General features: G+C 34.2%; 64 protein-coding genes, 1 tRNA gene and 1 pseudogene (2 of these 66 running past the window's edge). 13 read left to right on the top strand and 53 right to left on the bottom strand.

All coding sequences use genetic code 11. From position 1 onward, the window contains the following. The 23 genes from MHH96_RS21040 to MHH96_RS21150 form a co-directional block, all read right to left on the bottom strand. A protein-coding gene (locus tag MHH96_RS21040) for a hypothetical protein (RefSeq protein ID WP_341117960.1) crosses the window boundary here: on the bottom strand, positions 1-154 show its 5' portion. It extends 167 nt beyond the left edge of the window; only the first 154 of its 321 coding nucleotides appear in the window; it begins with the start codon at positions 152-154; the stop codon falls past the left edge of the window. 77 nt (positions 155-231) lie between these two features. Further along, positions 232-888: a hypothetical protein gene (locus tag MHH96_RS21045; protein WP_341117961.1), complete on the bottom strand. Its 657-nt coding sequence runs from the start codon at positions 886-888 to the stop codon at positions 232-234. Between the two features lie 418 nt (positions 889-1,306). After that, the gene (locus MHH96_RS21050) at positions 1,307-2,179 is read right to left on the bottom strand and encodes a cation diffusion facilitator family transporter (protein ID WP_061800874.1); all 873 of its coding nucleotides are present in this window, start codon (positions 2,177-2,179) and stop codon (positions 1,307-1,309) included. 141 nt (positions 2,180-2,320) lie between these two features. After that, complete coding sequence (locus tag MHH96_RS21055) at positions 2,321-2,761, bottom strand: ArpU family phage packaging/lysis transcriptional regulator (protein ID WP_341118142.1); 441 nt, start codon at positions 2,759-2,761, stop codon at positions 2,321-2,323. Between the two features lie 96 nt (positions 2,762-2,857). Continuing rightward, positions 2,858-3,235, bottom strand: coding sequence for a hypothetical protein (locus MHH96_RS21060; protein WP_341117962.1), 378 nt, complete (start codon positions 3,233-3,235; stop codon positions 2,858-2,860). Positions 3,236-3,554: 319 nt separating this feature from the next. Beyond that, on the bottom strand, positions 3,555-3,857 hold the full coding sequence (locus tag MHH96_RS21065; RefSeq protein WP_341117963.1) for a MazG-like family protein: 303 nt from the start codon (positions 3,855-3,857) through the stop codon (positions 3,555-3,557). A gap of 134 nt (positions 3,858-3,991) precedes the next feature. Continuing rightward, positions 3,992-4,549, bottom strand: a complete 558-nt coding sequence (locus tag MHH96_RS21070) for a dUTP diphosphatase (protein WP_341117964.1) — start codon at positions 4,547-4,549, stop codon at positions 3,992-3,994. Positions 4,550-4,731: 182 nt separating this feature from the next. Then, positions 4,732-5,211, bottom strand: a complete 480-nt coding sequence (locus MHH96_RS21075) for a hypothetical protein (protein WP_341117965.1) — start codon at positions 5,209-5,211, stop codon at positions 4,732-4,734. 2 nt (positions 5,212-5,213) lie between these two features. Continuing rightward, the gene (locus MHH96_RS21080; RefSeq protein ID WP_341117966.1) at positions 5,214-5,765 is read right to left on the bottom strand and encodes a hypothetical protein; all 552 of its coding nucleotides are present in this window, start codon (positions 5,763-5,765) and stop codon (positions 5,214-5,216) included. Further along, the gene (locus tag MHH96_RS21085) at positions 5,762-6,070 is read right to left on the bottom strand and encodes an IDEAL domain-containing protein (protein WP_341117967.1); all 309 of its coding nucleotides are present in this window, start codon (positions 6,068-6,070) and stop codon (positions 5,762-5,764) included. The genes MHH96_RS21080 and MHH96_RS21085 overlap by 4 nt, the downstream gene beginning before the upstream one ends. Before the next feature lie 11 nt (positions 6,071-6,081). Then, on the bottom strand, positions 6,082-7,386 hold the full coding sequence (locus tag MHH96_RS21090) for a replicative DNA helicase (RefSeq protein ID WP_341117968.1): 1,305 nt from the start codon (positions 7,384-7,386) through the stop codon (positions 6,082-6,084). Continuing rightward, positions 7,364-8,215, bottom strand: a complete 852-nt coding sequence (locus tag MHH96_RS21095; protein WP_341117969.1) for a conserved phage C-terminal domain-containing protein — start codon at positions 8,213-8,215, stop codon at positions 7,364-7,366. Before MHH96_RS21095 ends, MHH96_RS21090 begins: the two co-directional genes overlap by 23 nt. Positions 8,216-8,231: 16 nt before the next feature. Beyond that, positions 8,232-8,585, bottom strand: coding sequence for a hypothetical protein (locus tag MHH96_RS21100; protein WP_341117970.1), 354 nt, complete (start codon positions 8,583-8,585; stop codon positions 8,232-8,234). Then, positions 8,586-9,332 carry an MBL fold metallo-hydrolase gene (locus MHH96_RS21105; protein WP_341117971.1) on the bottom strand — a complete coding sequence of 249 codons (747 nt, stop codon included), beginning with the start codon at positions 9,330-9,332 and terminating at the stop codon, positions 8,586-8,588. A 5-nt stretch (positions 9,333-9,337) separates the two neighbouring features. Beyond that, entirely contained in the window at positions 9,338-10,237 is a 900-nt protein-coding gene (locus MHH96_RS21110; RefSeq protein WP_341117972.1) for a RecT family recombinase, read from the bottom strand. 15 nt (positions 10,238-10,252) lie between these two features. After that, positions 10,253-10,414 (bottom strand): DUF6906 family protein, encoded by a 162-nt coding sequence (locus tag MHH96_RS21115; RefSeq protein ID WP_312093734.1) that lies wholly within the window; start codon positions 10,412-10,414, stop codon positions 10,253-10,255. Beyond that, the gene (locus tag MHH96_RS21120; protein ID WP_341117973.1) at positions 10,414-11,925 is read right to left on the bottom strand and encodes an AAA family ATPase; all 1,512 of its coding nucleotides are present in this window, start codon (positions 11,923-11,925) and stop codon (positions 10,414-10,416) included. Before MHH96_RS21120 ends, MHH96_RS21115 begins: the two co-directional genes overlap by 1 nt. A gap of 10 nt (positions 11,926-11,935) precedes the next feature. Beyond that, the gene (locus MHH96_RS21125) at positions 11,936-12,295 is read right to left on the bottom strand and encodes a hypothetical protein (RefSeq protein WP_341117974.1); all 360 of its coding nucleotides are present in this window, start codon (positions 12,293-12,295) and stop codon (positions 11,936-11,938) included. An 87-nt stretch (positions 12,296-12,382) separates the two neighbouring features. Next, positions 12,383-12,574: a hypothetical protein gene (locus MHH96_RS21130; RefSeq protein ID WP_047943125.1), complete on the bottom strand. Its 192-nt coding sequence runs from the start codon at positions 12,572-12,574 to the stop codon at positions 12,383-12,385. An 83-nt stretch (positions 12,575-12,657) separates the two neighbouring features. After that, on the bottom strand, positions 12,658-12,858 hold the full coding sequence (locus MHH96_RS21135) for a hypothetical protein (protein ID WP_341100355.1): 201 nt from the start codon (positions 12,856-12,858) through the stop codon (positions 12,658-12,660). Between the two features lie 15 nt (positions 12,859-12,873). Then, positions 12,874-13,521 carry a Rha family transcriptional regulator gene (locus tag MHH96_RS21140; protein WP_341117975.1) on the bottom strand — a complete coding sequence of 216 codons (648 nt, stop codon included), beginning with the start codon at positions 13,519-13,521 and terminating at the stop codon, positions 12,874-12,876. Further along, on the bottom strand, positions 13,496-13,639 hold the full coding sequence (locus tag MHH96_RS21145) for a hypothetical protein (protein WP_341117976.1): 144 nt from the start codon (positions 13,637-13,639) through the stop codon (positions 13,496-13,498). The genes MHH96_RS21140 and MHH96_RS21145 overlap by 26 nt, the downstream gene beginning before the upstream one ends. 21 nt (positions 13,640-13,660) lie before the next feature. Continuing rightward, positions 13,661-13,906 (bottom strand): helix-turn-helix domain-containing protein, encoded by a 246-nt coding sequence (locus MHH96_RS21150; protein WP_341118143.1) that lies wholly within the window; start codon positions 13,904-13,906, stop codon positions 13,661-13,663. Positions 13,907-14,072: 166 nt separating this feature from the next. Between MHH96_RS21150 and MHH96_RS21155 the strand changes: the two genes are divergently transcribed. After that, positions 14,073-14,705, top strand: a complete 633-nt coding sequence (locus MHH96_RS21155) for a LexA family protein (RefSeq protein ID WP_341117977.1) — start codon at positions 14,073-14,075, stop codon at positions 14,703-14,705. 68 nt (positions 14,706-14,773) lie between these two features. After that, positions 14,774-16,228, top strand: coding sequence for a recombinase family protein (locus MHH96_RS21160; protein ID WP_341117978.1), 1,455 nt, complete (start codon positions 14,774-14,776; stop codon positions 16,226-16,228). On the opposite strand, the gene MHH96_RS21165 is transcribed toward MHH96_RS21160, so the two are convergent. After that, a complete protein-coding gene (locus MHH96_RS21165; RefSeq protein WP_445669000.1) occupies positions 16,164-16,955 on the bottom strand; it encodes an ATPase, T2SS/T4P/T4SS family in 792 nt (263 codons plus the stop codon). The two genes, MHH96_RS21160 and MHH96_RS21165, sit on opposite strands and share 65 nt — an antisense overlap. 222 nt (positions 16,956-17,177) lie before the next feature. Here MHH96_RS21165 and MHH96_RS21170 point away from each other — a divergent pair. Continuing rightward, a tRNA-Gln gene (locus tag MHH96_RS21170) sits at positions 17,178-17,249 on the top strand. A gap of 66 nt (positions 17,250-17,315) precedes the next feature. Here MHH96_RS21170 and MHH96_RS21175 read toward each other — a convergent pair. Further along, positions 17,316-18,248: a cation diffusion facilitator family transporter gene (locus tag MHH96_RS21175; RefSeq protein WP_047941244.1), complete on the bottom strand. Its 933-nt coding sequence runs from the start codon at positions 18,246-18,248 to the stop codon at positions 17,316-17,318. Between the two features lie 43 nt (positions 18,249-18,291). Then, on the bottom strand, positions 18,292-19,335 hold the full coding sequence (locus MHH96_RS21180) for a flavin-containing monooxygenase (protein WP_341117979.1): 1,044 nt from the start codon (positions 19,333-19,335) through the stop codon (positions 18,292-18,294). A 270-nt stretch (positions 19,336-19,605) separates the two neighbouring features. Here MHH96_RS21180 and MHH96_RS21185 point away from each other — a divergent pair, with 270 nt between their 5' ends. After that, on the top strand, positions 19,606-20,304 hold the full coding sequence (locus tag MHH96_RS21185; RefSeq protein ID WP_341117980.1) for a helix-turn-helix transcriptional regulator: 699 nt from the start codon (positions 19,606-19,608) through the stop codon (positions 20,302-20,304). A gap of 33 nt (positions 20,305-20,337) precedes the next feature. Here MHH96_RS21185 and MHH96_RS21190 read toward each other — a convergent pair whose 3' ends face one another. The 7 genes from MHH96_RS21190 to MHH96_RS21220 all read right to left on the bottom strand — a co-directional run bounded on the left by MHH96_RS21190 (position 20,338) and on the right by MHH96_RS21220 (position 27,387). Further along, positions 20,338-20,973: an MBL fold metallo-hydrolase gene (locus tag MHH96_RS21190; RefSeq protein WP_047941247.1), complete on the bottom strand. Its 636-nt coding sequence runs from the start codon at positions 20,971-20,973 to the stop codon at positions 20,338-20,340. A 13-nt stretch (positions 20,974-20,986) separates the two neighbouring features. Next, positions 20,987-21,304 carry an MTH1187 family thiamine-binding protein gene (locus MHH96_RS21195; protein ID WP_047941248.1) on the bottom strand — a complete coding sequence of 106 codons (318 nt, stop codon included), beginning with the start codon at positions 21,302-21,304 and terminating at the stop codon, positions 20,987-20,989. 97 nt (positions 21,305-21,401) lie between these two features. Continuing rightward, positions 21,402-22,529: a YqgU-like beta propeller domain-containing protein gene (locus MHH96_RS21200; RefSeq protein ID WP_061798534.1), complete on the bottom strand. Its 1,128-nt coding sequence runs from the start codon at positions 22,527-22,529 to the stop codon at positions 21,402-21,404. 173 nt (positions 22,530-22,702) lie between these two features. Further along, positions 22,703-23,890: a M14 family metallopeptidase gene (locus tag MHH96_RS21205; protein ID WP_341117981.1), complete on the bottom strand. Its 1,188-nt coding sequence runs from the start codon at positions 23,888-23,890 to the stop codon at positions 22,703-22,705. Between the two features lie 129 nt (positions 23,891-24,019). Next, complete coding sequence (locus tag MHH96_RS21210; RefSeq protein WP_341117982.1) at positions 24,020-25,918, bottom strand: LTA synthase family protein; 1,899 nt, start codon at positions 25,916-25,918, stop codon at positions 24,020-24,022. A 291-nt stretch (positions 25,919-26,209) separates the two neighbouring features. Beyond that, positions 26,210-27,172 carry an ROK family glucokinase gene (locus MHH96_RS21215; protein WP_047941252.1) on the bottom strand — a complete coding sequence of 321 codons (963 nt, stop codon included), beginning with the start codon at positions 27,170-27,172 and terminating at the stop codon, positions 26,210-26,212. Beyond that, positions 27,172-27,387, bottom strand: coding sequence for a YqgQ family protein (locus tag MHH96_RS21220; protein ID WP_047941253.1), 216 nt, complete (start codon positions 27,385-27,387; stop codon positions 27,172-27,174). Before MHH96_RS21220 ends, MHH96_RS21215 begins: the two co-directional genes overlap by 1 nt. 282 nt (positions 27,388-27,669) lie before the next feature. Between MHH96_RS21220 and MHH96_RS21225 the strand changes: the two genes are divergently transcribed. Then, entirely contained in the window at positions 27,670-28,542 is an 873-nt protein-coding gene (locus MHH96_RS21225) for a hypothetical protein (RefSeq protein WP_095322372.1), read from the top strand. Here the strand turns inward: MHH96_RS21225 and MHH96_RS21230 are convergent. Continuing rightward, the gene (locus tag MHH96_RS21230; protein WP_341117983.1) at positions 28,532-30,049 is read right to left on the bottom strand and encodes a rhomboid family intramembrane serine protease; all 1,518 of its coding nucleotides are present in this window, start codon (positions 30,047-30,049) and stop codon (positions 28,532-28,534) included. The two genes, MHH96_RS21225 and MHH96_RS21230, sit on opposite strands and share 11 nt — an antisense overlap. Before the next feature lie 586 nt (positions 30,050-30,635). Between MHH96_RS21230 and MHH96_RS21235 the strand changes: the two are divergent. Continuing rightward, a pseudogene (locus MHH96_RS21235) lies at positions 30,636-31,120 on the top strand (DinB family protein). A gap of 265 nt (positions 31,121-31,385) precedes the next feature. On the opposite strand, the gene MHH96_RS21240 reads toward MHH96_RS21235, so the two are convergent. The 7 genes from MHH96_RS21240 to MHH96_RS21270 all read right to left on the bottom strand — a co-directional run bounded on the left by MHH96_RS21240 (position 31,386) and on the right by MHH96_RS21270 (position 37,116). After that, complete coding sequence (locus tag MHH96_RS21240) at positions 31,386-31,586, bottom strand: hypothetical protein (protein ID WP_047941256.1); 201 nt, start codon at positions 31,584-31,586, stop codon at positions 31,386-31,388. A 96-nt stretch (positions 31,587-31,682) separates the two neighbouring features. Then, a complete protein-coding gene (locus tag MHH96_RS21245; RefSeq protein WP_047941257.1) occupies positions 31,683-32,459 on the bottom strand; it encodes a DUF92 domain-containing protein in 777 nt (258 codons plus the stop codon). Next, complete coding sequence (locus tag MHH96_RS21250; RefSeq protein ID WP_095322370.1) at positions 32,452-33,021, bottom strand: 5-formyltetrahydrofolate cyclo-ligase; 570 nt, start codon at positions 33,019-33,021, stop codon at positions 32,452-32,454. The genes MHH96_RS21245 and MHH96_RS21250 overlap by 8 nt, the downstream gene beginning before the upstream one ends. Before the next feature lie 68 nt (positions 33,022-33,089). Then, positions 33,090-33,239: a 50S ribosomal protein L33 gene (gene rpmG / locus MHH96_RS21255; protein ID WP_016204868.1), complete on the bottom strand. Its 150-nt coding sequence runs from the start codon at positions 33,237-33,239 to the stop codon at positions 33,090-33,092. Positions 33,240-33,306: 67 nt separating this feature from the next. Next, the gene (locus MHH96_RS21260; protein ID WP_095322369.1) at positions 33,307-33,933 is read right to left on the bottom strand and encodes a hypothetical protein; all 627 of its coding nucleotides are present in this window, start codon (positions 33,931-33,933) and stop codon (positions 33,307-33,309) included. A 25-nt stretch (positions 33,934-33,958) separates the two neighbouring features. Next, positions 33,959-36,412: a glycosyltransferase gene (locus MHH96_RS21265; protein ID WP_095322368.1), complete on the bottom strand. Its 2,454-nt coding sequence runs from the start codon at positions 36,410-36,412 to the stop codon at positions 33,959-33,961. Next, on the bottom strand, positions 36,409-37,116 hold the full coding sequence (locus MHH96_RS21270; RefSeq protein ID WP_095258964.1) for a DUF4912 domain-containing protein: 708 nt from the start codon (positions 37,114-37,116) through the stop codon (positions 36,409-36,411). Before MHH96_RS21270 ends, MHH96_RS21265 begins: the two co-directional genes overlap by 4 nt. A 456-nt stretch (positions 37,117-37,572) precedes the next feature. Here MHH96_RS21270 and MHH96_RS21275 point away from each other — a divergent pair, with 456 nt between their 5' ends. Further along, complete coding sequence (locus MHH96_RS21275; protein ID WP_144545182.1) at positions 37,573-37,962, top strand: hypothetical protein; 390 nt, start codon at positions 37,573-37,575, stop codon at positions 37,960-37,962. A 4-nt stretch (positions 37,963-37,966) separates the two neighbouring features. Further along, on the top strand, positions 37,967-38,449 hold the full coding sequence (locus MHH96_RS21280; protein WP_047941262.1) for an endolytic transglycosylase MltG: 483 nt from the start codon (positions 37,967-37,969) through the stop codon (positions 38,447-38,449). A 188-nt stretch (positions 38,450-38,637) separates the two neighbouring features. On the opposite strand, the gene phoU is transcribed toward MHH96_RS21280, so the two are convergent. From phoU to MHH96_RS21325, 9 genes are all read right to left on the bottom strand, one after another. Then, on the bottom strand, positions 38,638-39,291 hold the full coding sequence (phoU, locus tag MHH96_RS21285) for a phosphate signaling complex protein PhoU (protein WP_047941263.1): 654 nt from the start codon (positions 39,289-39,291) through the stop codon (positions 38,638-38,640). 36 nt (positions 39,292-39,327) lie between these two features. Further along, on the bottom strand, positions 39,328-40,107 hold the full coding sequence (gene pstB / locus MHH96_RS21290) for a phosphate ABC transporter ATP-binding protein PstB (RefSeq protein WP_445669011.1): 780 nt from the start codon (positions 40,105-40,107) through the stop codon (positions 39,328-39,330). A 62-nt stretch (positions 40,108-40,169) separates the two neighbouring features. Continuing rightward, positions 40,170-41,048: a phosphate ABC transporter permease PstA gene (gene pstA, locus MHH96_RS21295; RefSeq protein WP_047941265.1), complete on the bottom strand. Its 879-nt coding sequence runs from the start codon at positions 41,046-41,048 to the stop codon at positions 40,170-40,172. Position 41,049: 1 nt separating this feature from the next. Beyond that, positions 41,050-42,000, bottom strand: coding sequence for a phosphate ABC transporter permease subunit PstC (gene pstC / locus MHH96_RS21300; RefSeq protein ID WP_144545178.1), 951 nt, complete (start codon positions 41,998-42,000; stop codon positions 41,050-41,052). A gap of 67 nt (positions 42,001-42,067) precedes the next feature. Continuing rightward, positions 42,068-43,036 (bottom strand): phosphate ABC transporter substrate-binding protein PstS family protein, encoded by a 969-nt coding sequence (locus tag MHH96_RS21305; RefSeq protein ID WP_144545176.1) that lies wholly within the window; start codon positions 43,034-43,036, stop codon positions 42,068-42,070. A gap of 186 nt (positions 43,037-43,222) precedes the next feature. Then, on the bottom strand, positions 43,223-45,322 hold the full coding sequence (locus MHH96_RS21310; protein ID WP_144545174.1) for a penicillin-binding transpeptidase domain-containing protein: 2,100 nt from the start codon (positions 45,320-45,322) through the stop codon (positions 43,223-43,225). 264 nt (positions 45,323-45,586) lie between these two features. Next, a complete protein-coding gene (locus tag MHH96_RS21315) occupies positions 45,587-47,707 on the bottom strand; it encodes a peptidoglycan D,D-transpeptidase FtsI family protein (protein ID WP_321198279.1) in 2,121 nt (706 codons plus the stop codon). A gap of 149 nt (positions 47,708-47,856) precedes the next feature. Next, positions 47,857-49,074 carry an MFS transporter gene (locus MHH96_RS21320; protein WP_061798568.1) on the bottom strand — a complete coding sequence of 406 codons (1,218 nt, stop codon included), beginning with the start codon at positions 49,072-49,074 and terminating at the stop codon, positions 47,857-47,859. A gap of 167 nt (positions 49,075-49,241) precedes the next feature. Then, complete coding sequence (locus tag MHH96_RS21325) at positions 49,242-49,850, bottom strand: superoxide dismutase (RefSeq protein WP_061798570.1); 609 nt, start codon at positions 49,848-49,850, stop codon at positions 49,242-49,244. A 550-nt stretch (positions 49,851-50,400) separates the two neighbouring features. Here MHH96_RS21325 and MHH96_RS21330 point away from each other — a divergent pair. After that, positions 50,401-51,096 (top strand): cyclic nucleotide-binding domain-containing protein, encoded by a 696-nt coding sequence (locus MHH96_RS21330; RefSeq protein ID WP_144545172.1) that lies wholly within the window; start codon positions 50,401-50,403, stop codon positions 51,094-51,096. 137 nt (positions 51,097-51,233) lie between these two features. Here the strand turns inward: MHH96_RS21330 and MHH96_RS21335 are convergent, their stop codons facing one another. Next, positions 51,234-51,713, bottom strand: a complete 480-nt coding sequence (locus MHH96_RS21335) for a DUF456 domain-containing protein (protein WP_047941271.1) — start codon at positions 51,711-51,713, stop codon at positions 51,234-51,236. A 147-nt stretch (positions 51,714-51,860) separates the two neighbouring features. Between MHH96_RS21335 and MHH96_RS21340 the strand changes: the two genes are divergently transcribed. Next, on the top strand, positions 51,861-52,640 hold the full coding sequence (locus MHH96_RS21340) for a DUF1189 domain-containing protein (protein ID WP_047941272.1): 780 nt from the start codon (positions 51,861-51,863) through the stop codon (positions 52,638-52,640). 128 nt (positions 52,641-52,768) lie between these two features. Here MHH96_RS21340 and MHH96_RS21345 read toward each other — a convergent pair whose 3' ends face one another. Then, positions 52,769-54,490, bottom strand: coding sequence for a methyl-accepting chemotaxis protein (locus MHH96_RS21345; protein WP_144545170.1), 1,722 nt, complete (start codon positions 54,488-54,490; stop codon positions 52,769-52,771). A gap of 181 nt (positions 54,491-54,671) precedes the next feature. On the opposite strand from MHH96_RS21345, the gene MHH96_RS21350 reads away from it, so the two are divergent. Further along, positions 54,672-54,992 carry a LysM peptidoglycan-binding domain-containing protein gene (locus MHH96_RS21350; protein ID WP_047941274.1) on the top strand — a complete coding sequence of 107 codons (321 nt, stop codon included), beginning with the start codon at positions 54,672-54,674 and terminating at the stop codon, positions 54,990-54,992. 237 nt (positions 54,993-55,229) lie between these two features. Continuing rightward, on the top strand, positions 55,230-56,348 hold the full coding sequence (ispG, locus tag MHH96_RS21355) for a flavodoxin-dependent (E)-4-hydroxy-3-methylbut-2-enyl-diphosphate synthase (protein WP_173427262.1): 1,119 nt from the start codon (positions 55,230-55,232) through the stop codon (positions 56,346-56,348). 53 nt (positions 56,349-56,401) lie between these two features. Here the strand turns inward: ispG and MHH96_RS21360 are convergent, their stop codons facing one another. Then, entirely contained in the window at positions 56,402-56,794 is a 393-nt protein-coding gene (locus tag MHH96_RS21360; protein WP_095258972.1) for a DUF4190 domain-containing protein, read from the bottom strand. Between the two features lie 159 nt (positions 56,795-56,953). Between MHH96_RS21360 and MHH96_RS21365 the strand changes: the two genes are divergently transcribed. Continuing rightward, on the top strand, positions 56,954-57,054 hold the 5' portion of the coding sequence (locus tag MHH96_RS21365) for a nucleotidase (protein WP_047941376.1). 478 nt of this gene lie beyond the right edge of the window; only the first 101 of its 579 coding nucleotides appear in the window; its start codon is at positions 56,954-56,956; the stop codon falls past the right edge of the window.

Here is a 57,054-nt window from a genome sequence, read left to right on the forward strand (position 1 = left end):
TATAATACTGATTACCTATGCTTTGTTTCCCGATTACTCCTTGTTCTCTAAGTTTATCTTCGACAACATTTCTTATAGCAGCAATTTGAGTTTTCGGATTTGATTCAAGATGTTTTGCAATAATATACTCTACTTCATTTTTAGACAATGCCACATTACCACCCCCTCCCCTTAATTATCAGAGAAAGGAAATAAATGGACAAATACTATTGTTCGACATTTAATGACAATTCATTCCTTTGTTAACTTTTCGTTAATCATTTTATTTAAAAAATATCCTTGAAAGTAATTTAAGTTACTAGAATAATAAATAAAATTAATTAAGACAACAATTGCAATTATTAGTTGAATTATATTAAATGCAATTAAAGATAAAGGCATCTCTGTAACATGACCAAATTTATGAATAGCTAAAGAAAGAGTTAATATCAAGATAAAAAAATGACTGCAAACTATAGTTCCTAATCCGTGTATCGTAGACAATAAATACCGATACCTTTCGACTATATAATTCCGAATTGATTCATTTTCAATATTTAATAGCTCCCTATGCCAAACTGATTCCAAGTAAAAATAGTCTTTTTTATTATTTTTTCCCCAATTTCTTGGTTTTTGAAATCCATCTAACATCTTAACCGTCGGATCAAATCCCCTCTTGTTAACAGTTATCCAATTGATAAAGAAATATAAGTGATGAATAATGTAACCAATAACTACACCAGATACACTTAATGAAATAAATATCCCTATCAACTTATCGAATCTATTTACTTCTAGAAATTTATTTATGAAACTATAATCAGCAAATAGAAAATATAAAAACAACCAAAAAATAAACATCCATCCTGGAATTCCCCATCTAATTAAATACTTTGTATCGAAATTCATTATTCAACCTCCTGCTAAAAGTAATTCTACACAGAAAGTTAAATACCTTTCTATTTCCTCCTAATCGCCCCATTATGCCGTTTATAAGTATCCCTGTTAGTACCCATTAATTCACGTAAATCATGCTTAGATAATTTCTCTTTTCTAACTTTATTTAATTTCTCTTTGCTGTCAGTTCGTAGATGATTTTCAAGTTTCATAATCACCACATCCTATAATAGTGTTCAGACTTACAGAAATAGCCTAAATTTTGTTTTTAATAACTCACTAGAGTATTTGTTCATTAAAACAGAAAAACGCTCCTATGAGTCTAGGAACGTTTCTTTTGAATATTTTCTTGATAATATAAATTTAACACGGATAATACCTAATATCTTAAAGTACTGTTAAACTTTTTTTAAATTTTTTTTATATTTTATTAATTATTTGGCTCTACATGAACGTGTACATCATAAACTCCATAATCGTCCCTTAAAGTACGTTCGATAATATCAGCTATATCATGTGCTTTTCTTATGTCCAATGTTGATTTTACAAGAACTTCAACATCAATAACTTCATTGTTCCCATAATTCCTTCCTTTAATTTCTTTAATTCCTTTTACTCCTTCTATATTCATTATTGCTTCCTGGTAAGTCATTATCTTATCCTCATCAAATCCATCAGAAAGTTCATGAGTAGCTTCTTTAAATATCCCCAAAGCAGTTTTGCATATTAAAATCCCCACAATAAATGCAGTAACTGAATCTAACCATGGCATATTCATCTGAGATCCAAAAATTCCTATTGCAGTTCCTATACTCACCCAGGCATCAGAAATATTATCTTTGGCAGCAGACATAACAGCTGTACTTTTTATTCTTAATGCTAGTTTTTTATTATAACGATAAACATAGTACATAACTATTGCAGAGATCAACCCGACATAAGCTGCAACAATGTCGGGTGATTCACTCTCACCTCTAAATAAAGACGTAGTAGCTTCAAATAATACTTGTAAACCAACTACCATCATAATAAAAGAAGCTACCATTGAAGCAATGCCTTCACTCTTCCAATGTCCATATTTGTGATTACTATCTGGTGGTCTTTGAGCTAATCTTAAGCCTATTAATACAGCAATTGACGCTATAATATCAGTAGTGTTGTTTAGTCCATCAGCTTTTAGAGCAGCAGAATTACTAATATACCCTACTACTAATTTAAATATTGAAAGGACTATATAAGCAATAATACTTATAATCGCTCCACGTTCACCTAGTTTTAAATTTTTATACTTTTGTTCTTCCATACAATCCACCCCTTGCCAACATAAATCTAATATTAACAAGTAAAATTCGAGTGGGTCTACAGAAACCTTTTTGTCCATTTTTATAAAAAATTGATTAAGTTAACTAAGTTGGTAAAGGTGAAATTTCTTACTTAGGGACAATTATCTAGTAATAGCTACATTAAGGTTTAAAGCTAATCGATAAAATGCTTTCCATCGGATTTTGTTATATGTCACATGGCTTATTGGTGGTTGAAATTTAAAACAATATACATTGTAATCCGTTATATATTCAGATTCATTGGTCATGTACCTTTCTTCAATCAAGAATCTCTCCATCTTAGGCAACCTTGCTACAGCTCTTTCTACTCGATTGATGAAGTTTTGTCGATATGCTTGTTGATCTACGTTATATGTAGCAATATTGGAAGTCTGGTCGCTTGTCTGATTAGTTGGTCCATGGTATCTGAGTTCTGAACTTGCAGTAATACTCGCTTCTCTTTCTTCAAATTCTAGATACTTGAATAATCGATATTTTTCTAGTTCGCCTTCCACAGCCTGCTGCGTTAATTTTCTATCTATCTCAGGAAGCACAAAAGACATTTGTTTCAAGACGACTTCCCCCCATAAAAATAATCAATGAACAAAAAATTGTATTTACTTTATTTATTGTCATTCAAAAAAGATCGATTCAATCTACTATCGATATTTTTTTCTCATCATCAGAGAAAGTCCAATGCTAAAGATTGCTATATAATTCGAAAACTGGGAATAAGCTTCTTCAGGATTAGCAAAAAGATCATTAATTAATAACGGTAATCCAATCGCTACTGGTATTGAACCAACTACAAAAGCATATTGAATAACTTTAAACACAATCTTAGTTTTGTTTAGCTGATTAAATGAGGTCTCTTCACCTTCTCTAAGGGGTATCGCAAAATAATCAGATAATGCTAAACAGAAACCAAATATAGTTAATCCAAGGATTATGCTTGAATCTATACTAAAAATTAATCCGCACATTGCAGCACCAACAAAACCAATTCCTAATAAAAACACAAAATTATCATTTTTCAACGTTTCTTCCCCTTTATTCCTTTAAATCTTTCGGTACTTCTACTAAAGGTATTCTTACTTTACTAGGTAACACGGTAATATCTATCTACTGATTATAACAACTGTTATGAATATTGTACTATTAAATAATATTTCACTCTAGGTTTTTAAGCTAAACTAAAACAGTGTTTCTTGAAACTCACCATGTTTTGCAGCAACTGAATTAATCCAAATGACTTTTTCTCTACTAGCACCTGCATCTTCCCCTAACATCTGAATCCCAAATACATAATCAAAAATATAGATACTTGACCGGCCCAAAAACTGGAGAAAAAAGTTATTATTTCAAATCATCTTCTTTCACGAATACTCCATTAATCATTTTTCCTATACGGTCTTTAATTTCTTGATATGCCAATTCAACACATTGCTCAATGTTCAAGCCAAGTTGTTCAGACAAAATAACTAATACTACATACACATCACCAATAGAGTCTATAATTTGTTTACTGTTATTTTTCGCCATCCCTTGCGCAAGTTCTCCAACTTCTTCAATCAGTTTTAGCATTTGCTTATTTGGATCAGCTGTGTGTAAATTTCTATCAATAGCCCATTTTTTTATTTGTGTTGTTAAATCTTTCATTATTTTTCTTCCTCCTAACTTTTAATAGAGGCTCACCAGTACCCTTAAAATGCTGACAAACCTTTTTCCCAATCATTCCAGTCCCGTTACACATGAGGCATACATTCATATCAAACAGGCTTATTATGCTCATTTTAGTACCCTGTATTTTGACGTTCGTGGTTCACTTTGTTTTTCTCAAAGTAAGCTGTTTCTATCTCTTCCCATGTGAAGCCGAGCATTTCACCTAGACCGATGTATAATTCAAGACCTTCATGATAATATCCACCATTACCTTCCTCATACACATCCCAGTCCGTTTGGAACAAAAGTGTAAACTGCTTTGTTATGCTTGATAGTTTTAAATCATCAATTGCTAAAACTTCAATTAATTCGTCAATTCCATGTTCCAATCCAATCTCCAATACAAAATGCAATCCGTCCACATATTCTTCAAGGAGTGGATTGTTATATAACTTTCCATAACAGCCGATACAAGCCTTCCTTCCTAGACGGTTACAATGATTACATGTGTTCATACTAGTTCTTGGCTCTTGATCTTTGCTCCAAAACTTAAACCCTCTCCATTCATTCGCACATTCACCAATCTCAACCAGCAATGCTAATATTAATTTTTCAAATCGATCTTCACCGTTATAGCCGATTCTGTCACGCAGCACTTTTTGTGTATCGAATAATTTTTGTAGGTTCATTTTGATTCCTCCGTTTCTCTTGTCATTAAAGCTACTTAAAACAAATACAATTGATTAAAAGGAGTTGCTTATAATGTTGCAAATCATTTTCGAATTTGTAAGTAATTTAATTTTGGTTTTTACAAAAAATGATAAATATAAAATTTGATTCTCTCCCTCCCGAAGGAAGGAGAGTGAAGCTATTAATCTAATGAATCCTCATCGCTTGGAGAAGCAAATGGATCTCCGTCCAGTTCATCTTCTGTTTTGTCCACATCATCTAAAGAAAGTTGGTCTGGACTGATGTTAGCTGTTCCATCTTTATCAACTGAATAGGGAATGCCCTCGTGCTCGTCCTCAAAATCATCTGTACTCATTTGAGTTTCAACGATATGCAGCGTTACATCTGAGCCAGCTTTTTTATAGAAATTAAATGTATTTTCAGCAGAAGAATCGCCTTTTACGATAAAATCTAAAGTTGTTTTCTTACTGTCCTTTGTTATCTTGTTAAATTCACATTTAAGCTTATGTTCTATCCCCTCAATTTCAAGAAGAACCATTTCGCGAGTTAACTTGTTTAGTTCTGACTTTTTCTCGTCTTCACCTTTAACATAAAACTGTACTAACTCCTTCTTACTATCCTTTGTTTGTTTATTGAAATGTGCTTTAACAGTTACTTGCATGATTAATTCGCTCCTTTTAAGATAGTGTCTATTACTTGTGACTGATAGTTCATTAGTTGAATAGATTCTGTTTCTTGAACTACAAAGTGACTTAATGCTATTTGCGCCAGCACATACGCATCTATAACGTTGTCACTTTTATGGCTATAGTTAAAATGCTCAATCACAGCCGCCTTAACTGCCTTTTTCTTTTCTGAACCTGATAATCTTTTCTTATTTCCTGTTTCTCCTGTCCATCCAGTTACACCAACGTATTTTTTTAAAGCGTTAGGTGCGACTTCAATATAATTAATCTTCCTGGCATCAAGAGCCATTCGAATACCCCAGCCGATTCCACCGTTTTGAATAGCTTGCTGTGAAGCAAATCCGAATCCTTCAATCGCTATAACATCATCTTTTTTAATATGGTCCATTACATCTATAATCATGGTTCTCATTCGCTTAGGATCTACTTTTCCTATGCCTGTAATCTCTTTTTCTTTTAAAACATGGCCATGTTCATCGATTGCAACAAAACCTGTTTTAGTAGATGGATCTATTCCTACGAATCTCATATAGTTACTCCCTCACATTTAGGCAACATACTTTGTAATTCTAAGAACCATTCCCTATCCTTTGTATCAAGGGCTAAATCAATTAACTGATATAAATGATCTTCTTCTAGGCGATTATCCATTAATTTCATATCTTCAAAATCAACATCTATTAGTACTTGTTCAGCTGTAAAGTCTTTCCCATTAACTCTTTTTATAACTCGTACTTCACATTCTTCCGTTTTGTGAGAAACTGAAGTAATATACCCCACCCATGTAAAGCGACCATTAACAAGAACCCATTCACCCTTTTTAAAAGCTGCCATTTCGATTCCTCCTATTCCTTACTAGGTAATTCCGTAAAATGCTGCTTCCATCCTTGGAACAACAATCTAAAATCGTTCAATCCTGTATCTCGCCCTTTAGCTATTGTCTGTTGAATAACTTTTCCGCCCATTTCCGTATCGTCTGGATTGTGCCAAAGGAACTCAACTACATCTGCATCCTGTTCAATGGAACCACTCTCTTTTAAATGTGATAGCTGCGGCTTCAATGCCTTTTCAAACTCACGTGACATTTGAGAAAGCATATAGAAACAACACTCTAGTTCTCTCGCTATTTGCTTGGCTGCTCCTGTAACATTTCCGATAGCTTGAGATCTACTTTCACCTTTACGTTGTGGAATGTTCATAATCTGTAAATAGTCCACTGCAATTAAAGCTATTTTTCCATGCTTCTTCTTAAACTGCCTTGCTATTGCCCTTACTTCATCAATAGTGATATAAGGCTTGTCTTGTATGAAAATAGGCAAAAATTCAAAACCTTCATACGCATTTTTTAAAGTATCCAGTTCTTTTTCACTTAAAGTTTTTGCTTTAATTCTTTGATATGGAATACCTGTAACAGAAGACATCATCCTGTCTTTCAGTTCGTCTTCCCCCATCTCTTGAGAGAAAATAAGAACTACACCTTTATGTTGTTTAGCAGCTCCATAACACGTTTGAAGCATTTTAGCTGTTTTACCTACTGATGGTCTTCCAGCACTTACATATAACCAACCTCGCCATAATCCCTTCGCCCAATTATCAAAAAACTTGAACTCTGTTTTTATGTAATCTGCTTGGGTGGATAGATGTTTAAAGTAATCTTCTTTACTTTCAGAAAAGCTTCTCATTTTCACATTATCCTGCGGTCTCATTTCACCAACTAATGTTTCAATAGCAGAGAAATACTCTTCGTCCGTTTCATAATCATCCCTAGTCATTCCTTTGATGATCTCGCCCATGTTCTTTGCTCTACGTTCTAATGCCTTGGAACGAATAATCCTAGCGTAATATTCTGTACTAGCTGTAGAAGGACAAGCGGCTGTTAAATCCATTAGGTAGGATACACCGCCCATGTTTTCTACTTGGTCGAATTTCACATAGGTTTCTGTGACTGTTACTACATCAACTGGAACGCTTCTCTTTTCTAGATATCTCATAACCTTGTATATTTGTTGGTGCCTCTGAGAAGAAAAATCCCTAACTTCTAGAAAAGTAATTTCATCCAAAACATTCGAATCAATAAGGATAGCCCCTAATACAGATTGTTCAACCGAAATATCGTTAATTTCTTGTTCAGCTGCTCCAATCGAATTCACTAGGATCTCCCCCTGCTGCTACAAATTTAGAGAATGCTATATCCTTATCCCTAAAATCTTTAGTCTGCTTTTGTTGATTGGTATCAGACTTAAATTTTTGATTAACATAGTTCTCAAAGTTTTTTTGACTAAACAAAGTAGCTGGTCTAAGGTACTGACTCATCTTTTCATCTTGCAGCCACTCTTCGCATTTCACATCAATAACACGTTTAAAGTCTTCAACTGTTCGACCTTCATTCATCCGACCATTTATAAGCTTTTTATTTGCTTCTGATTTATGGCTGTAGTTCTTGCCTGTCTTTTCGTTTAAGTAAGAAAGAATTTCAACATAAACGTTATTATCTTTATTTCTTTTACTTTCTTTTACTTTCTTTTCTTTTGTGGTGTTATTGTCTACATTTTCGGGATTAATGTCATCATTAACCGAGTTATTGTCTACATTAACTTCATTTACTAAGTCATATTCGGGTTTTATGATCACTCCTTTTCGTCTATTGACGGCAAGAAGAAATCTTTTTTGGAACCCTTTTGAAGTAAGGATTCCATACTTATCATATAACTCTTGATGAAAAAATCCCCACTTCAAACATTCCTGAACAACCTCATTGACAAAGTCTGCAGCCTCCACGATTTTCATTGAAAAAACATACTGCTCTTTCTCCGTCCAGTGATAGAAATAGCCATTCCTATACACCTCCATCATGAGACGAACAATCACCCCAAAACCCTTCATGCCGTATTTAGCAACAACAACTATGATTTTTTCGTCTTGGTCAATATCAGTGTCCAATGGAAAGTATTCGAGTCCTTCTTTTGTTGGCCTTGCCATCTGAATCACCATCCGATCACTGTGTTACTAATTGACTTTTTATAAACTCAGTAATATCTTTTGCAAAGTTATATCTGTCTTTTTCTTCATCTTCGTATGGCTCTTCTAGCCAAATATTTAACATCATATCGACCTGACAAATTAGCTTATCAGTTGAATTTAATTCATATCCGTTAGCAACTGCTTGAATATATTTTGTTGCATTCTCTAAAGCATATTTTTTAAGTACTACTGCATCTCCAACTTGAGCAATGTGGGTAATGTTTAGAAAAATGACATCCATCTCTTCTTTCTTCAATAACCTTCCCCATGTTCTTTTTAAGTTTTCAAATGCGTTATATACATCAAGTGGTAGTTCAACCTTTTCCACTTAAATCACCTCAATTTTGTAATGTTCATTTTGTTTGTATCCCTTTTTCATAAGCGCTCTAATGGTGGTCATTTTAGCAAGCGCAGGCATGTTATTTTTGCTTGATAAATGTGTTAGGTATATTTGTTCTCCTAATCCCTGAACTAGCTTAGAAAGGGCTGTAGCTGTCTGCTCATTAGATAAATGTCCCACACGTGAGAGAATCCTAGCTTTTACTCTGTCAGGATAATCGGAAACCTCCACCATGTTAGGTTCATGATTTGATTCGATAATATAAATCTGTGAAAACTCCATCTTTTCAAGAATTAGTTCATCTACATGTCCAGTATCTAAACAGATAGAGCATTTATTATTTTCATAATCCGTTACTGCATATCCAACTGGATCATAAGCATCATGGTAAGTCTTGAAGGATTCAATAAAGAACTTATCCTCAAAATTAATGCTATCTCCTGCTTTAAAAGATCTCTTTAATTCATCATCTACTTTAGGCATAGACTTCCATTCATTTTCGGCAGCATAGACTGGAATCTTATATTTATTAGCTAAAGGCAATCCCTGCACATGGTCCTTATGGGCATGTGTGATAAAGATGGCCACAATGCTTGTTGGTGAAATACCAACTTCCAATAACCTTTTTTCAATCTTTGTTTTAGCAATACCAACGTCAACAAGAATAGTAGATTGATTGGAACGAATGGCAATCACGTTGCCACTCGAACCACTTGCTATAATGTCTACTTTCATGAGTATCAGTCCAAACTGTCCGCACTAGACTCTTGAGCTTCTTTCAAATCGATATGCATGTCCAATAAATCATTTAACCCAGTTAGTTGTGCTAAAGTTGGGTTTTTACCAACTAAATCAGGAGCATGCTGTTCGATATATGCAGCAATTGCATCTTTACCAACAATGCCTAGCTTCTTAAATTTAGCGTTCATTTCAGCACGAGCCTTTTCTGTAGGAGTTAGCTTTTTAGGCTCTTCTTGCTTAGGTGTATCAATTACTTCTTGTGTTGGAGTAATATCTTTTCTTTCTTGTGGCTTATACTCTGGAATATTAGTTTCTGGCTCGCCATGAGTAATTGTTTCATCCTCAAATTCAAGACCGTATTGCTTTTTCAAGGCACGTTGTTGAACGTGTTTTCCAAACATATCAGCTGTCCACTTATTCCAGTTATCTTTATTTTGGCCAGTGAACATATGAGAAACTTCTTCAATGTCCATAATTACTGTTACAGGTCTATGTCCATCACGATAAGCAATAGAATAGGCACCAATGATTTTTCCTCGCGGGAAGCCAATTTCATGAAGAACTACTTCCATTTCCTTTGTTTCTTTGTTCATTGCAATTTTAAATTCATCATTCTCATGCACCATTTGTGTATCAGGTGGTTGAAAGCCTTCTTGTTGTCTAGCCTTAGCAAGATACGCTTCTGCAGCAAACTGAATACGAGCTGTGTTTCCATATTTGATAAAGAATATTTCATTTTTGAATGGATCCAATCCGTAAGAAGCAGCCTTATGTGCGAACAATAAAAACTCCTGGTCACTTGCTGTTGGTGCAATTGATGTTCTAATCACCTGTAGTACTTCTGGTTTAAATGCTTCTGTGATTTCCGGTGTATATTGTACGATTGAGTTATTAGCCATTTTATTTCCTCCAAGTTATCGATTATTTTTTAATATGTCTCTAGTGGTACCTGTGTTTCTATGAATCAATGAAACTTTCTCACCATGGTTTTTATAAATCAGCCAGTTGTCGGGATTAAGACCAGCTTTTCGAATGTTTTCTTTTTGTTTGCGAGTAGGATTTTTACCTTGTTTCATCATCCCACCGCCTTAATATCTAATTTTTGATTAACTACTACTCGACAAAGTATCAGCTGGCCAATAGGCTCCTTAAATTTGGTTATAGACTCTGCATTATCAATAAATACTGGTGTAATCAATTCACTTTGAGCAGATAACACATCTCTAAGTTCTAAGCCAGCTCGAATAGTTTCAGAGAGTGATAGCTTGCTGTAAGGTTTGCCATCCATTTCAATTTCAAAATCCGGCTTGATTTCTCCATCTGTCTTATTTTGTTTAAATAAACGAACAGATAAAGTAGTGAATAAGGCTTGTACTTTTTCGGCCTGTAATTCAGCTTCTTTTGCTTTATAGTCCTTAATGCTATCTAGAATAAAGATGGATTCGTTTAGCGTTTTTAAGCACTCTTTTTCCTCTGCTTTTGCTTGTTCTACCTGGTCCACGTAATGCTTATAATCTTTATGTTTAGCAATCTCTTTTTCTAGTGGTTCTATCTTAGATTGCAATTCCATAAGTTTTTCTCTTGTTTCAGAAACATCGATATATTCCAATGTTTTTAGTTCTTCTTCCAATTTTGTTCGTTGAGCAATAACATCATTAAAAGAAGCTTTAAAGTTATCCATTCTTTGTTGTTTTTCTTCTTCTGCTGCTTTTAAGGATTCATCTTGCAAAGGCTGTTTACAAACACGACAATGGTCCTCAATTTTCTCTTCTTTGAGTAGAGCCCAATCATCTTTCATGCTGTCTCTCTCTCTATTCAGATTGTGAATTTTAGTATTGAGCGTATTAATTTTTATGTTTACATCATTCGCTGAATCGTTGATTTCATCTAATTCTTTTCTTTGCTTAAGTAATGGCTTCAATTCAGCTTGCAATGACTCTAATGGAACACTTGGAGCATGATATTCTAATTGCTCTTTTAGTGTTTTTGTTTTACTTTGTGCAGCAATATACTGTTTATCCAGGCGCTTCTTTTTATCTGAATGTGCTGCCTTCACATCATCTATAGATTGCTTTTTAAGCAGTGGTTCAAGTACTTCTGATTGCTTGTCCAGCATGTGTATTAATACTTCTTTTTTTAGTGGAGCAGAGATATATTGCAGAAGCATCGCACGTTGCTTTTCCCAATGCATAGTGAAAAAGTAATTTGGATTATAAAGTGATAAAAACAAATCCTTATCAAATAATTCATTCACAAAGTTATTAAATTTTGTTGCAGCTGTCGGTACTTCATTGACATAGCATTGTGATTTACCTTTTTTTAATACACGTTCTATTAGCACTTGTTTTCCATCTACATCAAGCAATAATGAAACTTTTGTTTCGTCCGAATCGTAAGTAATCGGAGTAGGATCTAGTTTACTTCCAAAAGTATCTGTGTTATAAAGTAACCATGTAATGGATTGCGGAATGGTTGATTTACCTTCCCCATTGTCCCCGGTGATATCAGTTCTCTCGCCAAAGGAAACCAGGATATCACTGTGGGACTTGAAATTAATAAGTTTTAGTTCTTTAAATTGAATCTTCATAATGCCCTCCTTATCTAATTGTTCTTCTTGGAAATGCTTGCGAATTTCTTTTTCTTTCTGCATTAATAAAGTTATTTATAGTATGCTTTTCTACTCCTAGTATCTCGGCAATTTCATGAAGACGTAATCCAGTACTATATTGCTCATGAATAAACTTCTTGTCTTCTTCGTCCAAGATTTTATTATTTGAATTAGCTTGCTTCCCATTTTTGTATCCATTCATAGAAGCTTCTTTTCTCTTCATTTCGTGGATATTGGAAAACTTAACGCCTGCTGGTCTTTCTTTTGGCACAATCGGATGCTTTGCTATGTAAGCCAACCGTTCTTCTTCTGTCATCTGCCAAACAATAACTTCACCGTGTAAGCCCATATGTATCACCTCCTTAAAATATTCCAACTTCATCATCAAATTTTGCAACTTGCGCAAAAAGAGTTCCGACTTTTGTCGATGTAGTAATTAGTCAATACATATAAATGTGTGAGAAATTCCAGACTCATCGTTTGGTGTTAATTCAGTACAAGCTTGAATTTCTGCTAAATCACTGGAACGAAAGGCTATTTCCATCGCTTCATTTTTGTCTTTTGCATCAATTAATAACCATTGCTCTTGGGAATCTTCTGTTTCTCCAAAACATATGAACTTTTTCATTTACCTCACACCCTTCTTTGCCTTTAACAATCTTTGCTTTTCTTCTGAATTAAGCTTTAACCATTCAGCTGGTTTGATTTTCATTACAACCAACTCCCTTTCAATGGTTTAAATGGTGGAAATTTAACTTCTGGTACGTTAAGAATCATTGGCTCCTTTTTCGGACAAAGATCTCTATGCAATAATTCAATAGCTTCTTTCACCGTTTCAGTAGGAATATCATGATCTTTAGCAAATCTTAGTATGGATGTTGCAAATTCGAATTTCTGTAATGGCTGCTTCATTTGGTAGTCCTCCTTTTAGATTAATGGTCTCCATGTCTTCACCCATGATATGGCTTCTTCATAATCAAGTTTTCTCAAGTCACGATAAGTCGGTACTCCAAACGCATCTCTAAAGTTTCTGTGGATGCATGGGAACAATTTCTTTAGGTCTAACCCATTCGGATTGGCTGTTTCGAATACTTTGTACACACGCTTTTTAATCTGTTTCTGCAAGGCATTCTGTTCGAATGAATCTATTCTTACGTTGTCTTCTAGTTTGGATAAACGCCCGTCGTATTCAACTAGCTTTTCTTCATGTTCTAGAGTTAGTTTTAAGGCTTCCACACGTTGTTCGCGATCTGTAAGTACTTTTGGTTTTCTTAGTTCTTCTTCCATTAAGTTAAATGCTTGAATATATTTTTCTTTGTATTCAGCAGCTTTTGCACCTGTGTAACCAAACACTAGAAATGCTAATCCATCACGTTTAATTAAGTATTTTTTATACGTTCTATTTCGTTCATCCGTATAATCGATCTCCGCAAAATTGTGGAGATTAAATTCTTCGCTACATTCCAAATTTCTAATATCTCGTAGTACAACATCGTGTCGTTTCCCAAACACTTCTGCAACTGTCAAACTATCTGTGAATACTTGATTGTCATTTACAAAAACTAATTGGCTCATTTTGTTTCTCCTCTCTCTTTTTTTCTTCTAATCGTTCTTCTTCCAGTATCCGAGGAACTGAAGTCTGTAAAAGAAAAACACATAATTTTTTTAATGCTTCATCTGAAGGTTGGTTCATCTAATTAACACCTCACTACCTTTAAACGGTACTATCATTTAAAAAAAATTCATCATCGTGCTTTCCATCATTAACATTTGGAAGTCTAATCAAATCAGAAGGTATATCATAAAGTTTTGCTGCCTTTTGTAAAACATGACCAGGAATAGCGGTTTGCCCGCGTTCATATCCACCAAGAGTTTTTTCAGTAATACCAAGTTCCTTTGCTGCTTCCATCTGCTTTAATCCTGCATTAACTCTAGCTGCTGCTAATGATATTTGAAACACTCTGTTCATGCTCTCAACTCCTTTCCTTATTTCTATGTTTTTAATATACTACCTTTAAACGGTATTGTCAATCATTAAAATGAAAAAAAGTACCGAAAAAAAGTATTTTACCTCTTTACAACACTACCGAAAAACGGTAATATTAAGGAAGAAAGGAGGTGTAGAAATGAGCGAGAAAGAAAATTTAAAACAAATTATGGCTAAGAATATTAAGAAATATTTAGACCGAATGGGGAAAAATCAAACTGATTTAGCTAGAGATTTAAACATACCAGAAACAACCGTTTCTAACTGGATGAAAGGAAATACATATCCAAGAATAGATAAGATACAATTAATGGCTGATTATTTTGGTATTTATCGTTCTGATCTTACAGAAGACAAGCCTAATAACCTATACTCTACTACTACAGAATTAGTTAAAGTTCCTGTTTTAGGAACAATAGCTTGTGGAGATCCAATATATGTAGAAGAAAACTTTGTTGGTTATAGATACGAATCACCTGAAAACTTACCAAATGGAGAAATTTATTACCTTGATGCTAAAGGTGATTCAATGGAGCCTACTATTCCGGATGGATCTTCAGTGATGATTAGACAACAAAGCGACGTAGAAAATGGAGAAATAGCAGCAGTGTTAATAAATGGAGATACTGAGGCAACTTTAAAAAGAGTAAAAAAACTTGGTGGTCTTGTTATGTTAATGCCTGAAAACCCTGCTTATGAACCTATTATTGTAAACAAAGAAAATCCAGCAAGAATCATAGGTAAGGCAATTAGATTTACAGTTGATCTTTAAATTACTAGCTAGCAATTTAAATGATGGGGAGCGACGGCTCTCCTTTTTTTAAAAGGAGGAATTTTTTAATGAAAGTAGCATTATATATACGTGTTTCTACAGAAGAACAAGCAGAAGAAGGTTATTCAATTAAGGCTCAGTTAAATCGCTTAGAGTCTTATGCCGCTTCTCAAGATTGGAAAGTTGTAAAAACTTATATTGATGACGGCCAAAGTGCCAAAGATATGAACCGTACTGAATTAACGAAGATGCTAGAAGATATTAATGATGGGATATTTGACTGTGTACTAGTCTATAGATTAGATAGATTAACTAGATCAGTACTTGACTTATATACAATGTTAAATACTTTCGAGCAATATAATGTAAAGTTTAAATCCGCTACGGAAGTATACGATACAACAACCGCAATGGGTAGATTATTTATAACCCTAGTTGCAGCTCTTGCTCAGTGGGAAAGAGAAAATATGGGTGAAAGAATAAGAATGGGATTAAACCAAAAAGCAAAAGAAGGAAAATGGGCAATTAATGTTCCTCCTGTTGGTTTTGATCGTGCTGGGGATTTCCTAAAAATTAATGAAAAGGAAGCCGAAGTGGTTAAGGAAATTTTTGATACTTATTTAACTGGACTTTACGGAATGACTAAGATAGCCAAAATGATGAACGATAAAGGTTACCGAAGCAAGGCTGGAGTCAGTTGGAAAACAGCAACCATTCGTTATGTATTAACTAATAAAATCTATATAGGGACAATGAGATATAACTACAGAGTTAATAAAGAACAATATTTTGAAGTTGAGAATGTAGTAGATCCAATTATTACTCCTGAAAAATTTTATGAAGTACAAGAAATGATAAAATCACGTTCAGTTAAACACCCAAGAAGAGCAACTAGCCCGCATATATTTACAGGCGTTTTAAAATGTGTTAGATGTGGTGGAGTAATGAACAGTAAGACAAGCAGTATGAAAAGAAATAATAAAAAATACACATCTCACCACTACTATTGCAACAACAAAAGATATGGTACTTGTGATGCTCCCAGTATTGCTCAAAGTTATTTAGAAATTCAATTCCTTAACAAAATTTCAGAATGGAATTTAAAAAACGAAGTTACTGACTATGCAACTTCTTCCCTTTCTGAAAAAAACAATTCGAATATAAAGATAATAAAAATTAACAACGAATTAGTCGAATTAGAAAAACGAAGATCAAAATGGCAATATGCTTGGGTAAATAATATGATTTCTGATGATGATTTAAGGAAAAGAAATTTTGAAGAAGATGAAAAAGAAAAAAAACTGAGGGAAGAACTTTGGAATTTACAAAATAACATAGAAAATAACTCAAAAGATGCTAAGTTGTCTTTGTTGTTAAAAGATCTTCAAAAAAATTGGAGTAAATTAGAAACTCATGAAAAGAAAAAATTTATTCAATTAGTTGTAAAAGAAATTAAAGTTAATAAAACTGAGCAACGACTAACACCTGAGTCTGTTGTAATTGAAAGTATAGCCTTCTTATAACCCTGCATGTGTCTATTATCAATACTAAATGACCTGTTAAACTCGCCCTTATTGCAATATGAGCGGTTTCTTTATCGCGGATTTCGCCAACCATAATAATATCTGGATCATGGCGAAGAATTGCTTTTAAGCCAGTGGAATACGTAATACCTGCTTTCTCATTGACTTGAACTTGCAAAACGTTTTCCTGCGTTTTTTCAATGGGATCTTCTAAACTAATTACATTTCGCTGATAAAGATGAGCATTTTCATTTAGGAGAGAGTAGAGTGTTGTTGTTTTCCCTGATCCAGTTGGACCGGTCAGAATTATTAATCCGTGTGCGTGCTTTAGCAAGGAGATTAATTTACGAGAAATATTTGGAAATAAAGAGATGTGATAGATTGGAAGCATATTTTGGTCGGAAAGTAAACGAATTACTAAACTCTCATGAGGGTGAGATGGTAAGGTTGAAAGTCGTAAGCCAATATACTGACCTTTGACTGTTGTGGAAATGGATCCATTTTGCGGTTTTCTTCTTTCGCCAATATCCATAGAAGCTGTAAATTTAAAATGAGAGATCAACTTGTCACATTCATTTGCTGAAATTACTAAGTAATTAATTAAATGATTGGCAATTCTAAATTGGAGAACAGATTCCTTCTGTTTTGGGGTTATGTGAATATCAGTAGCATTCTGTTCTACTGCTTCACATATAATACGATTTGCTAGAGCTTCAATCGATAACACTTATATTTAACACCACCTTTATATTTTTCAAATATGTATTTCGACAAAAAAGGGTAAATTCCTTCTTTCTTTTTAATTTTTTTGCTAAATTTAATGTCAGAATATACTTATACAATAGTATTGTCCTTTTCCATCACTACATTGACTAACAATCTTTCCAAGAAGTTCAACAAATCTGTATAAAATGCCAGCTCCTATCCATACTATAGATGTCAACTATTTTGGGCTATAGCCAAGTGGTAAGGCAACGGACTTTGACTCCGTCATTCGTTGGTTCGAATCCAGCTAGCCCAGTAGAGACCCGTGTTCTGGGTCTTTTTTTGTAAAAAAGCCTCGAGTAGATCGAGGCTTTACCTTTTATTATACATTCATATCATCATGCCGAATCTGTGACTTTTCGATTTGGATGGTTGTATGTTCCATATTAAATTTAGCTTTCAGACGATCAATCGCGACCTGTAGAATTACTTGACTATCACTCTTATCATCAATTAATAAATGGCAGCTTAGTGAATCCAATCCAGAAGTGATTGTCCATATATGCAAGTCATGAACATCGATAACTCCAGCGATTCCTTCCAACTCCTTTTTTACCTCTTCTTTATTAATAGTGGTTGGTGTTCCTTCCATTAAAATATGGATGGACGTTTTTATTACTCCCCAGCCGCTTTTCAAAATTAATAGCGCAACTACAACAGATATGATTGGATCAGCAATATACCACTTAAAGAAAATCATGAGGCAGCCTGCAATTATTGCGCCAACAGAGCCCAATGCGTCACCTAGAATGTGTAAATAAGCACTTCGCAAATTAACATTGCCCTCTACATCGCCTTTTCTCAATAATGCTAGGGCACTGATCATATTCGCTAATAGTCCAATTACAGCTATTATCATCATCGTTCCACTTGAGACAGCAGGTGGTTGGGAAAATCGTTCGATTGCCTCTAATATGATAAAAAAGGCGATAACAAACAATGTAACACCATTAAATAAGGCAGCTAAAATTTCAAAACGATAATAGCCGTAGGTTTTACTCGAAGAGGCAGGTCGTGTGGCGAACCAGATTGCTAGAAAGCTTAAAAAAAGAGAACTTGCATCACTTAGCATATGACCTGAATCTGACAATAAAGCAAGACTATTTGTAAGTAAACCACCAAAAAACTCTAACAGCATAATACCAGTTGTTATGATTAACGCTATAAGTAAGCCCTTTTTATTTCCTTCTCTTATTTCTTCGAAACCATGATGATGTCCATGATGACTATGGTCGTGCCCATGAGAATGTCCCATCTTATCTTCCTCCTGTTTCTAAAAAATGATATTTGCTTGCTTTTTACATGTTTCTCCGTAAATGTTGATAGATATATGCTGCATCATCCCCAACTCCTTGAAGCAGACTGGAAGCTCTATTTGTTTGCCATGGTAATCCTAAAAAATACAATCCAGCAATATTCGTTATTCCCTTCTTATGAATAGGATTTCCGTTTACATTTATTACTTGTGGAATGTTAATCCAACTATAATCATGATAAAAACCGGTAGCCCAGATAACAGTGTTAACTTTTAGTCTGCGTTTATCTATAAACTCAAAAGTATCATCGACAATTCTTTCTGTGCGCGGAAATACTGTTATTGCTCCACTTTTTATTTTTGCCCTTAATTCAAATCCAAAAACTGGGTCTGGTTTCTTCCTTAGCCATTGACCTATTTTGGAATAGGTACTTGCTTTATATATTTTCATTTTCTCAAATAACCAGAAAATACTCTTATTCCCTATATTTTGTGGTAAAAAACGAATTTTATGACCTACTGATAGGTATACCAAATATTTGTCTGAAAGCTCCGCTGCAACTTGCGCCCCTGAATTCCCGGCTCCTACAATTAAAACCGGTCCTTCTTTAATTTGTTTCGGATTATGATATTGCGATGTATGAAGCTGGACTACATTTTCAGATAAACTAGAAGCAAATGAAGGTATCAATGGTTTTTGAAAGGGACCAGTAGCAATAATCACTTTTTTAGCTGCTAATACACCCTCATTAGTAACTACCTTAAAGCCTTCCTTTGTCTTTGATAGTTCCTTTACCTCTGTATTTAATTGAACTGGCAGCGAAAACGTGGTCGCATAATCAAATAAATAGTCTGCTATTTCATTTTTTGTGGGATAGCCATCCAAATCCCCATACAGCGGAAATCCAGGAAGAGAACTGTAAAAACGTGGAGTAAACAAAGTTAATGAATCATATCTCTTTCTCCAGCTTTCACCTATAGATGTTTCTTTTTCTACTATGAGAAAAGATAAGCCGCTTTTCTTTAAAAAGTAACCCATCGCAAGCCCGGCTTGCCCGCCGCCAATTATTATTACATCGTAACTCATAACAACCGTCCTCCATTATATGAATATGTGTTCATATATTCATTATAATCTAATTAATAAATCTGTCAATAAAAATTAACAATAAGTTCCACTTCTCTTTTAATAATCTATTTAAAACGTTGCTCATGCTTCAAATAGTGAATATGTACAATTTATGAACAAAATATTTGTGAAGTTGTGAACATTTTATAAACTTATCGTTTTAACCATGTTTATGGTAGATTGCTATATTATAATAAAGAAAATTAGTCCTCAGGAGGAACATTTAATATGGAAAATACACTAAAAGTTACAAATGTCTTATCAGATCCAACTCGTTTCTATATTTATCAGTACATTACAAAACTTCATCAAGATGTCACTGTTCAAGAAATAGCGGATGAATTTTCCATCCATCCAAATGTAGCTCGCTTGCATTTATCTAAGTTAGAAGATGTAAGAATGCTACACTCAGAAACAAAAAAAACAGGTAAAGGTGGTCGCCCCAGCAGACTATATCGTTTATCAGATGAAGTTATTCAATTTAGCTTTCCTTTTCGAGATTATCAATTATTAAGCAGCATTTTATTGAAAACGCTTGAAAGCCTTGGAGCAGAGGGAAGCAAAGCACTTTATGAAACAGGAAAAACATTTGGCAAAGAGATGATGGAGCAGGAGATTGCACGTATTACAAACAACACAGCACTATTATCGAATGAGGATAAAATACGTTTATTACAAAATGCTAGTTTAATGACCGGACAGTTACCTGCATTGGAATGGAATGATGATCAAACCTCTTTATATTTTGAAATTTATAACTGTCCATTTAAAGAAGTAGCTGTAGAACATAAGAAGAAAGTTTGTACCATGCACCAATCCTTCTTTACAGGAATGTTCGAAGCTTTGTTTAAAGATGTTCAGTTAATCGAGAAACAAAATATTATTACTGGTTGTGATCAATGCGCTTATAAAACAATCGTGCAATAAAAAAAGAGAAGGAGCCCCTTCTCTTTTTCTCATTTAAAAGCCATTAATATATGGATTATGGTCCATTTCATGCTCAATCGTCGTTTTTCTGCCATGACCGGAAAGCACTAATGTGTCTTCAGGTAAATTCAATAACTTCTCATGGATACTAGTTAGCAATGTTCTTTGATTCCCGCCAGCTAAATCTGTTCGGCCGATACTTTCATAGAAAAGGGCATCGCCTACAAATGCCCAATTCTCCTTTTCAAAATAAAACGTAACACTGCCTGGAGAATGCCCTGGTGTCTCCATCACTTGAAAGGTAAAATCACCGATTGTCATGCTTGGATTTTCATCTAAGAAATGCTCAGCAGGTCTTGTTACAATCGGATTCGGCAGCCTAAATGCTTCACTGCCGTTTAATTTCGGATTAATTAGCCATTCTTCCTCTTTGCTATGTACATATACGGGAATACTATACTCTGTCCGAACATCTTCCACTGCACCAATATGGTCAAAGTGAGCATGTGTTAACAGAATTGCTATAGGAGATAATCCTAACTCCTGAATTATCTTTATTAACTTTTCTCCATTTGCCCCAGGATCTATCACCAAACAATCCTTGTTTTCATTCCATATTAAATAACAATTTGTCTGGATTGGTCCTAAAGGAATTTGTTTATACTCCATCCCATAACCCCTCCTATCTACTCTCTAATTGACTTACAACACGTTCTACTTTATCTTCCATTTTTCTACTAATATCCCGTCTATCATCAATTCGGATATTTGTACAAACACGAACAAGCCCTTTTTCAAAAGGAACTTCATGCATAGCTTGGATTACTTCAAATAAAACAGGAAGCTCTCCCTCAATAATTGTATTCATCGGCGTTAATTGGAACCGAATTTGCCCTTTTTCCTCATAACCCATAAGCACTTTTTGTATATCTGCTACATATGCACTTACACTTGGTGTTTGTGTTCCTACTGGTATAACTGTTACATCTACAATTGCCATTAACTATATTCTCCTTTCAACCGTATATTTAACCATATATAAGACAAAGATACTTGATTATGTTCCATGATTATGATGGCATATTTTTATGCCATCATCAACTATTGTGAATAGTGGTAGAAAATAAGGAGCTAATTTCGCCCGTTTCCATATCCAGCATATTTTCATAATAATAACCAAATAGACAATATTTTCCATCACTCGAAATTTGGATAGGCTGATCCTCTAATTCCATTTCCGTATCTATCTTTTTGCTTTCACCTGTTTCCATATTTATTTCAACAAGATTAAAGCCATCTTGATAAGTTTCCGCATTACCACTATTTTTGGGAACAAAAGTAAGAAATTTATTCTCATAAAAAGTATAGTTTGGTACTAACCAATTGGAAAATTTAGATAATCTAGGTAAGCGGACACTTCCTTGCTTCTTTAATTCAGAATCATAAAAGGTATAAATGGCTTCCTCTTCTTTAGATGAACCGGCCAGAGTAAGGAGATAACCATTTTTCTCTTCTATAAAATAAATATCAGGTACGTCCCATTCTTTTTCTTCTTTTGTTTCCAAATTGAAAATTTTAAGAGGAGCGTAAAAGGAAGGGGAGCTTTGGTCCCACTCTAAATACATTACTTTTTCCTTTGATTGCCATTGGGGAAAGGGCGTAGACACAGGAAAATCACTTAATTCATTTTCTTGAATATCCAATACAGATACTTTACTTTCCCAATCCTTGGTGAAAGTAGTAATTAATAGTTCATTTTCACTATAAGGATTCCACGCAAAATCTGTTTCATAGCTTTGCAATTTTCTAGTAAGCACTTCATTTCCCTTCATATCAATGATATGAATTTCTCCTTCTTCATCAGAAAGAGCATTGTATATTAAAAGTTGATTTTTATTGAGTATCACATTTGACAATTCTGTTACCGATTCATATAAAGGAATATGCTTTCCAGTATAGATGTTATAAGTGTAAATTTTATTAACACCCTCTACTTTCGCCGAATAACAAATTGTATCATTCTTTATCCAGCCATATACTTGCTCAAAATCTCCTTCAACTGGACTAATAGGAGGAAGCATCGTGTTGTTATTGATATTTTTGTCCTTCGCTTCATTTTCACTGGCTGAATTATTCTGTCTTGGTACACAGCCAGACAGAATAAGTGTGAAAAAAGTGAAGAGAAGAACTATTCCTAGTGTGTTTCTCTTACCTAATGGAAACATTTTTCACACTCCTATACTACTTTTCATGTTTTATTTACTCTATAGAATAGTAACATAAAAAAGCCGATTTTTTCGGCTTTTTTTCAAATACGCTTTGATATTTTACTAAAATGAGAAATATTCCTCCATAATAGGTGCTTATTTACACTCCATACATTTCATCTACTGTAAATCTACAAATATAAAGACGCTAAGAAAATCGTTGATGTGTCATGATAGATTTCAGTAAATTGGGATAGAGGAAGAGGATTTATCCCTTTTCCCAACTCTAATGTAAATCCTGGCTTTCTAAATTCTTGAATAAACCAATCTTTATAACCAGCATGACTATCTACATTTTGAATGGCTTTATATCCACTCACTCTATAAAATTCATTTGCTATCGTTTGCGATTCTGCTGGCTCTAGCCCTTCATAGCCCCAATAAAATTCTTTTCCTTGCGTATGCAATGCTATTAAACAGTCAAAATTCTCTTTATGCGCAAGCTTCGCCATCACTTGAGCCTCAGGTTCAGACAATGGCGTGTCTCCCGGATAATCTCTTGGTGCTGGCGATTTTGGTTCTTTCCTTTCCTTTTCAATTTCCCAATTTGCCGGAAATTGATTATTCAAATCAACCCCACGGATATTTGCCTTCCAGCTAGTGAAATCAGTGCTTCCACCATTTATCGAGAATAATTTCTCCTTCTCTTCTTCTGGAGGACCATTTAAGACCAAATTAACTCCATCTGGATTGACCATCGGTACAATGGATAAGTCAACAGACTGATATAATGGCATTGTATGAACACGATGAATATTTGTCCCATTCGTTAAAGATAATAAAAAATCATTCAAAAACACCATTAAAATCGGCGTAGTAATCCATTCATTGGCATGGAATGATGCATTTATATGAACCTTTTTTGTACCTTTTCCTATTCTAATTTCCTCAATATTATGTCCTAATACACTTTTACCAATACTCTTCACTTGAATGAATGGAAAAATTTTCTTTAATCTATTTAGATCGACTTGCAAGGAATGATAATCATACTTTTTCTTTCCCTGTACTATTCTTCCAATAATGCGATTTGGAATATAAATTTCATCGCCTACTTGAAGATTATTCGGATTTACATGTTGGTTTATTAATAAAATACTATCCACTGAAATATTTCTTACTCCTGCCAATTTCCACAGAGTTTCTCCCTGCTTTATCTTATGAACCTGTAATTCAAATCCAGGTATTTGGATAGTTTCTGAAGCTGCTAATTTATTCGGATTAACATGAGGATTACTGTCTAAAATAAGATTCAAGGGAACCATAAAAAGCTGACTATAGTACCAAAGTGTATCTCCTGGTCTCAATTTAATCTCCATATGCCCACTCCTCTCCCTATATATATATGAACCGCACTAAAAAACATTACTTATGGTACTTTTTCTTATTCATAAAAAAGCTTTGTGACAAAGTAGGTATTTCTACATTTATCACAAAGCTCCATCATTCTACTTTTTTTTATTCGCTTCTTCTACTATATCAAGCATCCCTTTTTCTTTATCATAGAACCGCAATAAGTCTCCATAAATAATACTATCAGAATACTGCAATTCTAAATTCGCCTGCTCTATATAAGGCTCACACCCGTCTCCATTGACTGCTTCTCCAGTTGCTCGATCATAACAAACTTCTTTCGTATACACATAATCATTTGTGATAAAGCTGCCATCTCGTAAGACAACAAATGGATCCTTGTTATCAGAGAAAAGATCAGATCCAAATTGAATATCATTTTTTGTCTCGATCCCGAGCAAATGAAGAAGAGTCGGCTTGATATCCACTTGACCAGATACTGTTGACAATGTTTTCCCTTCCATTCCTGGAATATGGATAACAAAAGGCACTCTTTGTAATTGAGTGCTTACAAAAGGAGTCACTTCTTCTCCTAATAACTCACTCATTGCTTTATTATGATTTTCCGAAATGCCATTATGATCTCCATACAGTACAATAATGCTATTTTCATAGAGACCTTCTTCTTTTAGTTTCTCAATAAAATTTTTCAATGCTTCATCCTGATAACGGACAGTAGGAATATAGTTATTCAGTGTTTTACTGCCGGTTGTTAATGGCTCGATAAATTTGTCTTCCTCTTCTAACTCAAAAGGAAAATGATTTGTCAGCGTAATAAATTTACTATAAAAAGGCTGCGGCATTTCTTTTAAATGGGCGATTGATTGCTCGAAGAAGTCAATATCCTTCAGCCCCCAGCCAACAGAGTTTTCCTCATTCACCTCATAATCATTAATCTCATAAAATCGTTGGTATCCTATACTTTGGTACATAATATCACGATTCCAGAAACTCTTATTATTTGCATGTAAGGAAGCTGTGTAATATCCATTTTCATTTAAAATTTCAGGAGTTGCCTGATATTCATTTCCAGAATGAGTAAAGAAAACAGCCCCTCTACTTAATGGATACAATGAATTTTCCACAATGAATTCCGAATCTGAAGTTTTACCTTGTCCAGTTTGGTGGTAGAAATTTTCAAAATAGAAGCTCTGTTTAATAAAATCATTTAAAAATGGTGAAATTTCTTCGCCATTAACTTCTCGATTGATTGTAAACGACTGAGTAGACTCTAGACTAACCATGATTACATTTTTACCTTTAGCAATACCAAACATGTCCTTATTTGGTTCTGTATAATTTGCCTGATTATAATTAACCATATCTGTTAATTCACTGCCATCTGCAAATGCTCTTTGTGCAGAAGTCTTTGTTTGCAGAAAAATATCATAAAGTTGATAATTATATGTTCCAATATTTTTCACTAAAAGCTCTCTATCAAATGTTCGAGTTAACAATTGCGTTCTTTGCGTTTCTGCTAAACTTAGATTAAAAAAAGCTAAGCTTATCGTAAGTAAATAGAAAATACTCTTGTGAACTCTTGTGTATTTCGGAATTTTTACAAATGCTGGTTTCTTTTTCATAATGACAATAAGCAAAATAATATCAACAAAGAAAAGAATATCCGTAACATGGATTAACTCTCTAATACTACTTCCTAAATCACTCATATTACTTGTTTGAAATAAAAGCGGCAGAGTTAAAAAATCTGTATAAACTCGATAAAAAACCACATTTGCGTACAAAACAAACGAGAGAATCAGACTTGAAATTAATATATATCTCTTTTGATTTTTTTCTGAGAAAAACATGGATATTCCTAGTATAAATAATATGGAACTTAAAGGATTAATGATTAATATGAATTGTTGAATCCAATTTTCAATTTTAATATCAAAGCTTGTAATATAGGCAATATTTGTTTTAATCCATAGTAAAACTGTTGCAATCGTTATAAGTGATAGCTTTGACCACTCCAATTTTTTCTTAAACAATGGTGAATCCTCCTAACTATTGATCAAACAAAATCTCGAAAATTATCACTTTACACATTTTACAATATTTTTATTATATAAAGCTAATCTTTATGAAATTTTAATCTAATTTTCATCTTTGTGTATTATTATAATAGCTTACTCTTTTTTAAACGTCCAATCAGACGAAAATTTTCAGAAATTTTATCGTAATTATTCCTATCATTTAAAATACCTAAAAAAAAATCTCCTTCCAAATGGAAGAAGATTTTTTTCATTCTTAATAATCCTATCTATTTGTACCTAGCTCGATTAACTTTTAGCCAACCACGCAGCACCAATTACCCCTGCTGTATTTCCAAGAGTCGCAACATCAATGACAGTTGACTCTGCTACACTTTTAAAGGAAAATTTCATAAAATTCTCTTTTACAGGATCTAACAGGACATCTCCAGCTTTTGATACTCCTCCACCTATGACAATTTTCTCAGGATTTAACGTATTAGCAATATTTGCTAACACTAGCCCTAAATGAAATGCAACAAATTGAACGATTTCATTAGCTAATTCGTCCCCTCCTTTAGCTGCATCGAATACATCTTTTGCTGTAATCGCCCCTTCTTGATCTAGTAACGAATGAAGCTCGCTTAATGTATGCCTTTCCGCTAATCTTTCTTTCGTTAAACGAACAATTCCCGTTGCAGATGCAATCGTTTCTAAACAGCCAGTTTTCCCACAGTTACAAGGAGCTCCATTTTCCACAATTGCAGTTAGATGACCTATTTCACCAGCAGCTCCTTTAACGCCTTGCACAATATCTCCATTAATAATAACGCCTCCGCCAACACCAGTCCCCAGTGTTACGCAAACTAAATCCTTTGCTCCTTCTCCAGCTCCCTTCCACATTTCACCTAAAGCAGCACAGTTAGCATCATTATCAATCGTTACTGGCAATCCTAAATCTGCTTCAAGGCGAGCTTTTAAAGGAAAATTATCGGGCCAGCCTAAATTTACCGTATTAAAAATAATTCCTGTTTCATAATCAAAAGGACCTGGCGCACCCATTCCTGCACCTAAAACATCCTCTTTCGAATGACCTAATTCCTTCAATTTAGCATCAATGGATTTTGCAATATCAGATGTTATATTTTTCCCTTCCTCAGAATTATCTGTCGGGATTTCCCAATGATCAATTAAATCGCCATTTAAAGATAAAAAAGCAATTTTCACCGTTGTTCCGCCTAAATCTATTCCAGCTACCCATTTTTCTTGCATCACACATTCCCCCGATTTCTCTTATCCTCTAAGTATTGTATTTCTTGATTAAGCAGTCGCATAGCAGAATCGAATTCTTGTTCTTTTATTAATTGAGATTGATATAATTCTTTAATTTCGGATTTCATTAATTGTAAATCGCCTACTCGATCTCCAACATAAATGATTGTCCCGTACTTTTTTAAAAACTGCTGCACGTCATAAATTGTTTGCATGGTACCCCTCGATTTCATTCTTTTTCTATCCACTGCAAAGGTTTGCATAAAGTGATAAATTAATCGTTTTCAAATTAAGTATAAAGGATACGGACTGTTTCCTCAACAGCAGATTCTTTTCCCTTATTAGGAAAGTAAATATATGTTTAAAGCTAGAAAACAAAAGATATTCCCACCTCTTTCTTCTTTTATCATAATTTTCTTTTCCATACATATATTTAAAGAAGTATAGATGAGACAGGCTCATATTTTGAGCATACTTAACATGGAGCGGTGAAAATAATGAAAAAAGATTTTATTCGTTTAAGTCTTTCTCTTATTATCCTTATTTCTATTTTCTATATTTTTCAACAAAAGCAGATTGCTAAGGAGAGTATCACCTATTTTCCGATTGATCCTACTGTCACTTTTCCGAAAGCAAACACAACTCTTACTTTTAGTAAAAAAAGATTTGATGAATACAGTATTCTTTGGGAGAGCCATTCATCCATTAATAAGGTCGCATATTTACGGCAGGATATGAGCTTATTGTATGCAAATGGAAAACTAATAAACACAATGGGAGAATGGAAACAAAACACTTTGGAGCTTTCAGGAAAAAAAACAATCGTGGAAAGAGAAAGTAACTTTTTACAAGCAATAACTTTTCATTATGCGGAAATACACGATAGTAGTGAAAGAATTTTCAGTTCACAAAAAACTTCCACGGACAACTTATATATTATTAACTCCAAGTTTGAAAATGCTCCCCTAACTTTTCATACTGCCAGCAACTTAACAGAAAAGGATTGGGCAAAGACCTTAGAGAAAGAAGCATTAAACAATGTAGAGTATGCTTATCTTCAAGTATTAAAAAAATTCCATATTTCACCTGAGCAATATCATACAAAACTATTACTTACAGACTTAATCAACTATAACGATGCACCTCTCCCGAACTTTTCAAAAGAACAAAGCGCAAAAATAATTGGACAACTAACAGAGGGGCTCTATAAAAATTATTTTCTTGGCGTTATAAAAGAAGATGGAACCATTGCTGATCCCATCGGTAGTTCTATTCCTGTATTATTAATTAATGATAACCATCTTCTTATCTTATTTACAACAGTAGATGGTGAGTCAATTGTTTTAAGACAACAAATATCTACTCTTTAATTTTATCCCATAATAGAAGATATTTAGAATTGTTTTCGTCCAAATTTATCGCTGATTGTAAATACTTCCTTGCTTCTTCCAAGTTCTTATTATATATACTTACAACCGCTAAATTATAATATGCTTCATGAAATTCTGGATTTATCGCGATTGTTTTTTGCAGGTTCTTCTCTGCATCATTTAGATTACTCTTCTTAAGTTGAATATAAGAAAGTAAAAAGTAGTAATCTTCATTATTCTTTGGTTCCAGTTTCTCCAAAGCCAATTCAGCCTGATGAAATTTCTCATCATGGATATAATCATGGATCAGCATATAGGCTGATTGTTCTTGTCTTTGCAATACATCTTGATGGAATGAATAAAGGACACCTATTCCCAAAAGCAGTATAGTAACAAAGGCGGCACCAAGCTGGATTTTCCAGTTTTTTTTCTTTGGAAAATGAACAATCGCTGTGGCTAAGAAGCCGCCTATCAAACCACCAATATGTCCTGCATTATCGATTCCTTGTATAGTAAAACCAAAAATAAGATTGATAATTATGATGATAATGACATTCCAGCCCATTACACGAAAAAATAGCTGGGGAAAGCGCCACGCAAAATAAAGAAGTGCACCAAAACAGCCAAAAATCGCGCCGCTTGCACCAGCCGATAAAGACGGACTTAATAAATAACTAGCAAATACCCCACTAAACCCAGCAAATAAATAAATAAACATAAATCGGCTCGATCCAAAAATCCGCTCAATTAATGGTCCAACATAATATAGAGCAATGGAATTCATAAGTAAATGCAAAATACCAATATGTAAAAAAACAGGTGTTACAAATCGCCACCATTCCCCATTGGCAATTAAATAATTTACTTTTGCTCCCCATCTAATTAACGTTTCACTGTTTGTACTTCCGCCACTTAATTCCATTAAGAAAAATACAATCACTTGAATAGCAATGAAAAAATACGTGATACATGGTTTTCCAAAATTAAATAACTGTCTTTCTTCTTTTTCATTTTGTCTTAAGCGTGTAAAGATAGCATCTTTATATTTTTGAATATGCGTTTCTCGCTCTGCTTCCGTTTCTGGCATACCTTGTAATTCTGCTATTTTATACTCTCCTATTTCCCAGTCTTGGACGGATCGATCAAGAAGAACTGTTTCAATTTGTATTTTTTTATTTGGGCTTAAAAATACTGGATTGATAATATGTTCATATGAATCTACAGGCGGATAAGCAGATATATAAATGCTCACCACCCTAAGGGAACGACTATGCAGCGAACTTCTTATCCTTTCAGCATTTAACGCTGTCCTTTCTATATCCCTGCTTAACCAATTACTCCAGTTAATATCGATTTGAAATAAGCGAATAACGGGAGATTTTGATTTATTCTCTTGAGCCTCTAGCCATATTTCTTGTTGATCTTCTGATAAGTAGATAATTTTATACTGATATTCATTTACTAGTATATGGATGATTCTCCAATACTTATAATGTTCTAGCTCCATCTGTTCTCTCCCTACTCTCCGAACATCCTGAAAGGTAATGACACTATATTCTTCAAGTTCTTAAAAATAGTTGCTTTTTAAGGAAATACGATTTCTATGTAACAACACTATATATGTTTCTTTTTTCCTTCATTTCATTTAAATGTCACAAAATCCATCTTTCATTTTAGCTTATTTTATGTATTTTATAAATGAAAGTGACATTCGACAAGCATATCGCTTGAAGATATGAACGTTATTATTTGTTATTACCTTTTTAAAAAGATTAAAAACACATTTGGTAAAAGGAAAAAAGGATAGAACAAAGTAACCAATTGGTACCATTATGTTGCGGACACTCTGTGTATACCTTCTCCCTTTTTGGGATCTATTTATCATATTTTCAAAAAATCCAATTAAAGATATTTGATATATGAACAAAATCTTGATATTATCCATTTGAGAACGAACGTTCGAATAGATATTAAGATAGCAATTATTTAGCACTATGTCAAAGGATATCAACCAATTACCGTATACAAAAAGCGGAAAGTCTTACTGTATCAAATAAAAATCTTTAAAATTTAACTATGAGGTCTTTTATAATATGTATGTAACGATTGCAGATTTTATTAGAGAATGGAAGCGGGAGGCAGAGAGCTGACTCAAAAGATTTTAGAAGGTTTAACCGATGATTCTTTACAGCAAAAAGTCTCCCCTGAAGGTCGTACATTAGGAAGACCGGAATATTTAGCTCAAATTCGGGCAGAAAATAAATGAACTAGATAATGCAAAAAATATTCCTGCTGCAGCTAAAGAAATAACCGATACATTTAAACTTCTCAGTTCTACTGCAATCAAAGTGATAGAAGAACAATGGACAGACGAATCCTTGAAGGAAGTGCAATCAGCCTTTGGCAGAGAAGAAACAAATGCTCAAATTTTAATGGGGCTCATTAAGCATATTGTTCATCACCGTGGACAACAAGTTACAATTCTGATGCAGCAAGAGTCAAACCATTTGGAGTTTATGGACCATCAAAGGAAGGTTGGATTCTTGTAGGACTAGACAAAGACAATCCACCACTTTAACAGTTCAAGAAGATATCCTTGTAATACTAAATGTACACCTTGGCATAGATTAGCAAGACAGCTGAGTTTCGGCAGTCTAAAAGCAGAGCATAGGATTAACATGACTTGTGTATTCAAGCTTACAGTAGCTGTCCCTTACACTTTTAGAAGCCAATAAGCCAAACAATTACGTTACTTCTTGTAATTGTTCGGCCTTATTTTTGTGCAGGCTACTTATTCCCAGCTCATTTAAACGCTATTTTCCGTCGCATCTGTTCTTTTTTATTCATTGATAAATCGTATTTTGCGATCGTCCAAAAACAGAGTTCATTGTCATTCTTTTTACACTTGGAATATTCATTAATATTCTAACTGCATATTTACGAATAAATGGACTTCTTAATACCGTATTAATGACACGATACCGTTTTTGAAATAAATAATATCCACCTAAAACAATTAGTAAAATGGAGAATACTTTTGACATTTTTGAAATCCCTCCTACTAACTAGTTTGGTAATAATATTATTTTTTATCCGTGTAAACGAATGAAAATGTTAATGTATTGACGTGATTAAAATTATTACAAAAAGAAAAGTATATATATCAACGCAGCTAAGAAGCCGGAAAGAACATTTACCATATCATTATTAAAAAGTGCAAAACCCTTTATTTTCACTAAGTTAGTGTGACATTCTACTTTTGATTCAACTATTCGACCACAAACAGGACATATATATTCCACTTGTACAAAGGCACCTAAAAGAGTATCCACGATATTACCTAAGAATCCAAATACAAGGATGACAAAAAAACTACCAAACTCCAAAGCAAATAAGAAATTTGCTGTTAACGCTATTAAGAGTGATCCAGCAAATGCAGCAATTGTTCCTAGGACACTGACTGCTCCAGATGTTCCAGTGGCCGCTTGTTTAAACGTTCGAACAGAGATTGGCTTTTTCTTGCTTAAGGATCCAATCTCTGATGCCCATGTATCCGAGTTGGCAGCTGCAAGAAGTATGGCGAATACACTAATCCAAACTGATTCTTTTGCAAAATAATAGATGATACCAACAATTGCTGCAAAACCTCCATTTGCCATAACTTGCCATGCATCTCGTTGTGACCCTTTTTTGGTTTTGTCCTCCATCGCCTGTTTAGTTTTGCTTTTATATTTTGAAAGCATACTAGAAGAAACAAAAAATACTCCTAGAACTACTAATCCTTTAGAGCCAAACCCTAGCGCAATTCCGCTCCCAACAAAAAAAGCCGCAATTGCGCCACTCATCGTTAATGATCTGCGTTTATATGCCAAATAAGAGACAAATAAAATGACTACTGCATACATCATACTACTCATTTGCGTAAATAATTCCTTCATTTGTAATTATTTTCTGAACAGCTAAATCATGATTCTCAACGGGAATTTGCTGCTGTATTTGCATAGAAAATGCTAGTGATATTGTTTGTCCATCATAATTTTGCAAAAAGCGGTCATAATAACCGCCCCCAAATCCTAATCTATATCCTTTTGGCGAAAAAGCTAATCCAGGAACAAGAAGTAAATCAATTAGTTTAGAATCTGTTGGTTTCGTTTTTTCTATAACTGGTTCAAACAGGTTACTATAAACCGATTCAAGTTGATTAAATTGCTCTAATTCGCGAAAAATCATTTGTCTAGATGCAGGGATGCACTTGGGAACACTTACTTTTTTACCTAATTGCCAAGCTGTACGAATAATTTGGTATGTATCCACCTCAGGAAATTTGGAAATGGTAATCCCTATATGACTAGCAGAAATAAAGGAAGCATCATTATATAATTGGGAAGCTATTTGGTAGGACATATGCTCATATTGTGGTTTATTGATTGATTGGAGTAGTTTTATCATATCTGATCGGAATTGTTTTTTTTCCTGCATTTTATGTACACCTTCCTTACATTTTCGTTATAAATATGAAAAAAACAGAAGGGATATCCCCCTTCTGCTTATTTTGTTTCACGATGAACTGTAGTACGTTTTTCTCTTGAGCAATATTTTTTTAGCTCAAGACGATCTGGATTATTTCGTTTATTTTTTTTAGAAATGTAGTTACGATCACCACATTCAGTGCAAGCTAACGTAATGTTTACACGCATGTTTATTTCCCTCCAAACTATAGGTTGCTAGTTCGTGCATACGACTTTTATATGATAACATCTTTTGTTAGGAAATGCTAGTACTTGTTTTCATTAGAATATGATTCATATCTAAAATATCCTTTTTTTCTGTCCCCATAATGGACCAAGCCCGACTAATACCAATTGATTGAGGCATTACCTCCATATTTAAAGAAAAAATACTTACACTGGAGCCTTTTGCCATAGGCTGATATTTGAGGGTACCATTTTGATTATTGCTCCAAATATGATCAGTATGCACATTCCACAGAGGTTGTACGGTTCTCTGTTCCATGCAGCTTGAATTATGTTCTCCATTTACTAAATATAGCTGTTCCTCAATGGAATGATAGATGACGTTTTCCGTAGGTGATACAAAAGAAAGATGATTATGAAATGCTTTTGGAAAATAATTCAAAACTAAAACTTTCATTTTTTTCGGTTCTTGAGAGTGATTTCTGACAAAAATCTCATTATATTGAATTTTTGAGTGCTTGTGTATTTGTTTTACATGAACGGAAATAGAATGTTCTGGTATTAATTTTTCATAACCATTTTGAATCCAATACGTTTTTCCATCAACCCAGATTCCAGGAGTTGTCGTTATTTTTTTTACTAATAACTTTCTTTGAACACTTTGATAGTCTTTTTGTAAATCGGCCTCAATTTTCATTCTTCCTTCACCTACTCTAATATTTTTAATTAGATATGGATTCCTTCACCTTTGCCTGTACAATCAATTCATCAAAAATTCTTTTTGTCTCTTCGCCAATTCGATTCCAGCTAAAAAGCTGGCTAACTAATATTTGCCCTTTCTTACCAATTTCTTTACCCACGGCTGGATTTTCTACTAAATACTCGATATTCTTTACTAAGTTTTCTGCATTATTTGGCTCCATATATAGTCCTGTCTCTCTATCCTTAATGATTCCTTTTAAGCCGCCTGTCTGGGATACAATTGTTGGAATAGCGAAAACAAGGGATTCTAATGCTACGATTCCAAAAGGCTCATAGGAACTCGGTATAACAACTATATCTGCTAGTGCATAGTGTGCATTCTTCTGTTCTTCCTGCAAATACCCTATTAAGTGAACACTTTCTGCTAATTGATGTCTTTCAATAAATTGTTGATATTCATCATACATCGGACCGACTCCAGCAAGAACGAAACATAGATCATTTCGCTTTTTATGCAACTTTCTTGCTGCTTCTAATAAAGTTCCAAAGCCTTTTTCTTTTACCAATCTCCCCATAGCAAAAACTACTTTTTTGTTGTCCTTTGAAAAATTTTCAACCGGAGCAGCCGATATAGCTTCCTTCTTCAAGATTTCTACTCCATTGGGAATGATATTAATTTTCGTTTGTTCTACTTCAAAAATTGTCATTAACTCATTCTGCATATATTCGCTGCACACAATTAAAGAATCAGCTGTATCTATTAACTGGCTTTCTTTCCTATGGATAAATTTCTGCATTTCTGTATAGATACCACCGTTTCTTCCATGCTCTGTTGCATGTATGGTGGCTATTAAAGGAACATTTAATTGATTCTTTAAAGAAATAGCAGCTGCACCTACTAACCAATCATGTGCCTGCACTAATTCAAATGTTGTGTTCTTTCCTATCTCTATTGCTTTATCCCACATTGCTAAATTTAAGCCGCCAATCCAGTGAATAAAGTTTTGATCTTTACTATAAATTGGCTTGACCCGATAAACAAATAAGCCAGCCTTTTCTTCTACGTCTTCGGGATTTTTATTCATCTCTTGTGCTGTAACAAGATGAACTTCATAGCCATTTTTTATTAAGCTATTTGTCAACCCAACTACATGAGCACCAAGACCACCAACTATATTGGGCGGATACTCCCAAGATAAGATTAAAACACTCTTCTTGTTTGTCGGTTTCTTTTGAGACCGAACCGGTTTATGGATTTGTATCGTTGTATTTAAAATTGGATATTTACTTTCTCTTAAGGAAAGCCAGTCTTTATCGATTGGTCCTTTCCAATAACCGTTTAATTTGTTTGCCGCTTCTAGATGGTTTGTTACTTCTTCACTTGTCCAATTATTATCTTGATAAAGGAGAGCGCTTAATAACAACCATTCCTTTTCCATCTGCTTCTGTACTCTATGAGTTGCTGGCGGTAAAGAAATTTGTCTCCATTCATGAAGCTCTCTTTCCAAAAATGCTAAAGCAGCATAGGAAGAACGATGTTTAACAACCTCTTCTCTCCCTCTGCGCTCTAAGAAGGAAGCACAGAGATGGACACAATCCATTCCTTGACTGAATTGCTTTATATATGTTTCAGGCGTAATATGAACCATATAGCCTTCATCATTTAAATAACGAATACTTTTATTCAACTCGTCTTGTATCTTTACATAATCAGCTAAATCAATTGGGAAAGTTAAAATGGACTCATTTATGTATGGAGGATAGGATTCTAGCAAATCTAAGATCCATTTATCCCATACTTGTTTTGTTGCTTTCTCCTCTTTAAAAAGTTGATACAGCTTTTCTTCCACAGGAAAGAACACAATATTATGTGGTGATTCAACCGCAATACCTGTATCATTCGGTAAAGGATCACTATGATCGATTGTCCTACTGTTTAAATAGCTATAAGAAAAGTTCTCTTTTTTCAAATATAAATCTAAACCAGGTGAAAAATTTCCTTCTGGAAACCAAAATCCTGTCGGCCGGTAGTCTAAATAATCATCTATAATGGATAAACCTAACTCTATTTGTAATTGAATACCTGTACTTGTCGATACATTTGATAAAGGCGAAAAGGAAGCGGGACTTGCCAGCAATTCGATCCGCTTTTCTTGGAGAAGCGATTTAAGAACCTTCAATAGATTTGTTTCTTTATCTATCCAGAAAGAATACAATTCATCATCGGGATAGTATTTTTCTAAAAATTCTGTTATTTCTTCTCGAAATGACTGCGCATCAAGTTGTTCGAGATAAATTGGCGGAACAACAATTTGAATGGTATATGGAAGTTGATTCTTTTCTGTTTCGAAAAGAAACTTGATAAAGTTAATAGTCTCCGCATATAATTCCTTTTTCTTCTGTTTATCTTTTGAAAAATAGTTCATAAAAGGAATCTTATTAATTACAATCAGTTGAAAATAGGAACCATTCATTTCTTTTTCACATCCTCTTGCTCTTCTAATTCATAATAGCTATAGGTGCTTACGTGTTCAATCCAATTTGGGACAGAAACATCCCCATTCTCCCACTCCTGTAAATCCTTTGCTAATTGGCCTGTTTGGTTATGTGCAGTTCTCGGTGTATGCAAGGGATTTGACTGTAATATCGGTAAAAAGGATTGATACACATCAAGAACCCCAATTTCGAAACAAAAACTTCTATTGGGTGATAAGTCTTGTAACACCACTGATTCTTGCCTATTTTCAACAGGCAGAATGCGAGAATTATGCGCATTTCTTCCATTATAGATAATACTAGTTATATCATTAATCTTTACTGCTAGCGAACAAGTTTCCGGATCAATATCATAATAAGTTGAAATTAACTGCCATTTTCCTTCGGGAATTCTCCAAAATACTAATGCAGTGTCTTCCGATGTTAACCAAGCTTCCATCCCATTTTTCTTTGCTAATAAATCCACGCTTGTCCAAAAACTTTCCGTTATATATGATTCCTGCTTTTGCATTTGGATTACATTCTTTTGCTCCTCGGCTTGTCCAGCATTCCCATGATGTTCTTGTTCCTTCACATATTTTTTCCATTGGTATTGTACTTTTCCTACAGTTGAATTTAGTTCGATGGCAATTTTCCGGAAAGACAGTCCTTTACGTCTTAAATTTACAATTTGTTCAATCAATAGAAATTGCACCTCTTTCTAAATTTTATTTATCCAATGTCATTTAATTGCTGTGGTGTATGATCGCAATTTACTAGTATATGCATACAAGATTCCATTTAGTTCGCAATTTATATTTATTATGTTACCACTGAATGGGCATTGCCACAACGAACAGATTTTGTCGGAATATGCTTAAACTTACGTACGTTTATTGTAATAGAGCAAAAAAATTTTTTTTGCATTTTTCCATTAGCTAGTACAACATCGATTCGACATATGTTTTTAAAAATTCAAGATGAATTACGACATATTCTTAACTGTTTCGCAGATCTATTCGAATATTGTCATCCACAATCTTGATTTAATAGGAATTAACGATAGATAATGATAAAATATCTTTAGCTTGCTTTGTTCTTCTTTAGGTCTCTTATTATTTATATCATTTGAAATGAAGATTTTATTCTGAGGTGAATTATGTTAATTGTAATGTTAGTAATTATAGGAGTTTCTTTATTCCTTCTTATTCTGTCTCTTTTCATTCGTGATCCCATTAAAGATTTACGAGAGGAAATAGATCAGCTTTCCATTCAACAAGTACAAGAGCTATACAAAATAAAAAAGAAATTAAAACTATTAGAAGAAGAGTTAATGATCGGTGAGGAAGATTTTTCTTTAAAGCCATCTTCTACCCTAAAAAACCCATCCGCAATGGAAATGGATAAACCACAGCCCATTCACGCTATTATTAAAAACCAAGTCTGGACCCTTGCAGCTAGCGGAGTACCGATTGAGCAGATTGCCAATCAATCTTCCTTATCTATCACTCAAGTTCAGCAAATTATAAAGGAAAGGGTCGAAAAGTAACTAAATGAAAAAGCATAGTTTACGTTCATTTGCCATCGGAATGCTCCTTTCAGCAAGCATTATTGGTAGTTTTTATTACTATCTCGAAAATAAAGGTCAAGAACATGCAACGATTAGTGTATCTGAAGCAACATCCTATCTACAAAAAAAGGGTTTTACTGTGTTAGCAGAGGACGAATATAATAATTTACAAAAGCAAATAGCAGAGAAGAAACAAGAACAAGCAAAATCAGCAGCAAAAGAAAAGAAACAGGAAGAGCCGAAAGAAGAACAACATGAGAACATTGCCTATACGTTAAAAGTTAAAAGTGGTATGAGCATCTCTCAAATTGCTGAGTTATTATATAAAGAAAAAATCGTCAAAGATCAAGAAGAGTTTGAAACATACTTAATTGATAATGGCTACCATACCAAAATTCAAGTTGGCAGTTTTCCTTTAACTAGTGACATGAGTCATAAAAAAATTGCCGAAACTCTTACGAAATAAACGAACTGGAACATACTTAAATAAGTAATCTAAAAGGTCGAACAATCCATATTTAGCTATTAAGTATAAATGAAGCACACTAATTAGTTAAAAGCTATGAAATAATGAAACCCCAAAAATTATAGAGATGTTGTTAGTATCTCCGTATAATATTTGGGGTGAAATCCTTTGTTCCGGTCTTTTTTTATTTACCAATCATATTGTCTGCCTTTAACTAAATAGAAAATATTCTCAGCTATATTAGTTGTATGGTCTGCTGCTCTTTCTAAATAACGACAAACAAATGTCAATTGCGAAATTTGCTGTAAATACTCAGGTTTATTTTTACTAATTTCTAAAAGCTCCACAAACGCTTGTTTATTTAAACCATCTACCTCATCATCCATCTCCGCGATTTTTCGAGCTAGTTTTGTGTCTTCTTTATTATAAGCATTTAAGGATAAGCGCAGCATTTCATTAGTAATCTCTAACATTTTTTTTACATGAATGATTGGTTTCACTAAGTCTTGATTCCCAATTCGAATAGTAGCTTTTGCAATATTAACGGCAAAATCTGCGATTCTTTCAATATCGGTTGCAATCTTAATTCCAACAATAATACGTCTTAAATCAATTGCTACAGGTGCCTGCTTCGCAATTAATAGAATAGCAAAGTCATTTATTTCTTCATACAAATTATCAGCCTTTACATCATCATCAATAATTTCTAAAGCCATTTCTATATTTTGTGTTTCAAGTGCTTCTAACGATCTTTCAAGTGCTTGAATCGAAAATTCACCAAGCTCTGTCAGTTTCTCTTGCAATTCCTTAAGCCCTGCTTCAAATTTCTCTCTAACTGGCATAGTAAGATCTCCTTTTTTTGAATTCAGCTTAAATAATTATCCAAATCTACCTGTAATATAATCTTCTGTTCTTTTATCCTTTGGATTAGAGAATATTTTATCGGTTACATCAAACTCTATTACTTCTCCATTTAAGAAGAATGCTGTTTTATCAGAAATACGTGCTGCTTGCTGCATATTATGTGTAACAATAATAATGCTGTAGTTTTCTTTTAGTTCTTGAACTAACTCTTCCACTTTTAATGTCGAAATTGGATCAAGTGCAGAGGTTGGCTCATCCATAAGAATAACGTCTGGTTCAATCGCAAGACATCTTGCAATGCAAAGGCGCTGTTGCTGTCCACCAGAAAGTCCATATGCATTTTGGTGTAATCTATCTTTTACTTCATCCCAAATTGCCGCTCCTCTTAAACTTTTCTCCACAATCTCATTTAAAATTTTCTTATCTCGTATCCCATGAATTTTTGGTCCATAAGCTACATTTTCATAAATAGATTTTGGAAATGGATTTGGTTTTTGAAAAACCATTCCGACTTTTGTTCTTAGTTCTTCCACTCCATAGTCTTTATCAAAAATATTTCTGCCACGATAATTAATTTCACCTGATGTTTTTACACTTGGCACTAATTCAATCATCCGATTTAAAGTTTTGATATATGTCGATTTACCGCAGCCTGATGGTCCAATAATAGAAGTTACTTCGTTTTCGATTATGTCTAAATCTATATTTTTCAGCGCATGGTTATCCCCGTACCATAAATTAAGCTGATTTGTTTTATAAACAGAGTTTTTCACTCTATCGTCTGTAGCATTCATTTCTACTGCTTTCTTAATTTTATCTGCAAAGACTGTACTCATTTGAAGTTCCCCCTATACGTTTAATAACGTTTTTGAAATTTATTTCGAATCAATACTGCAATAGAATTCATTAAAATCAATAAAACTAAAAGAACAATTATTCCTGCTGCTGCAAGACTCTGAAACTCTTCTTGCGGTCTTCCGGTCCAGTTATAGATTTGCATTGGCAGCACTGTAAACATATCAAAAACAGTTCTCGGCAAGAATGCTAGGAATAAAGGTAAACCTAATACTACTAGTGGAGCAGTTTCGCCAATTGCCCGTGAAAGTGCCAATATCCCTCCAGTTAAAATACCTGGTATAGCTGCAGGCATGACTACTCTGACAATTGTCTGCCATTTCGTTGCTCCCATACCAAGGGAGGCTTCTCTTAATTCACTAGGAACAGATCGGATAGCTTCCTGAGATGCAACGATAATGATTGGCAATACTAATAAGCTCATTGTTAACCCTGCCGCAAGGACACTTGTTCCAAGTGATAAAGCACGAACAAAGAGTGTCAATCCTAATAGACCAAAAACAATGGATGGTACACCTGCAAGATTCGATATATTAATCTGGATAAAATTCGTGAATTTATTTTTACTTGCGTATTCTTCTAAATATATCGCCGTGCCCACTCCAATTAAAAGTGATACAGGTGCAACTACTGCCATAAGCCAAACTGTTCCTATCAATGCGGTATAGACTCCTGCATTTTCAGGTTTACGGGAAGGCAGGCTTGTTAAAAACTGAAAATCTAAATAGCCAATTCCTTGAGTCAATACTCGATAAAAAAGGACACCCAGAACAATTAAACCAAATAAAGTTGCGCTAAAGAATAATCCTTTCATTATGACGTTTTTCATTAATCTTGGTTTCATTCGCTTAATAACTTCTGAATGGTTTACTAACTTCATCTTAATATTCCTCCCTAAAACGACGAGAAATGTACTGAGCAAGCAGATTCATCAAGAAAGTGAATAGGAATAATGTAAATCCAACCGCATAAATGCTGTAATAAATCGTTGTTCCATATCCTGCATCTCCTTGACTTACTTGAACAATATAGGCTGTCATAGTTTGTATAGATTCTGTTACATTGAAGCTTAGATTAGGTGTACTGCCTCCTGCAACTGCGACAATCATTGTTTCCCCAATCGCTCTTGATAAAGCTAATACAATGGAAGAAACAATTCCAGAAACTGCTGCAGGTAAGACTACCTTTAAAGCAACTTCAAATTTAGTAGAACCCATTGCTAATGCTCCTTCCCGCATTGCCCTCGGAACGGCACTCATTGCATCTTCTGATAGAGAAGCAATCATTGGCGTAATCATAATCCCAATAACAATTCCTGGACTTAAAGCATTAAACATTTCTAAAGAAGGAATAATGGATCTAAGTAATGGCGTTATAAATGTTAAAGCGAAAAACCCGTAGACAATTGTAGGAATACCAGCAAGTACTTCTAAAATTGGCTTAATTATTCTTCTTGTTCTATCACTCGCGTATTCACTTAAAAAAATGGCGGATGCTAACCCTATCGGCACAGCAACAATCCCAGCAATCAGCGTTACTTTTAACGTCCCAGACACAAGTGACATGATTCCAAAAGAACCGGGATCAGAAAATGGATACCATGATTTACTTGTTAAGAACTCTTTTATATTTACTCTTTCGAAAAAAGTAAATGTTTCAATTACTAATGTAAATAGGATACCGAGCGTCGTTAATACCGAAAAGATTGCAGTAATCAATAATACTTTAGGCATAACTTTTTCTAACATCTTACTTAGATTATTTTTCTGTTTTTTTTCAGCAATTAACTCTTGTACAGATCTTGCATTCACATTTGTCGTTTGTTTAATCATGCTTTAAGTCCCCCTTAATCCAACAGCAAGATGGAAAGCTAAGTACAAAGCTTTCCATCAAAACTTATTACTTAAGTCCTTCGATTAATTCTAAATCTTTTTTGTATTCCTCATCTGGCAATTTTACATAACCTACGTCTTCTGATAAATCAGCCGCATTTTCAATCATGAATTCTACAAAATCAGCTACTTCTTCTTTTTTCACCGATTCATTTTTTACATAAGTGAATAATGGTCTTGATAATGGAGAATACTCGCCGCTTTCAACCGTTTCATTTGTTGGTTCAACTGGGCCGTTCCCTCCGTCTATTGGTACTACTTTCAACTTATCTTTGTTTTCAGCATAGTAAGCATAACCAAAGTATCCAATTGCGTTTTTATCGCCTGTTACCCCTTGTACTAAAATATTATCGTCTTCTGATAATGTCGCTGCTTTAGCAATTGGCTGCTCTTCTAGAATCACTTCATCAAAATAATCGAATGTTCCAGAATCAGTTCCTGGAGAATAATATTTAATTTCTTCTTCTGGCCACCCTTCACGGATATCAGACCATTTTTTGGTTGTACCATCTTCAAGCCAGATTTTCTTTAATTCATCTAATGTTAAGTGGTCAACCCATGTGTTATCCTTATTCACCACAACAGATAAACCGTCATATGCTAATCTTAATTCTGTATAGTCAATTCCTTTTGATTCTAACTCGGATTTTTCTTCATCCTTAATTGGACGGGATGCATTACTGAAATCTGTTTCCCCTGCGATAAATGCTTTGAAGCCGCCACCTGTACCAGATGATGCTACAGATACTTTCACGTTAGGCTGCTCTGCCTGGTATTCTTCAACGATTGCTTCCATAATTGGATATACAGTGGATGAACCGTCTAATTTTATTTGCCCTGATAATTGTTCAGTACCATTATCTTTTGATGTATTAGATGACTTTGATGAACTGGCATCGTTATTTCCACCACACGCTGATAATGCTAACATTGTTCCAATCATTGCTGTCAATCCTACTGTTTTAAGGCTCTTCATTTTTCTCTTTACCCCCTAAGGATGCTTGTTTTGTTTACAAGATAACTATAAGACTTTAGTATTAACTTGGTTTTAACTATTTGTAAATCAATGTAAACACATTGTAAATTTAGAAGGTTTTCGTACTCTTTTTTAAATAAAAAAAGGACAAAACTAGTAAATGCTAGTTTTGTCCTTTTCATCATATTATTTGTCTTTTTTCTCTTCTTTTTGTCTTTCTTTTTTCAAATCAAAATACGCATCCAAAACGCGTTCTCCAATTTTCTTATTGGCACCATTATCCACACTTCCTTGGTATGCCCATGGAACCATTACAGCCATGGAAACTTCTGGATTATCGGAAGGTGCGTAGCTGATTAAACTTAAATTCATAACTTGCGGCGGTTCTTTTCCATAATCACTGCGAGAAGGTCCATCGTAAAATGCCTCTGCTGTCCCTGTTTTTGCTGCAGGTGAATAATCCTTTCCACCTAGATTAGAATAAGCAGTACCTTTTGGAGTTTGTGCCACCATTTTAAATCCTTGCTGTACACGTTTGATCCATTCAGGTTTGACATCAACCTTATTTAATACTTTTGGTTTAACTGTTTCTACTACCGGTCCAAGTTTACTGTCATCCGCTACTGGTTCGCGGATCTCTTTTACAATATGTGGTTCCATTCTGTTTCCGCCATTAGCAATGGTGGAAACATATTGGGCAAGCTGCATATTGGAATACGTATCATATTGTCCAATGGATAAATCCAGTAAGAAACCTGGCAGTGTATCTTGTCCTTTAAAGCCAACTTGCTCATTCGGCAAATCAATACCAGTACGGATTCCAAGTCCATATTGGGCAAATTCATTTCTCACTAACGAGAAGTCCGCTAATGAAACAGATAGTGGTTTACCGTATACATAGTTAGCACCAGCCATGTTCATTACCGTTCTAAACATATAAACATTGGATGAGCGTTGTAAAGCGGTAAGATCGCTGATTGGTCCCATTGTCGTCCACGATTTTTTGATGGTATTTCCAATTTTAACAGGTGTATCATTCCATACTGTCCCAGGAGAAATCGCTCCTGTTTTATAACCAGTTAAAACAGTTGCACCTTTTACAACAGAACCTACGTTATAAGTAGTTGTAATATTACCAAGTGCATCATCTTGAACTTCTATTTTACCTGTTTTATCATTTTTCACTAGTCGTTTCCCTGCCATGGACAGGACATCCCCTGTATTGGGATTCATTAAAACAACATAGGCACGATCAAGTAATTTCGTTCCCGCAAATGTTTTTGCTTTTTTTAATTCTTCCTCAATGATTTTTTCTATTTTTAATTGAAGCTCCATATCGATTGATAGTACCAAATCATTGCCACGTTTTCCTTCTGTAATGACTTCGGTACTAACAATATTACCTTTTTTGTCTGTTTTATTGCGAATTTTCTCTTTTTGCCCTTTAAGAACATCCTCATATTGAAGTTCTAAGTAACTGGTACCGACCCGATCATTTCTGCTATATCCTCGGGAAACATAATAATCTAATTTCTCTGCTGGCAGTCCTCTTTCAGCGGAGCTCACATTCCCTAAAACAGATTTCAGGGTATCCCCAAATGCATAGGATCTCTCCCAATCTGTTGTCGTATCGACACCAGGTAAGGCTTCTAAATTCTCACTAACTACAGCAAATTCTTCGTCGCTTACCTCTTTATTTTTGACCATTTGCGGTGTTAGTTTATAACCGCTGATAAACTCACGATAGATAGCTAGCACTTCTAAATCATGATTAGTAAGTGTTTTTATATCCTCCGCGGTAATCCGATCCAACTGCAACTGATACACTTGCTTATTGTATTCTTCTTGATCTGGATACTTCTCAGCTAAAGCTTTTTTTTCCTTTTCAGTGACTTTCTTTTCCGCTTCTTTTTTATTTTTTATAATCCAATAGTCTTTTTTCTCGCGCTCCGTCACCTTTTTCGTATCTTTCATAATATATTTTGAAAGTAATTCAGCGGTTTTGAGCATATCTTCTTGTTTCGCACCAGAATTCGTATAAGTAATTGCTTTTTCTGCTACATTATCTACTATCACTTTTCCTGTTGCATCATACATTTTGCCACGTGGTACAGAGGTATTTACTGTAACATCTTCTGTTTTCTCTAATTCTCTTTTATAATCTTCACCATAAACAATCTGCACAAAGCCTAGGCGCAGAATCAATGCTGAAAATAATAAAAAGACAAAAAAGAAAATAATATTAAGACGTACAGGTATCGTTTTTTTCTTTTTCTTTTTTCCCAACGTTTAATCACACTTTCCTTCGATATTCTTTTTCTATTGTAATAGAAAATCGTAGATTATTCTATTAATAACTAATTGGAATAATATGCTAGGATTGTTGAATCTATAAAACATGCTATAACTTGCTCTGTTATTCATTAATATGGGAGGAAATACATCTATATATCCACCTTTCTTTTATCCAAAAAAAACCAAAAACACTATCTAAAAGGTAGCAATGTACATACCCATAGATAGTGTTTTTTTATTTTAAAGTCTCGTAATCTATTCTTTTTCCTTCTTTAATTCAAAATATTTGTCCATAACACGTTTTCCGATAGTTAAGTTTGGTGATGGTCCATTGTTGGTTGTGTACACCCAAGGAACCATGACAGCCATGGCAACCTCTGGGTTTTCGGAAGGCGCATAGGTTATTAAGCTTACATTCATTACTTGGGGCGGTTCTCCTTCTCTATTTTTTCTTAATGGCCCATCATAAAAGGCCTCAGCCGTGCCAGTTTTTCCTGCTGGACTATAAGAAGAACCCGCGAAAGCTTTAGCTCCTGTACCGCTTGTCATAACAAGACGAAATCCTCTATGAATTTGCTCCATCCATCCAGGCTTCAATTCCAACTTATTTAATACTTTTGGTTGAATTTCTTGAACAATTGGTCCTAACTTCCCTTCTTCCTTAGAAGTTTCACGTATTTCTTTCACTAAGTGTGGCTGAATACGATACCCTCCATTAGCAATTGTTGAAACATATTGGGCTAACTGCATGTTCGTATACGTATCATATTGTCCAATCGACAAGAACATTAGGTTTGCTGGCTGGTTTGGATCCACTACTCCTCTCAACCCAGCCGTTTCATTTGGTAAATCAATTCCAGTCCGAATACCTAACCCAAATTCTGAAAAGGAATTCCTGATTTTAGGATATGCTTCCAAATCAATGTTTAATGGCTGCATATAACCATAATGCCCTTTCCCAATCTTAATAGCTGTTTTAGCCATATAGACGTTAGATGACTCTTTTAACGCTGTTAAATCATTGATCATGCCCATTGGTTTCCATGATTTAAAAGGAGGCGATCCTTTAATTTGCATGGTTGCATCTAGTATGGGAGTTCCTGGAGAAATAACCCCTTCCTTATATCCTGTCAATACCATTGCACCTTTGACAACGGAACCAACATTATAAGAAGTAGTAATATTACCTAACGCAAAATCCTGCACAACTTGCTTGCCTGTTTTCTCATCTTTGCCTAACTGCTTTCCGGCCATCGTTAATACTTCACCCGTATGAGGATCAATTAATACGACAAATGCTCTATCTAAATATTGAGTGCCAGCATAGCCATATTTCGTCTTTTTCAGCTCTTCTTCAATAATTTTTTCTACTTCTAGCTGTAATTTCATATCAATTGTCAATACTAAGTCATTACCGGCAGCTCCATTGGCAATCACTTCCGAATTAACTATTTCATCTTTTTTATCTTTAATAAATTTAACCTTCTTCTTTTGTCCTTTTAAAATATCTTCATATTGCTTTTCTAAATAGCTAAGTCCGACTCTATCGTTCATGCTATAACCTTTTGCTATATAGCTGTCTTTTTCTTCTGCAGGAACCCCTCTTTGTGAAGTACTGACATTCCCTAATACGGTTTTTAATGTCGACCCAAAATCATATTTTCTGTCCCAGTCCCGAACTGTATCGACACCTGGCAGTTTGTCCAAATTTTCGCTGATTACAGCGATTTCCTTATCGGTAACCCCTTCATTTTTAACAATATGTGGTGTATAGTAATATCCGCTTTGAAATTCCCGATAAATAGCTAATGTTTCCATATCTAGATCTGTAAGTGTGTTTAAATCCTTTTCTGTTATCCGCTCACGCAAAAGCTCATCATATACTTTTTGGTATTCTTTATTGTCATTCTTATATTGTTCTTGTAGTTTCTCATTTTCTTTTTTGGGTATTTTCTTCTTTGCTTCTTTCGGATGAATAAGAATCCAGTAATCTTTTTTATCTCTTTCTGATATCTTTTTAAGATCTTTTTCACTGTCCATCTTAATAATTTTTGCTAATTCTTCGGCGGTATCCCGCATTTCATTCGGTTTATATTTTTTCCAATTCGTATAGGTAATCGCATTTTTACCAACATTACTTACAATGCTTTCTCCCGTTCGATCATAGATTTCTCCTCTTGGGACAGATGTGCTGATGATAATGTCCTCTTTCTTCTCGACTTGCTTTTTATATTCATCTCCATAAACAATCTGAACAAATCCTAATCTTAAAATAAGTGCTGAAAACAATAAAAATACCGTAAAGAATATAATGTTAACTCTTAAAGGTATTGGATTTCTCTTTTTTTTCTTTTTTTCCCCCACGATCGATTCCACCTTTTCCTCCAAAACTTTCCTATTTTCTATTTTAAAGGAAATTTACAAAGATTACTATATGATTATTTTATATTTAACTGAATACTCTTTTCTTCACCTTATTAATAAAGCAAAAAAGGATCTGTAGATATGACAAATCCTTTTTTGCTTTATGCTGTTTTCCACCTAATCTTTCGAGCAAAGAAATAGATCACAGAATGTCCACTTCCTAGTATAAATAACAGTATCGGGATTACTTTATTTGGATTGAATACACTGACGCCAATGATAAAAAGAAGAACCGATAAAAGTCTTCCCAGATTGAGAAACAATTCCCTCACTACTATATATTCTATTCTCATTTCTCCTGCTTTCCAGCCTTTTCCGATAACATCAAAGGTCAAGCTGGTGTAAGGTACTAAAATTAATGGGTAAGCAATAGCTATTATACCTGCATAAATCAATAATTTCGTATAAGAAAAGTCAAAAACAATAATAAACATCGATAAGAATAACATTATTCCTCCAATTAAAATGGACTTATTCCGATTCTTATTTTTGACTGTCCTTGAAACAATATAATAGGCAATAAAGGAAATTCCTGAATTGATCAACCCAAATTTTCCTAAAGCTAATTCACTATCTGTTGCTATATAAACAAAGACAGTTATCATAAATGCAAAGACACCTTCTCGTAACCCTTGGAAAAAATGAGCATTCGTAATCAATTTCCAGTTATAATTATGTTTTCGCTCTTTGACAATTCTTTTAAAAAAATATTTACCTTCTGCTGGCCGTCTTTTTAGAAAGAAACTTGAAACAACCGCGAGAAGAAAAAGACCAAGAGACATTCCAAAAACAATCATATACCCTGTAGACTTCGTGAGCTGGGAGATAATATATCCTGCAATCATTGGTCCAATCATACCAGCAACAGAATTTAACAATCCCAAAAAACCATTAAAGAAATCTCTCGTTTCTGGTTCTGTTACTTCAAAAGTTAAGACATTATAGGCTAACCAATAAAATCCGTTGCCAATTCCAAGAATGGCCCCTAGTACTAACAGAAACGTTGATGCTTTGTCTCCTATCAGTAATACTGTTAAATAGAATATGGTAAGAAAAGCTACTCCAATTCGAAATACAATAACTCGGTCAATTTTCTTCGCCCATCTGCCAGCAAGTGTAAAGGTAAATAGTTGCAACAAAATGATAGCAAGATTATATAAGCCTAAATCTCTAAATTCACCTGATTGTTTCCATAGAAACACGTTAACGAAAGTATTAGAAAGTGCTACACTAAGTGAGTACAGCCCTCCTGTAACCAACAAAATTTTCAAATCTTTTGTTAGCTCTACATCACCTATTAATTTTCCTATTTTCATCATAGAAACTCCCCTTTGTTCTAGAGTAGTTTCTAACAAAACAAATTTCGTTATGCATTATATATAAAAACTAACAATTATGAAAATAAGACCACATTATGACCGATAAAATGGAACAATAAAAAAACCTGTAAACAATATATGCTCACAGGCTTTTGCATTTCTATTTCTTATTTTGCAGCAGCAAAGCGTTTTGCTACTTCATCCCAATTAATAACATTAAAGAATGCACTAATATATTCAGGACGACGGTTTTGGTAATTTAAGTAGTAAGCATGTTCCCAAACATCTAATCCTAAAACAGGTGTTTTACCTTCCATTAATGGATTATCTTGATTTGGTGTGCTAGTAACTTCTAATTCACCGTTGTTCACAACTAGCCAAGCCCAACCAGAACCAAATCGAGTTGTAGCAGCTTTTGAGAATTCTTCTTTAAAGTTTTCAAAGCTTCCAAACTTGCTGTCGATAGCAGCAGCTAAATCACCAGTTGGTTGACCGCCACCATTTGGAGAAATTACTTCCCAGAATAATGAATGGTTTGCATGACCGCCACCATTGTTACGAACTGCAGTGCGAGCAGCTTCTGGAACTGCATCAAGATTAGATACAAGCTCTTCCACTGTTTTAGAAAGTAATTCATCATTTCCTTCTAATGCATTGTTTAAATTTGTTACATAAGTATTGTGATGTTTCGTATGATGAATGTTCATCGTTTCTTTATCAATGTGTGGTTCTAATGCATCATAAGCATAAGGTAATTGTGGTAATGAATATGCCATGTCTAATTCCTCCTAATATTTTATGTATTATGTTCTTCCCTCTAATAGTTTGCCCTATTCCGACAATTATTATATGAGAAGCCTTTAACAATACCTTATCAAATAAAGTGCTTACTTTCAATCAATTTGCTTGAAAAGATTCCCTTTTTAAAGTACCCATTTGTTATCATTTTAAAACGTCTCAATAAAAGAATCTAAAGTTCTAATACCAAATGGTTTTTTCCTTTTACTATCAGTAAGGAGAAAAGCATTTTATTTCTTTATATATATTAACTATCTCTCTTCGATTCCTTAAGTAAAAATGCTTTATATTCTCTTGTGATTAACATCACCCTTAAGTATTACCTATTTATAAATATACTACTAAGATTCTCCTAGAATAAGTTCGTTAAATTGTCATTTTTTCATTTTCGCCCAATGCATCAGCATTCCTGATATTCCTAAAAATTATTACACTTTCTACAATTCCATTATATTCCATTTTGAGATTGACAAATATTTCACAATGTTTTTTAATCAAGAAAAGAGGCTTTTTAAGGAGTGCTTTCCTATGAATGAAGTGCAGCTATCATTATATAGTTTACTCATACAACATTTTTTTGAGATTGAAAAAATAGAACATATAAAAAAAGGGACTTTACTTTTCCAAGAAAAAGACCCTGTCCAAAAGATATATATATTATTAAATGGAACCATTTCACTTGGAAGAGTACACGAAAAAGGAAAAGAATTCGTCATTAAAATCCTTCATGATGAGGAGTTATTAGTGGAATACCAATTATTTAAACATTCTCCTAAATACTATTTTTTTGCGAAAAGTATGACTGATTGTGATGTCCTTGCTATAGACCGAACAGAATTTGAACAATTAGCATTAAAAGACTCCGTCTTATTAACTTCTATTACGAGTTGGTTAAGTACAGGCTATCTAAAAGCACATATGAAATGCCAGGATCTTATTATGAATGGAAAAAAAGGGGGGCTTTACAGTATTTTAATCCGATTATGTCATTCCTTTGGGATAAAAAATAATGAAGGCATTTTGATTGATATCCCTATCACTCATCAAGAATTAGCAAACTTAACTTTTGGGACACGAGAAGTGATTCAACGCATATTAAAAGATTTAAGAGAAAGGGAAGTAATAGACTATAGTAACCAAAAAATCACCGTGAAAAACCTTGCCTATTTAAAAAGAGCAGTTGATTGTCAAAATTGTCCAGTCGATATTTGTGGACTTAATTAAAAGAAGTGGCACACACTTACTTTAAGCAAATAGTAACCCGAACAATTATTCTGAAATGGCAATGCTTTCGAATAATCGTTCAGGTTGTTTTATCCATTTCAGAAAGAAGGTCTGTGGATTTCAGCTTATACCCTATTTTATATTTTAATGAGAAAATAAATAATCATGATTGCTTGGATAATTCCTTTTGTTACTACACTACTTAGGAATCCTATTAATGAACCTACTCCAATTTTCAAGGCATTCTTCCAATTTGTCTTACTTACAACGAGCTCAGCTAGGACTGCCCCAATAAATGGACCAAGAAGAATTCCGAGCACAGGAATAACAAAAGGACCTATAAGTAATCCAATTGTACTTCCCCAGATACCAGCCTTTGTCCCTCCAAATTTCTTTACTCCAATCCAATTAGATACGGAATCGGCAAAGAATAATAAGATAACAAACATCCCTTGGATAATCCAAAATAGGATACTAAGTTCTTCGAAAGAAAAGAACAGACCATATAAAAGATAACCGGCTAGTATAAAGATCACGCTTGGAATGATTGGATAAATCAGTCCAATAAACGCAATAATGAATAATACACTGATAATTGTCCAATAAATAATATCCATAACGATCCTCTTTTCTTCTTATTTATCTATTATGTTACCCATTCATCTTGTTTACCACACTTTTTTCTGCAAATCAAATGCTCGGACTTGTATCTATCGGTTGTAAAAAGATACAATAGGAATGAAACTTTTGAAGGATGTGTAAGAATGAATATTTTTAAGCAGTTTTATCGAAGCCTCTATTCTCCAAAAGATATAGCAAGCTTCCGTTTTCAAGGTATCGGAAAAACCATTATTTATTTGTTGCTTTTGACGATTATTGCATCATTACCTAATTTATATTATTTAAATAAGGGAATAAATGAAGCAATACATACGTTTAGTGTAACCATGGAGGACGAAGTACCTTCTTTTACAATAAGTGATAATATCCTACATACAGATAATGATGAAGAACCTACTATTATTGAAAAGCCGGATTTAACAATCATTGTCGATTCCTCAGGAACTTATGATCACGCGAAGGTTAGTTCCTATGGAAATACAGTTGCCCTTTTAAAGAATGAATTCGTAATAGTAACTTCTGGACAAGCTCAAACATTTGCATATTCCTCATTCGGTAACTTTACAATGACAAGTGAGGAGCTCATTGACTTTATCCAAGGAATGGATTCATTATCCTATGTGTTTATCATTATATTAGTTGTTATTTACATTCTGTTCATGCTTCTCTATAAAGCCTTACAAACTCTTGTGCTTTCTATGTTTGGAAGCTTTTTCGCGAGAATATTCGGCAAAAGATTGACTTATGCACAATGCTGGAAAATCACTGTCTACAGTATCACTATTCCAGTAATTTTCTTTGCTATTATGGATTGTTTACAGACAGTTGTTCCTAATGGCTACTTATTAAATTGGTTTATTAGTTTATTCCTTGTCTGCTTAGCTATTAAAGAAATACAAACAGAAAAGCCACTGCAACCATAAAGAAAAATACTCTTGGTATTTTAGAAATAAAGCCAAACAATCATAAACGCTTCGTGCGATTGTTTGGCTTTTTCATTTATAAAGAGGGATTGTCTACATTAAGCTACAATTGCGGTTTAATCATCAGTTTATCTATTTAATTCACTCCCATCCTCAGGAGCAGTTTTTTCCTCCATCTTAATATTCTCTTCTAAAGCGGCTACTAACGTTGCTAATCTAGCGCTTATCTCGGCATTTACGCGAATACTCTCTTGCTGTATTTCTCCTATCCTTTTCATTTCATCGGAACTAGCAAGTGTTTGTTGACTAATCGATGTAACATGAAGTGTACTATGTTCCATTTTAGGAAAAAAAGCTTGGAGTTCATTTAATAAATGATGGTTATCTTTTAGCCCAAAAATAACAAGAGAAATTCCCTCCAATAACTGATCAATTGAAACTGTTGCTGTTTGAACTAAATCCGCACTTTTCGTGAAGTTCATTTGAATATCTTCTAAATCAGATGATGACTTTTGAATAATTTGATCCATATCGAGCGTAAATGATTTAATATCCTCAGCGGATTTAGATGATAAAACAGCTAGTTTTCTTACTTCATTAGCTACTACGGCAAATCCCTTTCCTTGGATGCCTGCTCGAGCCGCTTCTAATGTGGCATTCAAAGCTAAAAGCTTGGTTTGTTCAGCCAGCCCTTTAATATCTTCTACTACCTTTTTAATCGATAAAGCATGGTTATTTAATAAATCATTATTGCTATATATCACTTTCACTTTGTCTTGCAGTACATGTTGGCTGGCAAACAAATTATTCATATTTTCTTCGCCATGAATGGCAGCAAGATTCATTTCTTCCGTATGCTCCTTTATTTTCTGGCTGCTTTTTTCAATTTGCTCGCTTAATGCCTTCATTTCTTGAAAAACACTGATATTATGTTCGGAGCTAATAGCTGTCTGCTCAGCTCCATTTTTCACCGTATTTATCATTTCCGTGAGGTTTTCTCCACTATCAATCATCTGCACAGCTTCTGTATGTAATATATCGTTTGTTTTAGATAAATGAACACTTGTTGCTTGCATCTCAGATAGGACATGCTTTAACCGCTTAATCAATAAATTGTAACTGTTTATAAGCGAATTTATTTCTGGTATCGAGTTTTTAATGGATGTTACCTCTGTTAAATGGCCATTTCTGGCAATCCGCATGATTTCCCGTAATTTCAATAAGGGACTTACCATCGTTTTAACAAAAAAACGAATAACAATTGCAATAACAATAATACTCAATGCCGAAAACAGTAATAAACTATTTTTTAATTGCTTTACATTATGCAGGTATTCTTCTTGTGGAACTGCTAATAAATATATCCCCTTCAATTCTTGAATTTGCTGAAAGGCAACGGTATATGTTTGTCCATTCCATTTCGTTTCCAATACTCCCGATTCTAAATCAGTTACCTTTTGAATGAAGGAGTCCTCCCACGTAAAATTGGATGTTTGACTTACTTTAAAAGGCTTGACTTCCTTTTCTGTGAGTACAAAAAAAGAGGCATTTAAACCTTCTTGGGCAAAACTAGCATCTTGATCTCTAATTATTTGTTCCATTTTTGTTTGGAACTTTTCTTCTTGGCCAACATACATTAACATCGTATTTTGTGCCATTACGTAAATAGTATTTGCCTCTTTTTCTAATCTTTCATGCATCATCTTAATAGTCATTTTGGTAGAACTATTAATAGAAATAAATGTCAAGATTAAGATAGTAATAATAAATAACGGTAAGATAAACAGAAATAACCGATTTTGAATAGAAAGCTTTTCGTTTTCTTTTTTCCTGTCCTTGATTTTATTCATCTACTCGTCCCCCCTTCTCAAACATTTTCACAAATATTTGTTAAGGACATGTAAAGGCAAAGTAATTTAATGTTAATTTTTATGACTTTTTACCTATATCCACCTTCCTAGCATTTTCATTGGTTCTAACCAATAGTGGACAAGCATATAATTTCCTATAATCAGTTTAGGGGGATTTACGATGAAAAGGTTTTTTATTACCTTTGCAGTTCTAGTTACCATATATGTCATCTATATTGATTTAAACGAAGGCACACTCTCCTCCCAAAAAGAACAAGAACCTACAATAGAGACACAGGGCACTCCTCAAGATTCGTCCTTATCCTTTGAGCAAAAAGTAAAATCTGGTGACACCGTTCTTTCAATTGTTGAACAATATTCAACTGGCGGTTTATCCGTTAGTCTTGAGACAGTAGTGAATGACTTTCAAAAATTAAATGATGGATTAAAACCGGAAGATATTCAAATTGGCAAAACCTATCTATTTCCGATTTATAAATAGCATAAAAGAGAACTTCCAAAAATAATCTAATTTGAGGAAGTTTTTTTGTTTTAACCAACAAGTTCATTTTTACCTATCCTAGAAGTATTCCCAGTAAAAAGCTAAGCATTTTTCAGCAAGTTTCTTGTCAATTTCAATGTTTCATTGATACAATAGGTAAGGATATCAAGAATTAAATAAAAAGCTAAATTATTTTGGCTTGTCCAATATAAAAGGAGCGAATCACCATTGAGTGAAATTATACATCGTACAAAAACCCGACCAATAAAAGTAGGTAATATTACTATTGGGGGAAGTAATGAATTATTTATCCAAAGTATGACCACAACTAAAACACATGATGTGGAAGCTACTGTAGCGCAAATTAGACGCTTAGAAGAAGCTGGCTGTCAAGTCGTGCGCGTAGCATGTCCAGATGAACGTGCGGCAAATGCTATCAGTGAAATTAAAAAGCAAATAAATATACCACTAGTCGTGGATATCCATTTCGATTATCGTTTAGCTTTAAAAGCAATTGAAGGCGGAGCAGATAAAATCCGAATCAATCCAGGTAATATTGGGAAAAGAGAAAAAGTGGAAGCTGTTGTAAAAGCGGCAAAAGCGAAAGGAATTCCTATCCGAATTGGGGTTAATGCCGGCTCGCTAGAAAAGAAAATCTTGGAGAAATACGGATATCCAACAGCAGACGGCATGGTTGAAAGTGCCCTGCATCATATCAAAATACTAGAAGACCTTGATTTTCATGATATCATTGTTTCCATGAAAGCTTCTGATGTTAACTTAGCAATAGAAGCATATGAAAAGGCAGCAAAGGCTTTTGACTACCCACTACATTTAGGAATAACAGAATCTGGTACGTTATTTGCTGGTACTGTAAAGAGCGCGGCTGGGTTAGGTGCTATTTTAAGCAAAGGCATCGGTAATACTTTACGTATTTCCTTAAGTGCTGATCCAGTTGAAGAAGTAAAAGTTGCTAGAGAACTGTTAAAGTCATTTGGACTTTCCTCTAATGCTGCAACATTAATTTCTTGCCCAACATGCGGCCGTATTGAAATTGATCTTATCAGTATTGCAAACGAAGTAGAGGATTATATCTCTACTATAAAGGCACCTATTAAGGTAGCTGTGCTAGGCTGTGCAGTAAATGGACCAGGAGAAGCAAGAGAAGCGGATATCGGCATTGCTGGAGCTCGTGGAGAGGGCCTACTTTTCCGTAAAGGCAAAATAGTCCGCAAGGTTCCAGAAGATACGATGGTCGAAGAATTAAAGAAAGAAATCGATGCAATTGCAGCCGAATACTTTGCAAAAAAAGCTGCAGAAGAAAAAGAGATGGATACTATCAGTGTCCAGCCATAACTTTAGGAAAATCTAACCTCAAATAAGAGGTTAGATTTTTTAATTGCTTCTTGCTAAAAGAATGGAGCAATAAAAATTCCAATGATAATGGAGATAGCACCTAGTGCAATAGCCCATGTTCCTAATGAACTTGCTCCTTTGCTTCTTGCGACGAAACCTAATACTATCCCAACAATCCCTAAAATGATAGGCATTACAAATAATGATAGGATAGAAATTACTAACGCCGCAATACCAATCCCTTTACCGCCTACTACTCCTCTGTCCCCCTCTACATCAGAGGTGACAGGGCGTGTATCAGCAGAGGTCATCGGAGGTGTAGCATTATAAGTCATTGGAGGTGTTATTTCTGCTGATGTTTCTTCCAAATAATCTACAGGTGATTTAGTTCGCTCTCTATCCTGAAAATCGTGACTATATCCTTCATTGCTATTTTGATCTGCCATGATAATCCCTCGCTTTCTTTCATAGGAGCATTTATTATCATCACCAAGTTTTTGATTCTTATGTCTGTTAAAGTTTTACATGATTTTTCTCTTCCTTCTTTTCCTTATCTTTATAATTTGGTAAGCTAGAGAGGAACAACAGTGGAAAAGGAGCACAAAATGAAGAAATTGCGTTTTGGAATCGATATTGATGGAACAGTAACCAGCCCAGCTGCATTTGTTCCTTTTTTAAATGAAAGCTTTCAATTAAATATTACGCT

It is taken from the genome of Niallia sp. FSL K6-0212 (genome assembly GCF_038007605.1).
In the GTDB taxonomy this organism is placed as follows: domain Bacteria; phylum Bacillota; class Bacilli; order Bacillales; family Cytobacillaceae; genus Niallia; species Niallia circulans.

What these genes read in the sequence shown, in the direction of transcription:
- MHH96_RS21045 (WP_341117961.1), bottom strand. Translation starts at nt 888, where the DNA reads ATGAATTTCGATACAAAGTATTTAATTAGATGGGGAATTCCAGGATGG.
- MHH96_RS21050 (WP_061800874.1), bottom strand. Translation starts at nt 2,179, where the DNA reads ATGGAAGAACAAAAGTATAAAAATTTAAAACTAGGTGAACGTGGAGCG.
- MHH96_RS21055 (WP_341118142.1), bottom strand. Translation starts at nt 2,761, where the DNA reads ATGTCTTTTGTGCTTCCTGAGATAGATAGAAAATTAACGCAGCAGGCT.
- MHH96_RS21065 (WP_341117963.1), bottom strand. Translation starts at nt 3,857, where the DNA reads ATGAAAGATTTAACAACACAAATAAAAAAATGGGCTATTGATAGAAAT.
- MHH96_RS21070 (WP_341117964.1), bottom strand. Translation starts at nt 4,549, where the DNA reads ATGAACCTACAAAAATTATTCGATACACAAAAAGTGCTGCGTGACAGA.
- MHH96_RS21075 (WP_341117965.1), bottom strand. Translation starts at nt 5,211, where the DNA reads ATGCAAGTAACTGTTAAAGCACATTTCAATAAACAAACAAAGGATAGT.
- MHH96_RS21080 (WP_341117966.1), bottom strand. Translation starts at nt 5,765, where the DNA reads ATGAGATTCGTAGGAATAGATCCATCTACTAAAACAGGTTTTGTTGCA.
- MHH96_RS21085 (WP_341117967.1), bottom strand. Translation starts at nt 6,070, where the DNA reads ATGGCAGCTTTTAAAAAGGGTGAATGGGTTCTTGTTAATGGTCGCTTT.
- MHH96_RS21095 (WP_341117969.1), bottom strand. Translation starts at nt 8,215, where the DNA reads ATGGCAAGGCCAACAAAAGAAGGACTCGAATACTTTCCATTGGACACT.
- MHH96_RS21105 (WP_341117971.1), bottom strand. Translation starts at nt 9,332, where the DNA reads ATGAAAGTAGACATTATAGCAAGTGGTTCGAGTGGCAACGTGATTGCC.
- MHH96_RS21110 (WP_341117972.1), bottom strand. Translation starts at nt 10,237, where the DNA reads ATGGCTAATAACTCAATCGTACAATATACACCGGAAATCACAGAAGCA.
- MHH96_RS21115 (WP_312093734.1), bottom strand. Translation starts at nt 10,414, where the DNA reads ATGAAACAAGGTAAAAATCCTACTCGCAAACAAAAAGAAAACATTCGA.
- MHH96_RS21120 (WP_341117973.1), bottom strand. Translation starts at nt 11,925, where the DNA reads ATGAAGATTCAATTTAAAGAACTAAAACTTATTAATTTCAAGTCCCAC.
- MHH96_RS21125 (WP_341117974.1), bottom strand. Translation starts at nt 12,295, where the DNA reads ATGGGCTTACACGGTGAAGTTATTGTTTGGCAGATGACAGAAGAAGAA.
- MHH96_RS21130 (WP_047943125.1), bottom strand. Translation starts at nt 12,574, where the DNA reads ATGAAAAAGTTCATATGTTTTGGAGAAACAGAAGATTCCCAAGAGCAA.
- MHH96_RS21135 (WP_341100355.1), bottom strand. Translation starts at nt 12,858, where the DNA reads ATGAAGCAGCCATTACAGAAATTCGAATTTGCAACATCCATACTAAGA.
- MHH96_RS21140 (WP_341117975.1), bottom strand. Translation starts at nt 13,521, where the DNA reads ATGAGCCAATTAGTTTTTGTAAATGACAATCAAGTATTCACAGATAGT.
- MHH96_RS21145 (WP_341117976.1), bottom strand. Translation starts at nt 13,639, where the DNA reads ATGAACCAACCTTCAGATGAAGCATTAAAAAAATTATGTGTTTTTCTT.
- MHH96_RS21155 (WP_341117977.1), top strand. Translation starts at nt 14,073, where the DNA reads ATGAGCGAGAAAGAAAATTTAAAACAAATTATGGCTAAGAATATTAAG.
- MHH96_RS21160 (WP_341117978.1), top strand. Translation starts at nt 14,774, where the DNA reads ATGAAAGTAGCATTATATATACGTGTTTCTACAGAAGAACAAGCAGAA.
- MHH96_RS21175 (WP_047941244.1), bottom strand. Translation starts at nt 18,248, where the DNA reads ATGGGACATTCTCATGGGCACGACCATAGTCATCATGGACATCATCAT.
- MHH96_RS21180 (WP_341117979.1), bottom strand. Translation starts at nt 19,335, where the DNA reads ATGAGTTACGATGTAATAATAATTGGCGGCGGGCAAGCCGGGCTTGCG.
- MHH96_RS21185 (WP_341117980.1), top strand. Translation starts at nt 19,606, where the DNA reads ATGGAAAATACACTAAAAGTTACAAATGTCTTATCAGATCCAACTCGT.
- MHH96_RS21190 (WP_047941247.1), bottom strand. Translation starts at nt 20,973, where the DNA reads ATGGAGTATAAACAAATTCCTTTAGGACCAATCCAGACAAATTGTTAT.
- MHH96_RS21195 (WP_047941248.1), bottom strand. Translation starts at nt 21,304, where the DNA reads ATGGCAATTGTAGATGTAACAGTTATACCAGTAGGAACACAAACACCA.
- MHH96_RS21200 (WP_061798534.1), bottom strand. Translation starts at nt 22,529, where the DNA reads ATGTTTCCATTAGGTAAGAGAAACACACTAGGAATAGTTCTTCTCTTC.
- MHH96_RS21205 (WP_341117981.1), bottom strand. Translation starts at nt 23,890, where the DNA reads ATGGAGATTAAATTGAGACCAGGAGATACACTTTGGTACTATAGTCAG.
- MHH96_RS21215 (WP_047941252.1), bottom strand. Translation starts at nt 27,172, where the DNA reads ATGCAAGAAAAATGGGTAGCTGGAATAGATTTAGGCGGAACAACGGTG.
- MHH96_RS21220 (WP_047941253.1), bottom strand. Translation starts at nt 27,387, where the DNA reads ATGCAAACAATTTATGACGTGCAGCAGTTTTTAAAAAAGTACGGGACA.
- MHH96_RS21225 (WP_095322372.1), top strand. Translation starts at nt 27,670, where the DNA reads ATGAAAAAAGATTTTATTCGTTTAAGTCTTTCTCTTATTATCCTTATT.
- MHH96_RS21230 (WP_341117983.1), bottom strand. Translation starts at nt 30,049, where the DNA reads ATGGAGCTAGAACATTATAAGTATTGGAGAATCATCCATATACTAGTA.
- MHH96_RS21240 (WP_047941256.1), bottom strand. Translation starts at nt 31,586, where the DNA reads ATGTCAAAAGTATTCTCCATTTTACTAATTGTTTTAGGTGGATATTAT.
- MHH96_RS21245 (WP_047941257.1), bottom strand. Translation starts at nt 32,459, where the DNA reads ATGAGTAGTATGATGTATGCAGTAGTCATTTTATTTGTCTCTTATTTG.
- MHH96_RS21250 (WP_095322370.1), bottom strand. Translation starts at nt 33,021, where the DNA reads ATGCAGGAAAAAAAACAATTCCGATCAGATATGATAAAACTACTCCAA.
- rpmG (WP_016204868.1), bottom strand. Translation starts at nt 33,239, where the DNA reads ATGCGTGTAAACATTACGTTAGCTTGCACTGAATGTGGTGATCGTAAC.
- MHH96_RS21260 (WP_095322369.1), bottom strand. Translation starts at nt 33,933, where the DNA reads ATGAAAATTGAGGCCGATTTACAAAAAGACTATCAAAGTGTTCAAAGA.
- MHH96_RS21265 (WP_095322368.1), bottom strand. Translation starts at nt 36,412, where the DNA reads ATGAATGGTTCCTATTTTCAACTGATTGTAATTAATAAGATTCCTTTT.
- MHH96_RS21275 (WP_144545182.1), top strand. Translation starts at nt 37,573, where the DNA reads ATGTTAATTGTAATGTTAGTAATTATAGGAGTTTCTTTATTCCTTCTT.
- MHH96_RS21280 (WP_047941262.1), top strand. Translation starts at nt 37,967, where the DNA reads ATGAAAAAGCATAGTTTACGTTCATTTGCCATCGGAATGCTCCTTTCA.
- phoU (WP_047941263.1), bottom strand. Translation starts at nt 39,291, where the DNA reads ATGCCAGTTAGAGAGAAATTTGAAGCAGGGCTTAAGGAATTGCAAGAG.
- pstB (WP_445669011.1), bottom strand. Translation starts at nt 40,107, where the DNA reads ATGAATGCTACAGACGATAGAGTGAAAAACTCTGTTTATAAAACAAAT.
- pstA (WP_047941265.1), bottom strand. Translation starts at nt 41,048, where the DNA reads ATGAAGTTAGTAAACCATTCAGAAGTTATTAAGCGAATGAAACCAAGA.
- pstC (WP_144545178.1), bottom strand. Translation starts at nt 42,000, where the DNA reads ATGATTAAACAAACGACAAATGTGAATGCAAGATCTGTACAAGAGTTA.
- MHH96_RS21305 (WP_144545176.1), bottom strand. Translation starts at nt 43,036, where the DNA reads ATGAAGAGCCTTAAAACAGTAGGATTGACAGCAATGATTGGAACAATG.
- MHH96_RS21320 (WP_061798568.1), bottom strand. Translation starts at nt 49,074, where the DNA reads ATGATGAAAATAGGAAAATTAATAGGTGATGTAGAGCTAACAAAAGAT.
- MHH96_RS21325 (WP_061798570.1), bottom strand. Translation starts at nt 49,850, where the DNA reads ATGGCATATTCATTACCACAATTACCTTATGCTTATGATGCATTAGAA.
- MHH96_RS21330 (WP_144545172.1), top strand. Translation starts at nt 50,401, where the DNA reads ATGAATGAAGTGCAGCTATCATTATATAGTTTACTCATACAACATTTT.
- MHH96_RS21335 (WP_047941271.1), bottom strand. Translation starts at nt 51,713, where the DNA reads ATGGATATTATTTATTGGACAATTATCAGTGTATTATTCATTATTGCG.
- MHH96_RS21340 (WP_047941272.1), top strand. Translation starts at nt 51,861, where the DNA reads ATGAATATTTTTAAGCAGTTTTATCGAAGCCTCTATTCTCCAAAAGAT.
- MHH96_RS21345 (WP_144545170.1), bottom strand. Translation starts at nt 54,490, where the DNA reads ATGAATAAAATCAAGGACAGGAAAAAAGAAAACGAAAAGCTTTCTATT.
- MHH96_RS21350 (WP_047941274.1), top strand. Translation starts at nt 54,672, where the DNA reads ATGAAAAGGTTTTTTATTACCTTTGCAGTTCTAGTTACCATATATGTC.
- MHH96_RS21360 (WP_095258972.1), bottom strand. Translation starts at nt 56,794, where the DNA reads ATGGCAGATCAAAATAGCAATGAAGGATATAGTCACGATTTTCAGGAT.